Source organism: Enterococcus sp. HMSC072F02 (assembly GCF_001837725.1).
Classification (GTDB): domain Bacteria; phylum Bacillota; class Bacilli; order Lactobacillales; family Enterococcaceae; genus Enterococcus_B; species Enterococcus_B lactis.
In genome coordinates this window covers 1584-47788 of the sequence record NZ_KV833953.1, presented here as the reverse complement: position 1 = coordinate 47788, position 46205 = coordinate 1584, and the positions used below count along the sequence as shown (strand labels likewise).

44 protein-coding genes are annotated in these 46205 nt (G+C 37.8%); 26 read left to right on the top strand and 18 right to left on the bottom strand.

What is annotated here, in order from left to right; translation table 11 throughout:
- Positions 1 to 148: 148 nt before the first annotated feature.
- Positions 149 to 679, bottom strand: a complete 531-nt coding sequence (locus tag HMPREF2731_RS07015) for a phenolic acid decarboxylase (protein ID WP_002314051.1) — start codon at positions 677 to 679, stop codon at positions 149 to 151.
- A 104-nt stretch (positions 680 to 783) separates the two neighbouring features.
- Here HMPREF2731_RS07015 and HMPREF2731_RS07010 point away from each other — a divergent pair, with 104 nt between their 5' ends.
- Positions 784 to 1338 (top strand): PadR family transcriptional regulator, encoded by a 555-nt coding sequence (locus HMPREF2731_RS07010; RefSeq protein WP_002293202.1) that lies wholly within the window; start codon positions 784 to 786, stop codon positions 1336 to 1338.
- A gap of 156 nt (positions 1339 to 1494) precedes the next feature.
- Here HMPREF2731_RS07010 and HMPREF2731_RS07005 read toward each other — a convergent pair whose 3' ends face one another.
- The gene (locus HMPREF2731_RS07005) at positions 1495 to 1968 is read right to left on the bottom strand and encodes a MerR family transcriptional regulator (protein WP_002293203.1); all 474 of its coding nucleotides are present in this window, start codon (positions 1966 to 1968) and stop codon (positions 1495 to 1497) included.
- Positions 1969 to 2105: 137 nt separating this feature from the next.
- Here HMPREF2731_RS07005 and HMPREF2731_RS07000 point away from each other — a divergent pair, with 137 nt between their 5' ends.
- The 3 genes from HMPREF2731_RS07000 (at position 2106) to HMPREF2731_RS06990 (ending at position 4795) form a co-directional block, all read left to right on the top strand.
- Positions 2106 to 3578, top strand: a complete 1473-nt coding sequence (locus tag HMPREF2731_RS07000; protein WP_002293204.1) for an MDR family MFS transporter — start codon at positions 2106 to 2108, stop codon at positions 3576 to 3578.
- The gene (locus HMPREF2731_RS06995) at positions 3575 to 4285 is read left to right on the top strand and encodes a DUF4811 domain-containing protein (RefSeq protein WP_002310747.1); all 711 of its coding nucleotides are present in this window, start codon (positions 3575 to 3577) and stop codon (positions 4283 to 4285) included. The genes HMPREF2731_RS07000 and HMPREF2731_RS06995 overlap by 4 nt, the downstream gene beginning before the upstream one ends.
- A 225-nt stretch (positions 4286 to 4510) precedes the next feature.
- The gene (locus HMPREF2731_RS06990; RefSeq protein ID WP_002310749.1) at positions 4511 to 4795 is read left to right on the top strand and encodes a DUF1905 domain-containing protein; all 285 of its coding nucleotides are present in this window, start codon (positions 4511 to 4513) and stop codon (positions 4793 to 4795) included.
- A gap of 42 nt (positions 4796 to 4837) precedes the next feature.
- Here the strand turns inward: HMPREF2731_RS06990 and HMPREF2731_RS06985 are convergent, their stop codons facing one another.
- From HMPREF2731_RS06985 to HMPREF2731_RS06975, 3 genes are all read right to left on the bottom strand, one after another.
- Positions 4838 to 5257, bottom strand: coding sequence for a prenylated flavin chaperone LpdD (locus HMPREF2731_RS06985; RefSeq protein ID WP_002310750.1), 420 nt, complete (start codon positions 5255 to 5257; stop codon positions 4838 to 4840).
- 1 nt (position 5258) lies between these two features.
- Positions 5259 to 5843 carry a UbiX family flavin prenyltransferase gene (locus HMPREF2731_RS06980; RefSeq protein WP_002293209.1) on the bottom strand — a complete coding sequence of 195 codons (585 nt, stop codon included), beginning with the start codon at positions 5841 to 5843 and terminating at the stop codon, positions 5259 to 5261.
- Positions 5844 to 5946: 103 nt separating this feature from the next.
- On the bottom strand, positions 5947 to 7365 hold the full coding sequence (locus HMPREF2731_RS06975; protein WP_070872632.1) for a UbiD family decarboxylase: 1419 nt from the start codon (positions 7363 to 7365) through the stop codon (positions 5947 to 5949).
- A gap of 179 nt (positions 7366 to 7544) precedes the next feature.
- On the opposite strand from HMPREF2731_RS06975, the gene HMPREF2731_RS06970 reads away from it, so the two are divergent.
- Positions 7545 to 7856, top strand: coding sequence for a hypothetical protein (locus HMPREF2731_RS06970; RefSeq protein WP_002320403.1), 312 nt, complete (start codon positions 7545 to 7547; stop codon positions 7854 to 7856).
- Between the two features lie 263 nt (positions 7857 to 8119).
- Here the strand turns inward: HMPREF2731_RS06970 and HMPREF2731_RS06965 are convergent, their stop codons facing one another.
- Positions 8120 to 10456: an ABC transporter ATP-binding protein/permease gene (locus tag HMPREF2731_RS06965; protein ID WP_002314054.1), complete on the bottom strand. Its 2337-nt coding sequence runs from the start codon at positions 10454 to 10456 to the stop codon at positions 8120 to 8122.
- Between the two features lie 141 nt (positions 10457 to 10597).
- Here HMPREF2731_RS06965 and HMPREF2731_RS06960 point away from each other — a divergent pair, with 141 nt between their 5' ends.
- From HMPREF2731_RS06960 to HMPREF2731_RS06945, 4 genes are all read left to right on the top strand, one after another.
- Positions 10598 to 11266: a response regulator transcription factor gene (locus HMPREF2731_RS06960; RefSeq protein WP_002310759.1), complete on the top strand. Its 669-nt coding sequence runs from the start codon at positions 10598 to 10600 to the stop codon at positions 11264 to 11266.
- A 2-nt stretch (positions 11267 to 11268) separates the two neighbouring features.
- Positions 11269 to 12312, top strand: a complete 1044-nt coding sequence (locus tag HMPREF2731_RS06955; protein WP_002316668.1) for a HAMP domain-containing sensor histidine kinase — start codon at positions 11269 to 11271, stop codon at positions 12310 to 12312.
- A 362-nt stretch (positions 12313 to 12674) separates the two neighbouring features.
- Positions 12675 to 12869 (top strand): hypothetical protein, encoded by a 195-nt coding sequence (locus HMPREF2731_RS06950; protein ID WP_002310761.1) that lies wholly within the window; start codon positions 12675 to 12677, stop codon positions 12867 to 12869.
- Between the two features lie 35 nt (positions 12870 to 12904).
- On the top strand, positions 12905 to 13198 hold the full coding sequence (locus HMPREF2731_RS06945; protein WP_002310762.1) for a hypothetical protein: 294 nt from the start codon (positions 12905 to 12907) through the stop codon (positions 13196 to 13198).
- 262 nt (positions 13199 to 13460) lie between these two features.
- On the opposite strand, the gene HMPREF2731_RS06940 is transcribed toward HMPREF2731_RS06945, so the two are convergent.
- Positions 13461 to 14342 carry a LysR family transcriptional regulator gene (locus HMPREF2731_RS06940; RefSeq protein WP_070872629.1) on the bottom strand — a complete coding sequence of 294 codons (882 nt, stop codon included), beginning with the start codon at positions 14340 to 14342 and terminating at the stop codon, positions 13461 to 13463.
- Between the two features lie 161 nt (positions 14343 to 14503).
- Between HMPREF2731_RS06940 and HMPREF2731_RS06935 the strand changes: the two genes are divergently transcribed.
- From HMPREF2731_RS06935 to HMPREF2731_RS06890, 10 genes are all read left to right on the top strand, one after another.
- Positions 14504 to 15232, top strand: coding sequence for a DUF554 domain-containing protein (locus tag HMPREF2731_RS06935; RefSeq protein WP_002293223.1), 729 nt, complete (start codon positions 14504 to 14506; stop codon positions 15230 to 15232).
- A gap of 155 nt (positions 15233 to 15387) precedes the next feature.
- Positions 15388 to 15705 (top strand): PadR family transcriptional regulator, encoded by a 318-nt coding sequence (locus HMPREF2731_RS06930; protein ID WP_002310766.1) that lies wholly within the window; start codon positions 15388 to 15390, stop codon positions 15703 to 15705.
- A complete protein-coding gene (locus HMPREF2731_RS06925) occupies positions 15698 to 16306 on the top strand; it encodes a DUF1700 domain-containing protein (protein ID WP_002310767.1) in 609 nt (202 codons plus the stop codon). The genes HMPREF2731_RS06930 and HMPREF2731_RS06925 overlap by 8 nt, the downstream gene beginning before the upstream one ends.
- Before the next feature lie 14 nt (positions 16307 to 16320).
- Positions 16321 to 17151, top strand: coding sequence for a DUF4097 family beta strand repeat-containing protein (locus tag HMPREF2731_RS06920; RefSeq protein WP_002310768.1), 831 nt, complete (start codon positions 16321 to 16323; stop codon positions 17149 to 17151).
- A gap of 137 nt (positions 17152 to 17288) precedes the next feature.
- Positions 17289 to 17777, top strand: coding sequence for a DUF5348 domain-containing protein (locus HMPREF2731_RS06915; protein ID WP_002293229.1), 489 nt, complete (start codon positions 17289 to 17291; stop codon positions 17775 to 17777).
- Between the two features lie 49 nt (positions 17778 to 17826).
- Complete coding sequence (locus HMPREF2731_RS06910; protein ID WP_002314059.1) at positions 17827 to 18699, top strand: SPFH domain-containing protein; 873 nt, start codon at positions 17827 to 17829, stop codon at positions 18697 to 18699.
- A gap of 169 nt (positions 18700 to 18868) precedes the next feature.
- On the top strand, positions 18869 to 19231 hold the full coding sequence (locus HMPREF2731_RS06905; RefSeq protein ID WP_002310770.1) for a YxeA family protein: 363 nt from the start codon (positions 18869 to 18871) through the stop codon (positions 19229 to 19231).
- 12 nt (positions 19232 to 19243) lie between these two features.
- A complete protein-coding gene (locus HMPREF2731_RS06900; RefSeq protein WP_002314060.1) occupies positions 19244 to 19996 on the top strand; it encodes an ABC transporter ATP-binding protein in 753 nt (250 codons plus the stop codon).
- 13 nt (positions 19997 to 20009) lie between these two features.
- The gene (locus tag HMPREF2731_RS06895) at positions 20010 to 21812 is read left to right on the top strand and encodes an FtsX-like permease family protein (RefSeq protein WP_002316672.1); all 1803 of its coding nucleotides are present in this window, start codon (positions 20010 to 20012) and stop codon (positions 21810 to 21812) included.
- 148 nt (positions 21813 to 21960) lie between these two features.
- Entirely contained in the window at positions 21961 to 23010 is a 1050-nt protein-coding gene (locus tag HMPREF2731_RS06890; RefSeq protein WP_070872669.1) for an aldose epimerase family protein, read from the top strand.
- Between the two features lie 47 nt (positions 23011 to 23057).
- On the opposite strand, the gene HMPREF2731_RS06885 is transcribed toward HMPREF2731_RS06890, so the two are convergent.
- The 6 genes from HMPREF2731_RS06885 to HMPREF2731_RS06860 all read right to left on the bottom strand — a co-directional run bounded on the left by HMPREF2731_RS06885 (position 23058) and on the right by HMPREF2731_RS06860 (position 30093).
- The gene (locus HMPREF2731_RS06885; protein WP_070872627.1) at positions 23058 to 25214 is read right to left on the bottom strand and encodes a glucosaminidase domain-containing protein; all 2157 of its coding nucleotides are present in this window, start codon (positions 25212 to 25214) and stop codon (positions 23058 to 23060) included.
- Positions 25215 to 25573: 359 nt separating this feature from the next.
- Complete coding sequence (locus HMPREF2731_RS06880) at positions 25574 to 26947, bottom strand: PTS transporter subunit EIIC (RefSeq protein ID WP_002316674.1); 1374 nt, start codon at positions 26945 to 26947, stop codon at positions 25574 to 25576.
- Positions 26947 to 27342 (bottom strand): D-ribose pyranase, encoded by a 396-nt coding sequence (rbsD, locus tag HMPREF2731_RS06875; protein WP_002293242.1) that lies wholly within the window; start codon positions 27340 to 27342, stop codon positions 26947 to 26949. Before rbsD ends, HMPREF2731_RS06880 begins: the two co-directional genes overlap by 1 nt.
- Positions 27343 to 27363: 21 nt before the next feature.
- Positions 27364 to 28287 (bottom strand): ribokinase, encoded by a 924-nt coding sequence (rbsK, locus tag HMPREF2731_RS06870; protein ID WP_070872625.1) that lies wholly within the window; start codon positions 28285 to 28287, stop codon positions 27364 to 27366.
- A gap of 108 nt (positions 28288 to 28395) precedes the next feature.
- Positions 28396 to 29409, bottom strand: a complete 1014-nt coding sequence (gene rbsR / locus HMPREF2731_RS06865) for a ribose utilization transcriptional repressor RbsR (RefSeq protein WP_002310778.1) — start codon at positions 29407 to 29409, stop codon at positions 28396 to 28398.
- 81 nt (positions 29410 to 29490) lie between these two features.
- Positions 29491 to 30093, bottom strand: coding sequence for an isochorismatase family protein (locus HMPREF2731_RS06860; protein WP_002320407.1), 603 nt, complete (start codon positions 30091 to 30093; stop codon positions 29491 to 29493).
- A 180-nt stretch (positions 30094 to 30273) separates the two neighbouring features.
- Here HMPREF2731_RS06860 and HMPREF2731_RS06855 point away from each other — a divergent pair, with 180 nt between their 5' ends.
- From HMPREF2731_RS06855 to treC, 3 genes are all read left to right on the top strand, one after another.
- Positions 30274 to 30975 carry an ABC transporter ATP-binding protein gene (locus HMPREF2731_RS06855; RefSeq protein ID WP_002310780.1) on the top strand — a complete coding sequence of 234 codons (702 nt, stop codon included), beginning with the start codon at positions 30274 to 30276 and terminating at the stop codon, positions 30973 to 30975.
- A 9-nt stretch (positions 30976 to 30984) separates the two neighbouring features.
- Positions 30985 to 33696, top strand: a complete 2712-nt coding sequence (locus HMPREF2731_RS06850; RefSeq protein WP_070872624.1) for an FtsX-like permease family protein — start codon at positions 30985 to 30987, stop codon at positions 33694 to 33696.
- Positions 33697 to 34147: 451 nt separating this feature from the next.
- Complete coding sequence (gene treC / locus HMPREF2731_RS06845) at positions 34148 to 35776, top strand: alpha,alpha-phosphotrehalase (RefSeq protein WP_070872622.1); 1629 nt, start codon at positions 34148 to 34150, stop codon at positions 35774 to 35776.
- A 60-nt stretch (positions 35777 to 35836) separates the two neighbouring features.
- Here the strand turns inward: treC and HMPREF2731_RS06840 are convergent, their stop codons facing one another.
- Positions 35837 to 37018 carry an AI-2E family transporter gene (locus tag HMPREF2731_RS06840; protein ID WP_002293256.1) on the bottom strand — a complete coding sequence of 394 codons (1182 nt, stop codon included), beginning with the start codon at positions 37016 to 37018 and terminating at the stop codon, positions 35837 to 35839.
- A gap of 248 nt (positions 37019 to 37266) precedes the next feature.
- Here HMPREF2731_RS06840 and HMPREF2731_RS06835 point away from each other — a divergent pair, with 248 nt between their 5' ends.
- Positions 37267 to 38796 (top strand): zinc ABC transporter substrate-binding protein AdcA, encoded by a 1530-nt coding sequence (locus tag HMPREF2731_RS06835; protein WP_002310785.1) that lies wholly within the window; start codon positions 37267 to 37269, stop codon positions 38794 to 38796.
- 67 nt (positions 38797 to 38863) lie between these two features.
- On the opposite strand, the gene HMPREF2731_RS06830 is transcribed toward HMPREF2731_RS06835, so the two are convergent.
- The 3 genes from HMPREF2731_RS06830 to HMPREF2731_RS06820 all read right to left on the bottom strand — a co-directional run bounded on the left by HMPREF2731_RS06830 (position 38864) and on the right by HMPREF2731_RS06820 (position 41628).
- The gene (locus HMPREF2731_RS06830) at positions 38864 to 39592 is read right to left on the bottom strand and encodes a LytR/AlgR family response regulator transcription factor (RefSeq protein ID WP_002314066.1); all 729 of its coding nucleotides are present in this window, start codon (positions 39590 to 39592) and stop codon (positions 38864 to 38866) included.
- A gap of 12 nt (positions 39593 to 39604) precedes the next feature.
- Entirely contained in the window at positions 39605 to 40885 is a 1281-nt protein-coding gene (locus HMPREF2731_RS06825; RefSeq protein ID WP_002316678.1) for an ATP-binding protein, read from the bottom strand.
- A 140-nt stretch (positions 40886 to 41025) separates the two neighbouring features.
- Positions 41026 to 41628 (bottom strand): accessory gene regulator B family protein, encoded by a 603-nt coding sequence (locus HMPREF2731_RS06820; RefSeq protein ID WP_002293263.1) that lies wholly within the window; start codon positions 41626 to 41628, stop codon positions 41026 to 41028.
- A gap of 243 nt (positions 41629 to 41871) precedes the next feature.
- On the opposite strand from HMPREF2731_RS06820, the gene HMPREF2731_RS06815 reads away from it, so the two are divergent.
- On the top strand, positions 41872 to 42078 hold the full coding sequence (locus HMPREF2731_RS06815) for a hypothetical protein (protein ID WP_002293266.1): 207 nt from the start codon (positions 41872 to 41874) through the stop codon (positions 42076 to 42078).
- A gap of 184 nt (positions 42079 to 42262) precedes the next feature.
- A complete protein-coding gene (locus tag HMPREF2731_RS06810) occupies positions 42263 to 42982 on the top strand; it encodes a deoxynucleoside kinase (RefSeq protein ID WP_002312814.1) in 720 nt (239 codons plus the stop codon).
- Positions 42983 to 43061: 79 nt separating this feature from the next.
- Here HMPREF2731_RS06810 and HMPREF2731_RS06805 read toward each other — a convergent pair whose 3' ends face one another.
- Complete coding sequence (locus HMPREF2731_RS06805) at positions 43062 to 43745, bottom strand: YoaK family protein (RefSeq protein ID WP_002310796.1); 684 nt, start codon at positions 43743 to 43745, stop codon at positions 43062 to 43064.
- Positions 43746 to 43965: 220 nt separating this feature from the next.
- On the opposite strand from HMPREF2731_RS06805, the gene HMPREF2731_RS06800 reads away from it, so the two are divergent.
- Complete coding sequence (locus HMPREF2731_RS06800; RefSeq protein ID WP_002314068.1) at positions 43966 to 46152, top strand: ATP-dependent helicase; 2187 nt, start codon at positions 43966 to 43968, stop codon at positions 46150 to 46152.
- The last annotated feature ends 53 nt before the right edge of the window (positions 46153 to 46205 follow it).

Sequence of the window (46205 nt, the reverse complement as noted above, 5' to 3'; positions counted from 1 at the left end):
TTTTCACAACCTCTCCACTAAACAGTGTTCAATCAGCTGCTTCTCGGTAATAAGCCCACTAGCCTAGAAAATATGAAAAGCTATTTTCTGACTAGCGTTCTTATTACTCAAAGCGTAACGCCGATTTCACAACCTCTCTTTCACAACCTTATTTTACTCGTTTATAATTTTCATCGAAATATTTTCCGCTACGGATATCATCAGGCATTCCATCATATGGTGCTTCACTAATAACATCTTCATTGTCTATACCTGCATCACCCATATAAGTGATCGTAGCAAATTCAGGAACAAGTAATTTTGGATAAGTTTCATATTTTTCACGAGCTGCTTCCATTTCTGCGATATGTTCATTTTGGAAAGTAACAGTGATTTCTGGATGTTCTTCAACCCATTTAGGGAAAAAGATCATTCCGTGAAGTTTCTTTTCATTTGGCATAAAGTCTAATGCAACGTCTGTCCCTGTTGGTTCTGTCCAAGTAATTTTGAATACGCCATCTGTCAATTTAACGATATCAGCTTCTTGGTCTTTTACCCAACGACCTTTGACCATTCCGCCGTGGATACGGTAATCGACAGTATGGTCATTTTTTGCATACCATTCATATTCCCAACCGTTGTCATACGTATAAATAAAGTGAGTTCCAATAAAATCTTCCAATTCTTTAAATTCTTTCATGTTTAAGCATCTCCCTCTAAATTAAAACATGTAATAAACTACATGTTTTTGATTACTTGTTTATGATAGAATGGATTTAAAGATTTGTCAAGGAGGAAAAACTGATGGCAAGAAAAAATACACTTCGCTATATTTTATTAGGATTATTAAGTAAGAAGCAGATGACAGGATATGAATTGAATCAATCATTCAAAAATGAAATAGGAGAATTTTGGCAAGCAAAACATAGTCAGATTTATCCTGAGCTGGCAAAAATGGAAGAGCAAGGAATCATTCAGCATCAAGTAGAGATCACAGGCGAAAAATTGGAAAAAAAAGTTTATGAATTAACAGAAGAAGGGAAGGAACAATTAGCAGAGTGGATTCATACACCGACCAATGAACTGCCGGTTAATCGAGACGAATTCGTTTTAAAATTGTATTTCGTCAAAGACGTAAATGATCCGGCATTAGTAGAAATTATCCAGCAGCAACGTGATCTTCATGAAGAAAAACGCCTTCATCTATTAGAGCGGAAAAAAACAATCTTTCCTACAGAAAAAGAAAAACATGAAAATTACGGACATTACTTGATTTTAGCGCATGCGATCAATCGGGAAACAGAATATGCAAGTTGGCTGACAGATGTATTGGAAGAAGAAAACAACCGAAAAAAATAAACTAAAAAATATCCGAACAGTGATGGATGCTTCCTTTCTATATGAAAGAAATGCAGATCACCGTTCGGATATTCTTATGTTCAAGCAGGCTTTTTCTAAGTGTTATATGTATCATCTACTTTTTAAAAAGTCTGATGTTTAGGAGATTAGCGGAGCTTAGAGTTCTTTTAACAGCTGCTCGTAGTCAGCTTTTTCATCGACAGGAAGGAGTTTGTAAGACAATTCGTCTGTCTCGTTGTCATGAATGATGTACATCTTCGCATTCTCTTCTTTGAAGTTACCGATTTGTAAAATCGTATAGCGTTCGTCGATCAATTCGATATCTTTGATTGCTTTTGAAAAAACTTTGCGGACATGATGCATTTTCTTTTGTCGGATTTCTGCCTTTTCTGCAGCTTTAGATAAGGTAAATCCGTCATCTAAGTATTTTTTGATCAGTTCTACTTTTATAACTGTAGGCAAACGATATTTTCTAGGACAATTCGCATCAGCTTCGATCGAACGAATGAATCCCTTTTGTTCCCAATACCGTAATTGACGTGGAGACACACCGACGATATCACTTAATTCACTGATGCCAACAACCAATTGATCGTTTTCCAACAAACGTTTAAGGGAAGCCCCAACCATTTTTGTCACTCCTTTTGTCCTCTTACTTTCTTTAATTATATCTGTATTAACTAATGTGTCAAGTAGATTGACAAATGGTGGATTTAGGACTAAAGTATTCTAGTAGTTTCAGAAAAAATTCAGAAAGAAGGAGAAATATGAGTAACAACCAACCCGTAGATATTTACGGAAAACCATATAATCGGACACTTTTAGTTGTTGTCTTATTAATTGGTACATTTTGTACCGTTTTGAATCAGACCTTATTGACGACAGCTTTTCCTACATTGATGAAAGCTTTCGATATTTCAGCGTCTGATGTGCAATGGTTAACGACTGGTTTCTTGCTAGTCAACGGGATCATGATCCCAATAACAGCATGGCTGATCAATAAATTCAGTTCAAGAAATTTATATCTTTCTGCCATGACGATCTTTTTGATCGGAACGATTACTTGTTTTACAGCACCTAATTTTAGTACATTACTAATCGGTCGCTTGATCCAAGCTTGCGGTGTGGGAGTATCGATGCCATTATTGCAAAATATCATGTTGTCTATTTTCCCACCAGAAAAAAGAGGATCAGCAATGGGGATGTCAGGAATCGTTATTGGGCTTGCTCCTGCTTTAGGCCCTACATTATCTGGTTACATCATTGATAACTACCATTGGCGTGACTTGTTTGGTATGGTACTGCCAATCGTTGTTCTTGTCTTGGTTTTAGCATTCTTCCTAATGAAAAGTGTTATTCCATTGTCAAATCCTAGCATTGATATTTTATCAGCTATTTTGTCAACGATTGGATTCGGTAGTTTGCTTTATGGATTTTCTAGTGTAGGTGATGATGGCTGGGGAAGCTTGAAAGTAATTGGTTTCTTAGTCGTTGGTGTGATTTTCATCGCCTTGTTCTCATGGCGTCAATTACATTTGGAACATCCATTCTTGGAGCTTCGTGTATTCAAATCATCTACATTTACGATTGCAGCTGTTTTAGCCGGTGTAACGAATATGGCGATGGTAGGGGCAGAAATGGTCGTGCCGTTGTATATCCAAAACATTCGCGGAGAATCAGCATTCCATTCTGGCTTGATGTTGTTGCCAGGTGCTTTGATCATGGGGGCTATGATGCCTGTTACAGGTGCGATTTTCGATAAATACGGCGCGAAACGTTTAGCCATTACAGGGATGTTCATTTTGACAGCCGCAACTGCACCATTTGCTTTCTTGACAAAAACGACTCCAGTTTTATATATCGTGATCCTTTATGCGATCCGTATGTTTGGGATCTCCATGGTCATGATGCCGGTAACGACTTCTGGTATGAATGCATTGCCAAATAACTTGATCAGTCACGGGACAGCGGTAAATAATACATTCCGTCAAATTGCAAGCTCGATCGGTACAGCTATTTTGATCAGTGTGTTGACGAATGTGACAAAAGCAAATATCCCAAGCAAATCTGTATTGGACAATACACCATTAGCTTATAAAGATCAGGCAATTAATGCCACACTGTCAGGTTACCATGCCGCGTTTATCGTAGCGATCATCTTTGGGATCCTTGGCTTTATTATTGCCTTTTTATTGAAGAAAAAAGAACCTGTTCTAACGAAAGCGGGGGATAATGCATGATTATTGGAGTTTTGATTGTCAGCTTGCTTGCTTTTGCTTTAACGAACGTGTTCGCTAAAAAAACATGGCAAACCTTTTTATCTTTGATTTTCGGACTACTCTTCGTCGCTTCACTAAGTTTGATCGTCGCTAATTTGTCCAATCACTTTGGAATGGAAAAAGTAACGGAAACGAAAACAGAAAAAATTGTTTCCAGTGCTGATTCCCAAGGAGCAGATATGCTTTTGTATAAAGCTTTAGGGAATGGAAAAGAAAAAGTGTATCTTTACCGAACGAATGAAAAACAAGAGAAACCAAAAGCAACTGGTACGGATAACGAAACAAATAAAGTAGAAAAGACAGACGGCGATGCTGAAAAAGTGACGAAAACTACTTATTGGGAATACAAAAACGATATGTATAAATTCTGGTTCAATATTGCTGATAACAATCACGAATATGACAGCCGAGTGAATACATTCAAAATCCCAGAGACATGGGTAGAATTAAGTACGGACCAAGCAGCCAAGTTAGCTGAATTAGTGAAGAAACAGCAAAGTACGATGGAAAGTGAAGCAAAAGCTTATGTGCAAGACGGTATGGTAAAAGCAATGACTGAAAATCCGCAAATGAGCAAAGCAGAACAAGAACAACGTACGAAAGCCTTAACTGCTGAATTCCAACAACAAGCATTCGCGAAATTAGTGAAAGAAGCAAAAGGCGAATAATATTTTGAACACCGTTTAAGGAAGAGGTCGTGAGCCTGCCGTTTCACTCTGAGTCACAAGGAGCAATTTCAAAAAACAGCTTCTCATGTTTATTGAATATTGTGACTTGTGACCGAGGAGTTGGTAGGAGAACACCGTTTATTCGAAAAAAGGAACTGCGACAAGACTTTTGTCACAGTTCCTTCTTTTTTTGCTATACTAGATATAAAAAATAGGAGAAATAAAATGAGGAAAACTTATTCTTTTGAATCAAAAATCTATGCTTCCGAAGTCGGCAAGGGTGGCGCATATATTGTTTTTCCATATGATATAAGAGAAGAATTCGGTGCTGGAAGAGTGAAAGTCCAAGCAACTTTTGACAATGTGCCGTACGAAGGCAGTATCGTGAATATGGGCGTGAAAAATTTAGATGGTTCGGTCTGCTATATCCTTGGACTACGAAAAGATATTCGTAAAAACATCGGAAAAGATATTGGTGATATCGTAGTAGTTACAGTGAAGCAAAAATAAAAACAAGAGGTTATGACAAAAGATGTGTCACAACCTCTTCTTTCATAATGGTTTTTCACCATCTGTATAATAAACTGGTTCTTTGATATGGAAATCTGTTTTTTCCAACCAATCTAAAATCTTGTAACCTAACTCTTCTGACATCGGAAAAGAAGCGTTGATTTGTGCATTGGAGATATGGTCAACATGGATACCGGAAGTGATTGTACAGCTTCCTGGAACGGCATTTTTGATGATCACAGCTATTTTTTCGGCTAAGACATCGTCTTTGTGGAAACGACCATCGTGGCTAGGGAAACGTACAGTTTGGATCTCTGTATCACGAGAAAATGTAGTGACTGTTCCGATATGTGGTGTATCTCCGCCTGTTAAAGTAATCAATAAGTCTTTACCGATTACTTTAACAGCAGCTTGGATCGTGAAACCTAGTTTTGTTACTTCAACTATCGTTTCTTTTTCCATATTAATCACCTTGCCAACGTTTTGAATGTTCATTTACAATCCCAAATTGATCCAAAAGTTTCATTGTATGGTGATCAACAAGATCTTGGATCGTTTGAGGCTGATTATAAAAAGCAGGGATCGGTGGTATGATTTGCACACCTAGTCGTGCTAATTTAGTCAAGTTTTCCAAGTGAATGGCATTTAATGGCGTTTCACGAGGGACAATGACTAACTTTCGTTGCTCCTTCATTGTTACATCAGCAGCACGTGCAATCAGGTTGTCGCCTAAACCAACAGAGATACCTGCGACTGTTTTCATACTTGCCGGTACGATGATCATTCCATCGGTCAAAAATGATCCGCTGGCGACAGCAGCCCCTAGATCTTTGTTTGAATAATGGTAATCAAACAGGCTTTCGAATTCATTTAGGGATAAATCGGATTCCAGCTTTAAGTTCTGTTTTGCCCATGGACTGATGATTCCGTGTGTTTCTACCATCGGATATTCTTTTAGTTTCTTCACTAGGTTGATGGCATAAATGGTGCCCGAAGCGCCACTTACACCAATCACGATTTTTTTCTTCCGTTGTGCCAATTGTTCCATTTTCCGCACTCCTTTTTATGATGTCAAAACAGTTGCAGATCATTCATTATTTCAAATATTTTTCCCAATCTTCTACTTCTTGGAATTTTGCACGTACAAAATGTTATTTCATATCGAAAGGAACTGTACCGTCAAAGATAGTTTTTGCACTCATCCCACGGAAACGAATAGAGCCAGGATTATATTCTGGTAATTCTGATGGGTCCAATGGATGGTTTCTCATTCCTGGGATCACAATGACGTCTTTATCTCCTTGGAACCGAGTGTTGAAAGTCCAAACTACATCGTTCATGTCGAAAATATCAACATCTTCATCGACTAAAATGACTGTCTTCAATTCTTTGAAGGCTGATAAAGCAAGAATAGCTGCTTGGCGTTGGATACCTTCATCCGCTTCGTTTTCTTTACGGATCTGCATGATGGTCATCAATTTACCGCCACCTGCAGGAGGATTGTAGACATTTACTACTTTTCCTGGAATAGCTTTATCAACCAAGGCAAGAATACTTGCTTCTGTAGGAATACCGGCCATAGATACGTGTTCTTCACTTGGACCAATCGTTGTTTGCATGATTGGATTGTCTTTTCGATGAGTAACTGCTTTGACTTTCACTACTTGTACAGCTGGATTAGCATCCCCAGTATAGCCAGGAAATTCTGGCATTGCTTTTCCTGAGTTCGTGTTGATATCTTCTTGCATTGTTTCATTTGGCATGATTTCTGCTTCAATGATAAATTCAGCACGAGCAATACCCACTTCATCGACTGCTACACCATCAACGATTTGAATAGGTTCGTTACGCAAAGCTCCTGCACACCATAGTTCGTTGTAGCCAAGTGGAGTGGTAGGTGGTTCGAAAGTCGTACCAATGGCAATTGCTGGATCTAAACCAATATTGATAGTGATAGGCATTGGTTTATTCAATGCTTCAAATTGTTTTTGGAAGTGACCAATGTGGCGTCCACCAGGCATGATGTACATACCGATCGTATCTTTGTCTTCTAGGACCATACGATGGATCGTTACATCGCTCATTGTTTTTTCTGGATCTGATCCTAAGACTACACCCATCGTGATGTATGGACCTGCATCTTCAGGAGTATTTGTAGGTGCAGGCAAAATGTTGCGAATATCGAAGTCTGCATCGGTAGCTAGATGAACGACTTCTTGTGCTGGAGCGTCTGCTTTGTCTACTTTCACAGGTTTGATTGGATTTTCTACAGCGTCTTTCAAGAAACGACCAAGTGTTCGATAATCATGGTGCAAAATTTCACCTACACGTTTACGACTAGCCATTGTCCCGATGTTCACACGTGTGCCGGGGAAACCTTTGATATTATTGAAAGTCATAGCTGGTCCTTCTTGAGTTGGACGTTTTACTGTACCGCCAGCACCGATATAACGGTAAACACCAGATAATTCTGCTTCAGGATCGATTTCAATATCTGTTTCGTGATATTGACCTGGAAGTGTTTTTAGTTCTTCGATGACTTTTCTTAAATCATACGGTTGATCTGTCATGAAAAATTCCTCCTTAGTTGTCTTTACCTATCTATAGTAAAAGGTGCAAAGGAGGAAAACAATTCAACTTGATTGATAAAATATTCCTTAATGGAATGAATACGTTTTTTGCTAATAGAATAAACTATGATATACTTACAGCGATAAGAAAGCGCATACTAAATGCTGATGGAAGGAAAGTGAAAAAAATGGAGGAGTCGTTTCCTAAAGCAGTAAAAGTAGAAAATATAGCGAATATTTTGAAAGTTACATTTGAAAACGGGGAAGTAAAATACGTGAAATCTCATTGGACAGAAGAGATAACCGATGCCTTGCAATTTGGAAAAAAAGGAAGAGGAAAAAGAAAAAATCTTCTCGCTTTGTCTACTAATATGTGGATTGGGACTGAAGTAACGATTGAAGCAGATGGAACAGTATTCATAAATGGAAAAGACAAATATACACCGCAAGAACTGTGGCTCAAAGGGGAAAACCATATTCCAGAATTATAAATAGGCAAGAGGTTGTGACAGAAGTGGTCAGCTTCAAGAAATAAGAAGGAATATACGAAAATTGCTTCTCAAATTTTTGTGACATTTCGGCTTATTTCCGAAGAAGTTACTTCAAGAACACCGTGAATCAGAGGTTGTGACCGAGGAGTTGGCAAGAGAACGCCGTTTATCGAGAGGTTATGAAAAGCTGTTTATTCGCAAAAAAGAGTGGTGACAAAATTGTTGTCACCACCCTTTGTAGTAATCGGAAAAAACGAATAGCTTTATTCTGCACGCAAAGCGATAGCAGCGTCTTTTTTCGCTGCCATTCGTGCAGGAAGATGACCGCCAAGCATCGTCAATACAGTAGAGACAATCACTAGAATGATCGCATGGACAGGATTTAGTTGCGCAACATTTTTTAGATCCGTCATGCTGTACAAGATGCTATTGATAGGGAATGTAGCTAGCCAGGCAATAAACACACCTAGTATCCCAGAAGAAATACCTAAAATACACGTTTCTGCGTCAAATACGCGAGTGATATCTTTTTTCCGTGCACCTAAAGCTTTTAGTACACCGATTTCTTTTGTCCGTTCAATCACAGATGTATAAGTAATGATACTGATCATGATCATACTTGTTACTAAAGAGATCCCTGCAAAAGCAATGAGGACATAAGTGATAGCATCCATCAATCCGCCAGTCAGTTCAGTCATCGTTCCAGCTAAATCAGTATAAATGATTTTATCTTCATCTGATTTGCCTTTATTGTAATCATCTAAATAATCCAAGATTTTTTCTTTGTCTTCAAAATTGTTCGGATAAATCATGATACTTGAAGGCAAGCTGTCTCCACCTAAATAACTAAGCAATGTTTGTTTGGTACTTTCGTCAACTTTTTCAGTAGTTAAGACATTTACATCACTGTCTTTTTGGGCTTTGACGATTTCTGATTCTTTGTTTTCATTGACGATTTGAGTCGTTAATTGATCACTATAAGCGATTCCTGGTGATAAGAGATTCATTGTAGAAGAAGACTTCACCCGTAGGATTCCTGAAATCTTTAATTCATCTGAAGCATTCTGATACATCGCATCATAATCTGTATTAGGGATAAAATTCCCAGTTGGAAGTTTTGTATAGTAAGTATTGTTGTTTACTAATTTGAATGTTGTACCGACGATCTCATCGAAATAAAGTTTTTCGTCTTCCTTCACATCAAATCCAAGATTTTTCAATGCATTGATATTAGTATTATTGTTGCCGTCTACGATCAGCACGACATCTGTTGCTGAGGCTGGATAACTTCCGGCAAGTAAAGAATAATTATCTTTTAAAAAGTTTTCTTTACTAGTGTCAAGCTGTGTAGGGAAACTTGACACTCCCACCCCTGTCATTGCTGACATCGTGCTAGACAAGGAAAGAGATTCCGCATCAGGGTTTTGATTCGAGAAGCTGACAGGCTGTACTTTGCCATTTACATCACGTAAAAGATTGATTCCTGTTGTACGAGTAAACCCAATATTATTACTTAAATTAGGATCGATGTCTGTTACATAATCGACGTATGTTTGATCGATTTTATTCGTATGCTGTGCCTTGTCTTCTTCGCTGACTTTTGCTGTGATCGTTTTGCTGTCTGGATAATCTGCTTTGCTTGCACCCAATCCAGCATCGTCACGGGTCTGATTAGTCGTTACCTTAGAAATAGTGATCGGAAATTTCGCCATTGTTTCAGCTTGTGTGTTATCGATTTGCTTTTGGAAACCAGAAGAAAGGGAAAGGACGATCGCGATTCCGATGATCCCGATACTGGAAGCAAAGGAAGTCAAGAAAGTACGTCCTTTTTTTGTTCGGATATTGTTGAAAGAAAGCTTCAACGCTGTCCAAAAACTCATCTTCGTTCTGCGCAGGTTAAATTGATCATCTTTTGGTCGTTCGATGTGAGGATGGGAATCTGTTAAGATTTTACCATCAGAAAATTCAATGATTCGGTCTGCATATTGATTGGCCAGCTCAGGATTATGTGTGACCATGATCACTAATTTTTCTTTCGATAACTCTTGGATCAGTTCCATGATCTGAATACTTGTTTCTGTATCTAAAGCTCCAGTTGGCTCATCACACAAAAGGATATCTGGATCATTGGCTAGCGCTCGAGCGATTGCTACCCGCTGCATTTGTCCACCAGATAGCTGATTTGGCTTTTTGTGCATATGATCTGTCAAGCCGACTCGATGCAAAGCATCTTCTGCCCGTTTTCGTTTTTCGTCTTTAGAAACACCACTTAATGTCATCCCAAGTTCAACATTTTCAATAATGCCTAAATGACCAATCAAGTTGTAACTTTGAAAAATGAACCCGATAGAGTTGTTTCGGTAGGCATCCCAGTCGTTGTCCTTGAAGTCTTTAGTAGACTTTCCGTTAATCACCATATCACCGGAATCATAATTATCTAGTCCACCAATCACATTCAGCATAGTCGTTTTACCAGAACCACTAGGACCTAAAATCGCTACGAATTCTTTTTGTCTGAAAGCAACAGACACACCATCCAATGCTTTAGTGGTGGTTTCGCCGACTTTATAATATTTTTTTATATCTTTTAATTGAAGCATAATCACCCTTCTCCCGTATTGAAATATTCGGTATACTAATAAGTATACCAGAACAATAAACGTAGTATACGAAATAAATGTTAACTGAAGATGAACTGCAAGAAAAAATCTAGAAATTTTTCAAAAAACAGAGGGAGAACAATGAATCGTATTTTAATAGTAGAAGATGATCCGCAATTACAGTTGCTTTACCGTTCTGTGTTGGAACGAGCGGGCTTTTCAGTTATCACTGCACTGAATGGAGAGGATGCGCTGAAAAAACTAGAAGCGACACGTATAGAATTGATCATTACAGATATCATGATGCCGAAAATGGATGGCTATGACTTGCTAGACTCATTACGTAGCACCAGATTTGACACACCTGTTCTAATGATTACGGCAAAGGCCGATTTTGAGGATAAGAAACGTGGGTTCAAATTAGGAGCAGATGATTATATGACAAAACCCATCGATGTCAATGAGATGATCCTACGTGTGGAAGCATTGCTTCGACGTTCAAAAATCAATTACAGCAGTAGCTTGATGATTGGACAAACAAAATTAGAGCTGGATACTTATACAGTGTTACAAGATCAGCATTCGTTGATTCTGCCTCAAAAAGAATTTCTGCTTCTGTATAAATTACTGTCTTATCCCAATAAGATCTTCACTCGCCAACAGTTGATGGATGACATTTGGGGATTAGATACGAATACAGAAGAACGAACGATCGATGTACATATCAAACGTTTAAGGACCCGTTTTGAACAGACGGAAGACTTTCAAATCATGACAGTACGGGGATTAGGCTATAAGGCGGTTATTTAAAGATGAAAAAAAAGCTATTTTCACAATTATGGATCTATTTTGCTAGTATCGTCTTCATTTCGATCTTAGTGACACTGCTGTGTTTTCTCGGTTTTATTTTCTTATTGTCTCGGCATTCTATCTCACCTGCTGAATCGGCTGGAAAACCAACGCTATACCCGTTATTCGTCTTTGCAGGGTTCAGTATGATCGTGGGTACAGGAATATCGATTTTTGTTGGGCGGCGTATTCTGCATCCAATCAGTGCACTAGGGACAAATATGAGTCTGGTAGCAACGGGAGATTTTTCGATTCGAATGGATGAGCATCAGAAAGTAGCAGAAGTACAGCAACTGTATAAAGATTTCAATGTTATGGTCCAAGAACTCAATAGTATCGAAACATTGAGGAATGATTTTGTGTCCAGTGTATCCCATGAATTCAAAACACCATTAGCAACGATCCAAGGATATGTACAATTGTTACAATCCCCAAATCTCTCTGACGAAGAACGCCAAATATTTTTATATCGGATTATCGAAAGTATCACGCAGCTTTCACAATTAACAGAGAACATCTTAAAATTGAACAAACTGGAAAACCAGCGTATCCAACTGGAAAAGAAAGAGTACCGATTAGATGAACAAATCCGAGAAGTAATCGTTTTTTTGCAGCCTAAATGGGAGAAAGAACAGCTAGAATTGGATATCGAACTTGCTGCAGTAAATTACACAGGCAATGAAGAGTTTTTGTACCAAGTGTGGTTGAATATCATGGATAACGCCATAAAGTACAATCAAGTCAATGGACAGATTCATATCAAACTATTTGAGACAGCCACAGAGATTGTACTGGAAGTGACCGATTCAGGTGTAGGAATGAATGAAGAGACCAGAGATCGAATGTTTGAAAAATTTTATCAAGGAGATACAAGCCGTCAAATTTCTGGGAATGGGCTAGGACTTTCACTGGTCAAAAAAATTCTAGAACTGCATGATGGACGTATTGATTATAGCAGTATCGAAGGAGTAGGAACGACAGCAATGATACGGTTAAGTAAACAATAGGAAAAAGAATAAAACCCCCTAAAATTCTATTGAAAGTTTTTAGGGGGGTGTTTTTTAAAAAAAGTTATTTTATTTGTGTTTAACCCTTTATATTATGAATATTTTTTATATGATTAGTTATTTAACGTTTATGAATCTAAAACGTTTTTTTATTATTTACTTTTATTATTTATCAAATTAAATGCTATGATTTTCTTGTGAAAAGGAAAAAGGATGGCTGTTGAAGAAGAAAAAGGAAAAGTTAATGTGCTTATTTGCAATACGAATAATGAAGACGGGCAGGAACAATTTTGTGAAGAAGCTTTTTTATAAAGAATGGAAAAAATAGGAAATAAAAATAAAAAAACAATTAGGAGTCTTCCATGAAAAAATATTTTGTAGCTGGTTTGTCGTTTATTGTCTTTAGCTCGGTGGGTTTGCAAAATATGACTGTTTTTGCTGAAAGTCAAGTTATTAAAGAAGAAGGCACAGTTAAATCTGAAGATATCTCTCAAGAAGACATTGAAAAAATTGATAACGTCACAGCTAAAGATGTGGTTGAACATGCAAAAAATTAGGTTATAACCCAGAATTAATATGGACACGTCAGGAATTGCAAGAAGCCTATCAATCAATTCAGACAAGAGCTGGTGTAAATAGACTAATTACTATGAGTAATGATTTAAAATATTTGTATATGAGCAGTTTTACAGCAAAATTGGCTCTTTCTGGAGGGGCTGCAGCAGTTGCTGCATTGTTTCCTGGGATTGGAGTTTCAATAATTGCCACAGCGGTTACCATTATTATTGCAGAAAGAATTAATCTTGACAGAGGGATTATTGTTAGACTTTCTAGAAATAAAACAACAAATTTACTTGTTCCTACAGCAGTATGGCAACAGGGATGAGGGCTCAATCCATTTTATCAAGTGTGATTTTTGTGTTTGGTATATTTTGGGCAGGAGTAGGTGATGGAGATTTTTCTTTAGACAATTTTTTTGTATTTAGTGGCTTGTTCTTACTGTTCTTTAGGCATAAAATCGCTGCTTTCTTATTGAAATACGAGAAATGATAGATGTGTCATTGAAACAAAGACATGATGCAAAAAAGAGAGCGAAAGTCATGAGTTGCTCTCTTTTTGGATGGATAGATAGACAGAAAATGAAGGGCTTAGTGTTCTTCTTGTCTCAAATACTCCCAAAATGTATCTGAAGCCAAAGAATGTTCACCGATTTTACGCGTAAATGCGAGATAACTTTCTTTTGTTGGAGAGATGGGGAGGATCACAGTATTTTCTTTTAACAGATTTCTGACTGTTTTTTCCATAACAATAGCAATCCCCATGTTATTTGCAATCATATTGATGATCAAGTCGATCCTAGATCCTTTATAAGAGATTCTCGGTTCAAATCCAGCTTCGCGACACAAGTTCAGCACAGGTTGATACAAGTTCGTAGTAGGGCCAAGAACCAAAAAATTTTCCTTTTTCAGTTCACTTAGATCCAATTTCTTTTTAGCAGCTAAAGGATGGGTTTTAGGCAGAACTGCTACAAAATCGTCTGTTTCAGTAGGTAGCCACTCAATCGAACTTGGTGGGGCCTGGAAGCTTCTGGCAAAGTGGATCGTATCACTATGTTCATTTGTATCGTCGTAAGTCAGTTCGATACTTTCCACTTCTTTCAACTGGACCGTAAATTCAGGATGGCGTTTCAAAAATTCGGTAATTTTGGAAAAGCCTTGGTAATTGATCATGGTTGGTATCGTTAAGATATTTAATGAAAGATTGTTTTCTTGCGTATAGGTTTCAAGCACTTCTTGCATGGCATGGTATTGTTCTACGACATTTTTTACATAAGGGAGCAACAAGCTTCCAGCTTCGGTCAACTCGATTTTTCTATGGGCACGTTCGAATAATTTGACGTCTAGTTCTGTTTCTAACGAAAGAATCTGTTTAGAAATGTTTCCTTGGGTGGTGAATTGTCGTTCAGCAGTTTTGGTGAAATTCATTGTTTCGGCTAAATCAAGAAAAACTTCAAATTTATGGATATCCATCATATTCCTCCTACTTATTCCAATAAAGAATACTTTAACACAAAAAATGAATTGGTGTAACCTACTCTGTCTGGTACAATCTTTCTTGCAATGAAAGCAATGATTGCAGAAAATTTTCTGTAATAATTTTCGCTTTATAGAGAAAGAGAGGAGTTTTTTTGATGCCAACTGGAGTTTTGATCAATGTAGGTTCCGTTTTGCTTGGCGGACTAATTGGCGGATTAGTAGGAAATAAATTAAGCGAACACTTTAAAGCGCAGCTGACGATGGTTTTTGGTGTGTGTTCGATGGGGATGGGGATCTATTCCATTGCGCCAATGAAAAATATGCCAGCTGTTATTTTCGCTTTGGTGATAGGAACAGCGATTGGACTGATTGTTCATTTAGGTAATGGGATAAACAAGGGTGCTGCGTTGATGCAAGTACCTATTTCTAAAATCTTCCCTAGCGAAAAGCTTGGTATGACCCACGATGAATTTATCAGCACATTAGTGACGGTCATTGTTTTATTTTGTGCAAGTGGTACGGGGATTTATGGAAGCTTAGATTCTGGGATGACTGGAGACAGTACGATTTTGATTTCTAAATCTGTCCTTGATTTTTTCACAGCAGCAATTTTTGCATGTAATTTAGGATATGTCGTTTCTGTAGTAGCGATTCCCCAATTCATTATTTTTTATATCTTGTTCTTATTAGCAAAATTTATTTATCCATTGACTACACCAGATATGATCTTAGACTTTAAAGCTTGCGGTGGATTCTTGATGGTTGCTACCGGTTTTAGAATGATCAACGTGAAAATGTTCCCAGTAGCTGACATGATACCAGCGATGATCGTTATTATGCCACTAAGTTGGATGTGGACGAATTGGATTATGCCACTGTTATAATAATAATCAAAGAGAAGCCATTTTTTACTGACTAAAAGGGATCAAACCTTTTAGTCAGTTTTTTTGTATTTGACAAACTGATTTTGAAACTATATTATATGTTGTATAATATAGATTGGAATAAAATATTACACTTGAGAATAGAAGGTGACGTAATGCACATCCAGATTCCAACTGTTCTTCTTGATGGTACTGTGTTAGCAGCATTAAGCAAAGAAGATATGTATGGTTATGCCTTAACAAAAATCGTACAAGAAAGTCTCTCAGTCAGTGAATCTACACTGTATCCGGTTTTGAGAAGATTGAAAAAAGAAGGGTATCTTGAGACCTATGATGAACCTTTTGAAGGCAGGAACCGTCGATATTACTCGTTGACACCAATAGGAAGTCGTCATTTAGAAGAAATTATTGATGAATGGATTGTTTTTCGAGATTCTTTAGACCGGTTATTGGAGGAGAACACAAATGAATGATTATTTGAATGAAGTTGTGGATCATCTTCAAGAAATTCCTGAAGACGATCGTTTTGATTTGATCCAATATTATGAGGAATATTTTTTAGATTCCGGAAAAACATTAGATCAGGTCATTGATGAATATGGTACACCAAAGCAGTTTGCTTTAAAATTAAAAATCAGTTACTTTTCAGAAGAAGAACAAGCAGAAGATGAGTTAGTGAGAAGTCCAAAAAGACAAATACGTCTGATTTGGTTAATCATTATCGGTTTATTTGCTTCTCCTGTCCTCATTCCACTAGCATTGGGGTTTATATTGGTTATTGGGGGACTATTGATTGCTTTGCTGGCGCTCATTTTTAGTATCTATGTCCTATGTATCAGTATCTTAGGTATTGGCTTATTCATGATCATCTCAGGAATCAGTGTGTTTGGTCAATCGATTCTGAGTGGGTTGTTCTTTATCGGTGTCGGTCTGTTCGCCACGGGAAGCGCAGTATTTATTTCGCCACTGTTGCTGAAAGGAACAAAATGGCTTTTTTATGTCATGATGAACTTTGTTAAATGGATGGGGCGGCGTTTTATTACAAAAAGAGATCTGCATTCAGCGGGCGTTTGAAGGAGGACAGATAAATGAGATTAAAACATTTTTTGATTACCGGTATTATCCTGATGGTTACTGGCGGACTCCTAGCAGGTGCAACTTATACATTAGGCGCTCAAAAGAGTCTGACTTGGGATAATGGTCCTCGATTGATCAATATGGTGACGGAGACGAAAAAAATCAAAGAGGCAAACAAAATCGTCATCCATGCAGAACATCAAACAGTGTCAGTCATACGCGGATTGGATTTTGAGATAAAAACGACCTACGATAAGACAGAAAAGCCAGAAATAAAGGAGAAAAATGGTGTATTGACCGTGAATGCAGTCAAAAAATCAGAAGGTGCGATTATTGGTTTGGAAGACACCAGTGCACAAATCACTATTGTTGTCCCTACAGATCAGGAATTATCTGAATTGACGATTGAAGGGAATAATAGTGCGATTGACATCAATGAAGTATCAATCAAAAAAGTGAATACTACGACACACGATGGTTGGGTATCATTCAATGAACTTACGGGAGGAACAATAACGGCGAAAGATGAATTAGGTTCTCTTCGTTTAGATGAAGTCAAGGTGGATAACTTGACCGTCATAGGAGAAAGCAGCAATTTACATCTAGAAGACAGTTTGGTCAGTAAAGAAGGAAAAGTTACTCTAAACAGTAGTAATTTATCTTTGCATGAGATGGAAAACAGTGGCTATACTCTCCAAACATCTGGTGAATCTCATATTGAAAAAGACTACCAGCCAATAACAAATACGTTGTTAGAGCGAGGACAGAAACGGCTGAAGATTACTGCCAAAGACACTTCTATCAATATCATGACAGATCAAGAGGACAATGAAACAGATTGATTCTACAATCAACTGGATAGTTTAAGAAAAAACAGCAAAGATCGGAAGGATCTTTGCTGTTTTTCATCGCTTAACACACATAACTATAGTAAAATAAGTAAGAACATATCTATAAAGAAAACAGGGTGAAAAAGTATATGAAGGCAGAAGAAGGTCAAAGAGAAAAGTTAAAAACAGAAATGGAAAGATTACATACTTATATCACTCAACTAAGTCAAACCTTCTATGATCCAGATAAAGAAAAAGTGATGGTCAACTATCCGAACAATTCAGAAGGTCGTCAATTAGAGCAAGTATACCATGAAGTTTTCAAACATTTATTGACGGTGAAGAAAGAACTGGACTATTATTCTTTACCGATTATCGATACAGGAATATTGAAGTATGATGGGGAGAAGGAACGATTTATCTTTAAATCTGTTCGGGAAGATTTGCCTCTTTCAGCAGGGATGGATCTAGAAATCTTGGTAGAAGACTATTTTACAGAAGAAAAACACTGGGTTCGAACAAGATTGGATTATTTGCCGCAAGCAGCCGGAGGAACACAGGCAAGCGGTTGGTACATCACTGAAGACAAAGATTTGGAACTAGAAGGTGCAATGGCGCGAATTCGAAAAAAGGATTAAAAAGCAACGCTATATATTTATTGAAGGATAAAGGAGCGCAGAAAGTAGAATGAGAGAAAAAAGAGCAATTTATATCAATGGTTATGCAGGAATCGTCGGTTTGGTCGTATTAGCTTTAGTTGGTTTATTTTTCTTCTATTTAGGCATGTGGCAAGCGAAAGTTTGGGCACTATTTTTAAGTATTTTTCTTTGGTTGATCGCGTTACTGTTGCTAAGTTCGGCAACTGTAGTCAGTCCTAATCAAGCAAAAGTGATTTTGTTTTTTGGACAATATTTAGGTACGATCCGGGAAAATGGCTTTTTCCTTACGATCCCTTTGGCACAAAAAATGACTGTTTCGTTGAAAGTTCGGAATTTCAACAGTTCTGTTTTAAAAGTCAATGATTTAGACGGAAACCCCATCGAAATCTCAGCGGTAGTCGTGTTTAAAGTCATTGATACAGCAAAGGCATTATTCGATGTAGCGTATTATCAAGATTTTGTAGAAATCCAAAGTGAGACGGCCATCCGGCATATCGCTAGCCAATATCCGTATGATACCTTCAATGATGATGATTTAACGCTTCGAGGAAACACTACGGCAGTGTCTGACGAGTTGAAAAAGGAGTTGCAAGAGCGTTTAGCAGTAGCAGGTGTCGAAGTAATCGAAACACGTTTGAACCATTTAGCCTATGCAACAGAAATCGCCAGCGCCATGCTGCAACGTCAACAAGCAAGAGCTATTTTGTCTGCTCGACAAACCATTGTTGAAGGAGCTGTCACGATCACTCAAATGGCTTTGGAGCAAATCGAAGAAGGACAAGAAATCAATTTCACCGATGACCGGAAAGTCCAATTAATCAATAATTTACTTGTCTCAATCATTACAGACAAAGGAACGCAACCCGTTATCAATACAGGCGACATGAAAGAACGTAAGTGACATACTTTTTGTAAAATAGGAAGAAGGAGTTTAGGACGATTGTCTTAAACTCTTTTTTAGTTGTTTAAAGAAAATGACAAAATTGAAAGAAGAATGATAGATGATTCGAAGGCAGAATTGTTCGTTTTTTTCTATAATCAATATATAAAGTAAGAGAGAAGGAAAAAAAGTGAAAAAACTTCTGATCGGACTACTTGTTTTCATCGTTGTGGCACTTGCAGGGGTGAAAATCGCAGATTACGTAGTGATGGGCGGAGAAGAATACTATGTACAGATTACGACAGATGGTGCAAAAACAGTATCCAAAGCAGACTCTGGACAAGAAACAGTCAACTATAGATATATCCTGCCTGGTTATACAAAAGAGGGTAAGGAAAAAGAACTAGATTTCAATGGGCAATTAACTCGACCGCTTCGTAAAGGAGCATATTTAAAAATCACCTGGAATAAAAAGAAAGGTGTCACTTCATATGAAGAAGTCGAAAAAAAAGATGTGCCGAAAACAGCACTAGAAAAACTAATTAAAGGGTAGGGAAAGAAAGAAATGAACAAAATAGTCGAAGTACAGAATGTAACAAAAGTATACGGGAAAAACAATGAGAAAAAGACGCAAGCATTAAGCGGCATCAGCTTCGATGTAGAAAAAGGTGAATTTATTGGCATCATGGGGGCTTCCGGTTCAGGTAAATCAACACTTTTGAATATTTTATCCACATTAGACAAACCAACAAATGGACATATCCGAATCAATCAAAAAGATGTGACGACATTAAAAGGAAATCAACTAGCAGATTTTCGTGCGAATGAAATCGGCTTTATTTTCCAAGATTTCAATTTATTAGAAAGTTTGACAGCACAAGAAAATATCGCTGTTCCTCTTTCTTTACAAGGTGTCAGACCAAAAGAAATCAAGCAACGTGTCCAAAAAATTGCAGAACGTTTATCGATTGCTCATATTTTGGAAAGCTATCCTTCTGAGATTTCCGGTGGACAAAAACAACGGGTCGCTGCCGCACGTGCGTTGATCACCCAACCAACGATTTTATTAGGCGATGAGCCTACAGGTGCGCTGGATTCTAAAAGTGCCCGTGATCTTTTAGATACGATGGACGAATTGAATACAAAAGATCATGTATCGATTCTTCTAGTGACACATGATCCGTTTTCTGCAAGTTATTGCCAACGTATTTTATTCATCAAGGATGGCGGTATCCATCAAGAAGTGAAACGTGGAGATCAAAGCCGGGATTCCTTCTATCGGGAAATACTATCTATTCTTGGAAACTTGGAACAGTAGGGGGAGATTGACTATGCTTTGGAAATTATCACTTACTGGGATCAAGAGCCGTTTAAGAGATTACTTGGTATTATTCTCAGGATTAGTTATGGCATCTGCTATTTTTTACATGTTTGAATCAATGGCGAGCAACGAAGCCTTTTTGAAAAGTAATACGATCGTTGCAGCTACAGTTATCATTTTCCGACTAGGTTCTGTTTTACTAGGGATCATTACCTTCGTTTATATTTTGTATGCGAATTCCTTTTTGATGACGATGCGGCAAAAAGATTATGCCATGTTTATGATGCTAGGAGCAAAAGGCAGAAAAATCGCACAGATGATTTTTTCTGAAACATTCGTAGTAGGGATCGCGGCTACTTTAGTGGGTTCAGCTGTCGGTGTAGGATTGACAAGTATTGTCCACCAATTATTAGTGGATCAGTTAGATATCAATATTTCGCATTTTACACCTTTTAGCATTCATGGGTTGTTGATCACCGTTTTGTTTTTTGCTATTTTGTTTTTATTAGCAGCTATTGTTAATGCTTTTTCGATTGTCAAAAAACCGATTTTAGCATTGATTCGTGCGGATCAGACACCAACAAGAATCAAGCAGCATAAATTCTTGTTCTTCCTTGAAGTAGTACTTGGGATTGCTTTTCTAGGCTGCGGTTATTATATGATGAAGCACGTGAAGACCTATCAAGTTTTTGGTATGGGAGTAGCTCTAGTCACGATCGTGTTAGGAACTTATTTCATTTTCCACTCTGTGATCATTTTCTTCTTATCATTACTAAAGAAATCAGAACAGATTTCATTGAAAAAATTGAACAATTTCACATTGTCACAGTTAAGTTTTCGTATTCGTGAATATACACAAATGCTCTCCATGGTTGCTATGCTGTTTGCTTTAGCACTTGGTGCTTTGACAGTAGGTCTAGGATTTAGAAATGAAATTTCGGAAATGACGGAAAATGCTGCTGGTTATGACCTAGTGATGAATAATCCTCGGGCAGAAGATCAGCAAAAAATCAAAGAACTATCACCAACACTTTCTGCTTCTTATACTCAAAAAGAAGATGCGGGAACGATTTACTATAATGCAAGTGAATTTGTGGCTCAACCATTGATTATGATAAAATATGAAGATGGAACACCGCCAAAAATCACGAAAGAAAAAGTTCCTGCTGAAAAAATGAATGAACTGACTGTACAAGATGAGCTTCGTGGCTATGAATTGCCTGAGCAACAAGAAAAAGAAATCAAGGTAGTCAGTCAATCGGAATTTGATCAACTGAGCTTGCCACAATCCACTTTACAGCTAGTTCAGGTCAAAGACTTCCAAGCAAACTTGGAACCAATCAAAGCACTTGCTACACAAAATAAAACGAACAATCCATCTTTGCAAAAAGTAGAGTACAGTAACCAGAAGTATGAAATGTATGAAGGATATAATAGTCTATTCTCTGGTTTTGAATTTATGGGATTCTTCTTAGGTTTAGCTTTCTTGACTATGCTTGCTAGCTGTTTGATGTTCAAGATCTTGTCAGGAAGCAAGAGTGACATCGCTCGTTATGAAATGCTTGAAAAGATAGGAACACGACGCGGATTGCTTAAACAATCGATCCGTAGAGAAGTAGGTGTGTTATTCTTAGCACCAGGAATCTTAGGTGTAGTCCATGTCTTATTCGGATTACAAATGTTTGGTCTATTCATGCAAAATCCATACAAAGATATTTGGGTGCCATTTACGATCTTCTTCGTATTGTATTTCATCTACTATGTACTGACGACATGGTTGTATACTGGAATCGTATTGAAAAAGAGGTTGTGACAATATTTTTGTCGCAACCTTTTTTTTCTCGGTCTTTTATTAGAATATAGTAAATTTTTTCTCGTTACTCACGGAATAAGCTGTTAAGAAAACGGTTTCCATGTATACTGGAATCAGTACAAATGAAAGAAAAGAGGGTGCAAGGAACATGGAAATCAATGAACAAAATTTTGGCGGAAACTATCACTTGATTACGATCACGAATCAAAATGGGACATCTTTGTCTGTCAGTGATCTAGGTGCACGAGTCGTCCATTTTCAAACAATGATCGATAATGAAAAACGAGAGTTGGTTCTAGGCTTTGATGAAGCAAAAGAATATCTGGAAAAAGACCCTTATATTGGAGCTTCAATCGGACGTATGGCTGGACGGATCACGGATGGCACATTCAAATTAGATGATGAAACATTCAAAGTAAAAACAGATCCAGATACTGGACATTGTTTACATGGCGGTGCACCTAGCTTTGAAGCCAAGCAGTGGCATTATACAGTTATTAATGGTGAAAACGAATCCTCGGTCATTTTCTATCAGACTAGTCCAGACATGGAAAATGGATTTCCTGGCACGTTAGACGTAGAAGTACGGTATACACTGACGAATGATGATACATGGCGAGTGACAGTCCAAGGGATCAGTGACCGGAAAACGGTATTCAATCCGACAAATCATGTTTATTTCAATTTAACTGGTGATCCAGCACAGCCAATCGACGAACATACGCTTTGGTTGAACAACCGATTATTCGCTACGCTCAATAAAGATACGACGCCTACAGGAGAAGTGGTTTCAGTAAGCGGTACAGCATTTGACTTTCAACATCCTAAAAAATTAGGTGAGGTATTCGCCAGTGATTTTCGCCAATCAATGATGGTAGGCGGTATCGATCATCCATTTTTATTGAAAAAACAACCCGATCTGCTAAAGGCAGCGGAATTGACGAGCCCTGATGAAAAAGTATCAATCCAAGTAAAAACGGATGCTTCGGGAATCGTGATTTTTACCGCAAATTTTGGAGAAGATGGGCCAAAAATGCGTGGGAAGAAATTAGTAAATCATGGCGGTATCACATTTGAGACTCAAGAATTGCCAGGTGCGGAGCGGCTTGAAAGCTTTGGAGATGTCACTCTGGAACCTAACCAAGTACGCGAATTTGTAACGGAATACAAAATAAATAAATATAAAGAAATAGAGTAAATTAAAAAAGGGAATGTGACACTGTCACACGCCCTTTTTTATTTATTCTATTTCTTTAAAGGCAGATCAAGCCAGAATGATTTGTCTAAACTTAACAAAGTTAGTACCGGAACAGTTGCAGCTTTAACTGTACGAGTAGTTGTTTCTGGTATCTGTCTTGCCGTGAAAGTGTTCCACAAATCCCAGATTGAAGCGACACGGAAGATGGAAGCAGCATTGTTGACGCGTTTTATCGTTGAAAATTCTAATCCTGTGATTGGCACGCCATCTGTTGTCCATTTGATTGGCACATCGAATCGCTTAGACATATGGAGGATTTCAGTGCTTGCTTCTTCAGTTGTTGCTGCTTCTTTTTTCGGTTCGTCATATTTTGTCAGGTCGTACGCTTCGATGATCGCGTTCAATTTTTGTGAATATTGGCGATCTGTAGCATAACGTCCTTCCAAATATTTGGTTGCTTCTTTGTAGTCTTTTGTTTCCGACTTCCAAGTTGGTTTGTAGAAGTCAGGATTGCCAGTCAGTCCATTTTTGATCAAGTCGGCATAGTCTTCCAAACTTTCCTTGTAAGAAGGATACTTACGGAATTGGGCGCGGATTTGGTAGCTTTGTCCCGAACTATCTTGTTCAAGTGTATTGAAGGTCACGCTGCTTCCTTTATACGATCCTTTGATACCAAAAAGGTTATGATTTGGTTCGCTTGATAATAAGCTGTTTCCAGATCCACTTTCAAGGATAGCTTGAGCCATCATGACTGATGCGTAGATTCCTTCTTTTTGGCCGATTTCCTGTGCATCATCTGCAATCTTTTTCAGGAACTGATCAGTTGTTTGGTTTTGACTGAAATGGAACGAGCCATCTAATCCATCTAAAATAGATGAGCCGCCTGTCAGCGAACCTGAAGCAGCAGGTAAACCTGCTAAGTTTACTCGGACAGCAAAATCAGGCGTGAAATCTGAAATAGAAGTTACTCGAACTTTATCTCCTGGTTGGGGCGCATGGATAAATTGTCCGTTCCCAATATAGATACCTACATGGTGAGTAACACCGGAAGAAGGTCCCCAGAAGACGAGATCGCCAGGTTGGGCCTGACTTACTGGAATCTGCGTACCTGCATATTGCTGTTCGCCTGTCCAGCCACCGATATAATGACCGGTTGCTTTAATATATACGTAATAAGTCAAACCAGAACAGTCAAAAGTATTTGGACCTTTTGCTCCCCATACGTATGGTTTTCCAAGATGCTTGAATGCTTCTCGAACGATTGCTTGTTGGACATTCGTTGCATTTGTAGGCAATACAGCATCAATTGGTGATTTTACAACAAAATCAGAAGAAGCAGAAGATGGATTCTCTATACTGCTTTGATTTGCTGTATTTGGACGAGACGAAGCATTGTTTGTTCCGCCATTCGATGAACCATTGTTTGGATGGTTTGGTTCTCTCTGAGTATTTCCATTGTTATTCGATCCAGATGGGTTTGTTTGATTCGAAGAATTCCCGCTGTTCGAATTATTGTTATTATTGTTTGAATTATTTGAACCATTATTATTGTTGTTATTGTTGCTATTGTTGTTATTACCCTCATCTGGTTTATTTGGCGTTTCCGGATCTGGTGTACTAGGGACTTCTTCACTAGGATCAGTTGGTTCCTCTGTTGAAGTATCCGGTACAGGTTCAAATTCTGCAGTAATAGATAAATTGTTCGTACCTACTGTAAAAGTCTTTGCCTCATAGTTCACTTCTTTAGCACCATTCACAGCGACTGAAGCAATTTGTTCACCTTCAGCTGGCGTAATAGTGTAAGTCACCTTCATTCCTGCTGATAAACCTTCTACCGTTCCGCTTTCTGTGATATTCAAAGGTTGCTGTTCAGCGGTATCCTCTGACGAAGCAGTTAGTTGGATCTTCCCAATCAAAGAAGGAGCAATCGTAAGGGTATATGTCTCGGCTGGCTTTTCATTTTCTGATGGATCAGCCGGATCAGTTGGTTCGGTCGATTCTGTTGATGAGTCAGTTGTTCCGGTTGTGCCTTCTGCAGAAGAATCCGTTGTTTCGCTAGTAGCTGAGCTGGAAGTAGATGTACCTGTTGTGACTGTTTGATCGGTTGTTTGATTATCTACAGCAAATACGGCATTAGTCGACAAAACAGTAGGAGCAATCAGCCAAGTAGCAGCTAGCAAACGCATCGTTTTTTTGTTTTTCATAATAAACTAGTCCTTTTCCTTTCATTGATTTTCTGTTTTATTCAGCATTCATAAGTTATTCGTTTGAACAGATAATCGTGTCGAAAAGCTTTTTCTTTCCATGAATCTGCTTGAGTATTCTAAATAAAACAAGTTGTAAAAAAGCAACGAGCAGTCATTCGTTGTGGTTTGATGTTCATTTTATTGCATAAACCATCTTTGTTTGGGGATAAACAAGTGGGGATAAAAATGGTCATGCATATGTAAATTATACCAAAGATTGGAGAGTATCACAAAAAATTTATAAAAATAACGATCCTAAAAAAGAAAAAAACTGAAATATGTGATAAGCATCTCATACTTCAGTCTTTTTTCGTTCATTATTCGTAAGACATCAGGTCTTCATCAAACCCGCTAACAAGGGTGGTGATCATTGCTACGACTAGACTAACAGCCAATCCTGCTAAGTACCAGAAAAAAGTACCGGAAATAAAGGCTGGCAATGTGGTCAGACTACCAAATACAAAAGCGATCGCTTTCACTTGAGCAAATCCCATAACAGCTCCACCAGCAGCTGCACCGATGCAAGCAGCAACAAATGGTTTTTTCAATGGAATCGCGATTCCGTAAACAGTAGGCTCAGTCACTCCCGCAAGTAAAATCGAAGCGAAAGCAGAACCGGAGATCGAACGTGTTTTTGAACGTTTACTTCGTAGGAATACCCCTAAAGCTGCACCAGCCATTCCAAAATTAGCTGCTCCTGTCAACGGAACGATACGGTCGAACCCATAAGCTGAGATATTGCTGATCATGACAGGATTTACAGCCCATTGGATACCAAATATCACCAAAATGTTCCAGCCTCCAGCGATGATTGCTCCACTGATCGGACCGTTAATATCCATCATCCAAGTAATTGCTGCAGCTAAGCCTTCACCAAGATAAACACCGGCAGGCCCGAAGACCATTAATGTCAAAGGAACCGTGATGACTAATGAAAGTAAAGGTACAAATACTAATTGCATGTTTTCGCGAATATATTTTTTAAGGAATCTTTCGACAAAAGAATAAAAGAAAATACCTAAAATCGCCGGCATGACAGTAGACGTGTACTGCATCAGTACTACAGGGATCCCCAGAAAATCAGTAGCTGCTTTTCCACTATCTGAAAGTAAAGAGGTCAAATTTGGCTCAATCAGCGCTGCAGCAATGACAGCCGCGATATATCCATTCACTTTAAACGTTTTGGCGGCAGAAAAAGCGAGAAAGATGGGCAGAAAATAAAAGACAGCATTCGACGCGGCAGACAAAATATGATAAGTCCCGCTCGTTTCACTAAGCCAGCCAATCGTAGTCGCTAAAACAACCAGACCTTTTAATATACCAGAACCGGCAAATAGGGGAATGATTGGCGTAAAGATTTCCGATATCAAACCAAATAGTTTTTCGATCGGATTTAACTTTTCTTTCGGAGCTGAATGATCGATTTGACGTGTCAATTCCTTATAAGCAGGGGCCAATCCCTGATCCATAATTACTTCTGCATATCTATCGAGTAAAATGAAATATTTGATAGAAGGGATTTGCTGCTTTAATTTTTCTACATTTGCTGCTGGCTGTTTTTGTAATTTGATACGAAGCCGAGTCGCACATGGGAGGACAGAATCAATATTGTCTTTTCCCCCTAACTGATCAATCAGCAGATGAATCTGTTCGGACAGTACCATCTGTTCAGGATTCATTGTCGTTTCCATTAGAAGACCACTCCACTCACTAAGATAATATTGGCATAAGGTGTCATCTCGCCTGTACGAATAAATGCATGGCAGTTATTCAAGTCTTTTTTCATTTCTTCATGTGGGATAAAGCTAATCGGTGTATCTGGTAACAGTAATTTGATTTTTTCCAATATTTCCGGATTCATTGTCTTTATTTCTTCCGCCAATTCAATGGATTGTACTTCAAGTTCTTCTAAAACGTTTTCTAAAACAGATAAAAAACTTGGAAGTCCATTTGAAACAGCTAAATCTATTTTTTCAGTACCAAAGGGAACAGGCATGCCTGCGTCCCCGATACTTAATTTGTCAAAGTGTCCCATTTGCGCGATTACTCGTGAAATATCTGAATTGATTACTTTTCCTTTTTTCATGTTTGTTTCTTCCTCTCGTTGTTAATTTATGACTGCTGATTGTTCTAAAGCTTCACGGTAAGGGATAGAAGGTTGCGCACCATAAGACTGTACGGCAATAGAAGAGGCTAGATTTCCATAAAGGATCGCTTCTTTCAAATTACCAAGATCTGGCTGAAGTGTGCTACTCAATGCCCCAATAAATGTATCACCTGCGGCTGTCGTATCGATAGCATCTACTTTAAAAGCAGGGACGATACCTTGTTCTTTTTCTGTGTGGTAGAAAGCACCGGTACTACCCAATGTAATGATTACTGTTCCGATGCCTAATTCATGCATTTTTTCAGCTGCTGCGACCAAACTGTCATGGTCTGTAACTCTGATTCCTGTAATAATTTCTGTTTCTGTCTCATTTGGTATAATGATATCTGTCTTTTCGAGTAGTTCAGTAGGAATGGTTTCTCTAGCTGGTGCAGGATTCAGGATCGTTGTTTTTCCTGCGTCTTTTGCAATAGAAAAAGCTCGGATCGTCGCATCTAAACTACTTTCGAATTGAGCAATAATAAAGTCACTGTTTGTAATCAATTCTTTGTTCTTTCGAACTTCTTGTTCATGGAAAGCATTATTTGCGCCTGCATGAATCAAGATACTGTTTTCTCCTGCTGCGTCCACCATAATCATTGCTTGTCCGGTTGCGGCGCCCTCAATTTCAGCAATTCCAGATGTATCGATATTTTCTTTCGTCAGTAGATCCAACAATTGCTGTCCTTCACTGTCAGTTCCAACACCTCCAATAAAAGATGTTCGTGCGCCTGAACGTTTGGCTGCCACTGCTTGGTTGGCGCCTTTGCCTCCGCCAGCGTGAAAAATCTCATGTGCATGCATCGTTTCTCCTGGTTTTGGCATTTTGGTTAAACGAAGGGTAGTGTCCATATTAATACTTCCAATTACTGTAACCGTGTTCATTTCACAAACCTCCAACTATCTCATTCATTTTGATGGGAAGAATTATTTTTTAAAACGTTTTAGTAAAACGTTTTAATAGTTCGATAAAAATATAGCACACCTTGAAAGCTATTTCAAGGGTGCAGTCGAAAATCTTTTTTCTAGTCGTACAGGTAGCCGTTTTTCTTCCCACTCTTTTTCTGGGAATTGGATTCGATCTAACAATAATTGGGCAGATGTTTGCCCCAATTCGAAGATTGGTTGTGCGATCGTCGTCAGTTTTGGCTTGATATATTCGCACATGTCTATATTATCATAGCCAATAATACTATAGTCTTCTGGGATGCTTTTTCCAGCTTCCTCTAATCCGCGATATAATCCAAAAGCTAATTCATCATTTAAAGCAAACACACCAGTTGCAGCAGAATCAAGAAGTTTGGCTGTGATTTGGTAGCCGCCTTGTTTTGAGAACTGTGTAGGCAAGAGGATCAGACGGTCGTGAGGGATTTGGTAAACATCAAGAGCAGATTTAAACCCATCAATTCGAGCGTGGACATTTTCTGGCAGATTTTCAGGATAGATAAGGGCGATCGTTTGATGTCCTAGACTAAGCAGGTGCATACCTGCCAGATAACCACCGCGAAAATCGTCTGTTCGTACGGCATCACTAAATCCTTCAGATTTTTTTTGATCCAAAACAATGAAGGGCCGGCCTTGTTTTTTCAAATTTTCGTTGATTGCATCTGTAGAGACAGCAGAAGTCGCGATAATGAATCCATCCACACCTCGACGTGTGAGTTCGGCTAGGTACTCGATTTCTTTTTGATGATCAGAATCAGCATTACATAATATCGTGACGAAGTTCTGATTGTACAAGATATCTTCAATTCCTCGCATCAATGTACTGAAGAATGGATTCGTGATATCAGGAACGAGTACGCCAATCGTTTTCGTTTCCTTGGTAATCATTTGTCTAGCAAAATAATCAGGTTGATAACCTAATTCTTCTTTAGCAGCTAAAACTTTCTGAACGGTTTTCGGACTGAATTTCTCCGTATTTCCATTTAATATCAAGGAGACAGTTGTGATTGAAACGCCGGAAAGTTTAGCGACTTCTTTGATTGTGATCTTTTTTTTCACCATGTTCATACTCCTATCTAAATCCTGTGGTTATTTTCCCATGAAATCAAAAAGAAGTAAATGAAAATCATATACGCTAGTACCCTATTTACTTTGTTGGATCGCTTCGATTATTTGTTTCGTTGAACGTACTCGTGCAGTTTTCGGAAATATCTTGTTTATGAACAATTGATGCGATTCTTTGTCGCGATCACTACAAGCATCTTCAGCAAGTACGACATGATACCCGTGTTGGAAGGCATCCAATGCAGTAGCGTATACACCGTTTGTTGTCGCTACACCGCTTAAAATGATGGTTTCAATTCCACGACGACGAAGTTGAAGATCAAGAGAAGTACCAAAAAAAGCACTTGGATTGTATTTTGTGATAGTCAACATATTGTCTGTATCTTTCAAAGAATCCTTCAAAAGTAAATCAGTGAATTCTGGAGGTACAGAAGCAGCAGTCATTCCACCCATATCAGTTTGTTGACTCAAATAAGGGAAAGTGGAGATGTCTACATTCACTAAAACTTTCAAGGCAACGGTATGTTTCAATGCTTTTGCTAACAAATCATTGTTTGTCAGAATAGATGCTGCAGTGTGTGGAGAGAGTGTACCGTTATTTACGATCCCTTTTTGCATGTCGATCGCGACAAAAGCAGTTTTTGATAAATCAAAAATCATATTTTCCTTTAAATCATTCATGATGTTCCTTCTTTCAAATAACAATGTTTTTTATGTAAGTAAATCATAAATCGTTTATTTGTCAACTAAATAAAGAATTCCTTTCTTTAGTCTAGAGAAATTCAATGGTAAAATAAGTGTGAGAAAACGTATTCGATGCATAGATAAAGCGAGAAATATCGTGAAAATGGAGGAATCAGCGTGAAGTATGTCGAAGTAAAAAATGAATACAAACGATACAAGATGGGAGAAACGACCATTACAGCAAATGACGATATTTCTTTTTCAATTGAAAAAGGCGAATTAGTGATTATACTTGGCCCAAGTGGAGCGGGAAAGTCAACGATTCTTAATATTTTAGGTGGGATGGACACACCTGATGAAGGACAGATCATTATTGATAACACAGATATTGCGCAATTTTCAGACAAGCAGCTTACTGCTTACCGACGAACAGATGTAGGGTTCGTCTTCCAATTCTACAATCTCGTTCCTAATCTAACAGCAAAAGAAAATGTGGAATTGGCAACGGAAGTTTCCCCTGATGCGCTTGATCCTGTAGAAGTATTGACGCAAGTGGGCCTAGCTCATCGATTGAATAACTTTCCGTCCCAATTATCAGGAGGCGAACAGCAGAGGGTTTCCATTGCTCGAGCATTAGCCAAAAACCCTAAACTGCTTTTATGTGATGAGCCGACAGGTGCACTGGATTTTGAAACAGGAAAGCAAGTATTGAAATTATTGCAAAATGCTAGCAGACAACATGGCAATACTGTTTTGATCATTACACATAATTCTGCTTTAGCGCCCATCGCTGATAGAGTCATCCACATCAATGATGCAAAAGTAAGGTCAGTGGAATTGAATGAGCATCCTTCATCCATTGATGAGATTGTATGGTAGGAGGATTTTATGAAAACAAAAACATATCTTAAAGCAGGTTTTCGCGAAATCCGGCAATCTAAAGGGCGGTTCATTGCAATCATCCTTATTGTCATGCTAGGAACACTTTTATTTGTAGGTGTCAAAACTGCTGGACCTGTCATGCAAAAAACGATGGACCACTATGTTGGTACAGCAGGACTTTCTGATTTGCAAATCGTTTCTACTGGTGGTTTGACACAAAAAGATATCGCTCAAGCAGAAAAGATCCCAGATGCAAAAGTAGAAACAGGAAAACAGATCTATTATTCCAATACTGGAAAAAATGAAGTGATCCAAATCTTTTCTTATAACAAAAATAGCAGGCAGAACAAGCTACAATTAATTGATGGAAAACGCCCGGAAAAACCCAACCAACTTTTATTAGATGAAAAAGCGGAGAATGCAGGGTATAAAATCGGAGATGTCTATCAGATTGATTCAGATGAATTGAAAGAAAAAGAGTATACCATCACTGGCTTTGTCCGTTCTCCATTGTTCATCAACAATTTGGAGAGAGGATACGCGAATGTCGGAAATGGTAGCGTTGATTATTTTGTCTATTTGCCTGAATCCAATTTCAAGTCGGATATTTATTCTGTCTTATATCTTGATTTTACGAACGTAAAGAATTTGAATACGTACAGCAAAGCTTACAAAGATAAAATGGAGCAAAATCAAGAAAAGGCAGAAAAGTATTTACAAGATCGACCCGAAGAACGCTTAGAAGAGCTGAAAAAATCGGCAAACGAAGAATTAGAACCAGCACAGCAAAAAATAACAGAAGGCAAAGCACAAATAGCGCAGGGAAGAACACAGTTAGAAGATGCTAAAAAACAGGTAGCGCAGCAGTCAGCAGCTATCCAGCAGCTTCCTGAAGCGCAACGGACAATCGCTGTACAAACTTTGTCTCAACAAGAAGCTCAACTCGCTGATCAAGAAAGGCAGTTAGTTGAGAAAGAACGAGAACTAGCTTCTGCAGAGGAAGAATGGAACGAAAATGTAGAAAAAATTGAAAATTTAACTAAACCATCATACCTATACAATGAACGTTCAGAAAATGTCAGGTTTCAAGAATTTGGTGATCTGGCTGAACGTATCGCAGCAATCGCCAATGTTTTTCCTGTCTTCTTTTTCTTTATTGCCGCATTGATCACTTTTACGACAATGACGCGTATGGTAGAAGAAAACCGTAGGGAAATAGGAACATTGAAGGCGTTAGGTTATACGAAAGTTGAAATCGCAAAAAAATATGCAATCTATGCAAGTCTAGCTTCAGGAATAGGCATTGTTTTAGGAACGATATTAGGAACGAATCTTTTACCAAGGATCATTTTTGAACTATCTAACGAGCGATATGACATTGGGAGTGCCCTTGTTTTTTATGACTGGCCACCGATTTTACAAGCAGCTGCCGCATTCTTCATTGCCGCATTTGGCGCTGCAATGATTGTTTTGTTCAAAGATCTAAGAGAACGGCCTGCTGCACTGATTCAGCCGAAAGCACCGAAGCCAGGGAAACGTATTTTTCTTGAATACATCACTCCGCTGTGGTCACGCCTTAGCTTTAATCAAAAAATCAGTTATCGAAATCTCTTCCGATACAAGTCAAGAATGCTTATGGCGATTATCGGAATTGCTGGCTGTGCCGGTCTGATGGTTGCGGGCGTGGGATTGAAAGATTCTCTAAGTTCTGTCTCAGCCAAACAATTTGGACCGATCATTGACTATCAAGCAATCGTTACATTAGATTCATCCACGGAAGAGAGTCGTCAAAAAGCAGTGGATATGTTGCAGCAGCAAGAAAAAGTAAATGAGATCCTAGCTATTCATACTCAAACCGTAGAATTGAGAAAAAAAGGGCATGCTTCGCAAAGTCTGACAGTGATCGTACCGAGTAAAACAGCTGATTTTGATCGTTTTATCCATTTAACAAATCTTGAAGAGAACCCACGTTCCTTACCTAAAGCAGGAATCGCTATTACACAAAAAGCAGCAGAACTATTTGACTTATCTACAGGAGATCATATATCGCTTTATGATGAAAATCAAAAAGAATGGAAAGTCGAAGTAAAAGAAATCGTGAAAAACTATCTAGGCAGCTTTATTTATCTGTCCCCTGAATATTACGCTTCAGTGACTGATCAATCGATGACGGATAATGCATTTTTGGTGCGTACAGATAAGATGACAACGAAAGAAGAAGAAATGCTTTCCGAGAAACTGCTTGCTACAGACGCTGTGACAAATACGTCTTTCATGTCCAAACAAATCGAAACGCAAGAAGAATCAATGGCAAACTTAGACTCGGTTGTATTAATCTTTGTCGTATTGTCAGGATTGCTGGCTTTTATCGTCTTGTATAATCTAACTAATATCAATATTTCCGAACGTGTACGCGAATTATCTACGATAAAAGTCCTTGGATTTTTTGATAAAGAAGTCACGATGTATATTGTTCGAGAAAATATCATTTTTACTCTCTTAGGGATCATTGGAGGATTTGGTGTAGGATATGTATTGACTGACTTTATCTTACAACAAGCATCTATGGAAAATGTCATCTTTCCATTAGTGATTACATGGTGGGCTTATGTTTTATCAGCAGGATTAACCATCGTATTCACGGTTATTGTGATGATTGTTACCCATTTCAAATTAAAGCATATCGATATGATTGATGCGTTGAAATCGAATGAATAAAAATCGAGGTTGTGAAATCAGCGTCCTGACCTGAGTATTAGAGAAACAAACGGAAAAATAGTTCCTCATATTTTGCCGTTTTTTGAGCTAATACCGAAGGTCAGCTGATTGAACACCGTTTAAGAAAGAGGTTGTGACAGAAGTGGTCAGCTTCAAGAAATAAGAAGAAATTTAAGAAAACAGCTCCTCATATTTTTCATTTTAAAGGACTTATTGTCGTAGATGCAAGCTTTTGAACATCATTTATAGAAGAAACCAGAACATTTTGCTATTTTAGACAAGAGACTAGACAAATACATGTCTGATCTCTTGTTTTTTATTGGACAACACCCTCTTAGGAAGTATAAAGATAAATTTTACAAACGCTTTCGGTTCAGTTATAATAATAAATGATAACTTGTATATATAAGTTGTGATAGGTAAGAAATCAGTTGAATGGAGGCAAATATCCATGACATTTAAAGACAAAGTCATTTATCAAATCTATCCCAAATCTTACAAAGACAGTAATGGTGATGGAATTGGAGATTTAAAAGGAATCAAAGAAAAACTGCCATATTTGAATGATTTAGGGATCGATATGATCTGGCTAAATCCTATTTATCCAAGTCCTCAAAAAGACAACGGTTATGATATCTCTGATTACACAGCCATCGATCCTATCTTTGGTACGATGGAAGAATTCGAGCAACTAATAGCTAAAGCAAAAGAATACCAAATAGAAGTCATGCTCGATATGGTATTGAATCATGTTTCGACAGAACATGAATGGTTCAAAAAAGCACTAGCAGGGGATCAGTATTATCAGGACTTCTTCATTTTAAGAAAAGAACCAACGGACTGGGTATCAAAATTTGGTGGGAGTGCTTGGTCGCCCTTTGGAGATACAGGAAAATATTATCTGCACTTATATGATCAGACACAAGCTGATTTGAACTGGCGGAACCAAGCAGTAAGAGAGGAATTATTCAAAGTAGTTCGTTTTTGGATGGAAAAAGGGGTAAAAGGATTCCGTTTCGATGTTATCAATGTTATCGGTAAAGACGAGCAATTGAAAAACAATAAAGAAAATGATGGTAAACCTGAATATACGGATAAACCAATCACCCATACGTATCTAAAAGAATTGAACCAAGCAACGTTTGGGACGGATTCCACTATCATCACAGTCGGTGAAATGAGCTCTACGACGATCGAAAATTGTATCTTGTATACAGAACCTAGTAGAGAAGAATTATCAATGGTCTTTAATTTTCATCACTTGAAAGTCGACTATGAAAATGGCAATAAATGGTCAACTCCTCCATTTGATTTTTCAGAATTAAAGCGACTGTTCCATACTTGGGGAGAAAAGATGAGTGATGGTAATGGCTGGAATGCTTTATTTTTTAATAACCATGATCAGCCACGTGCGCTCAATCGGTTTGTAGCTATCGATCAGTATCGAAAACAAGGAGCAGAGATGCTAGCAACCATGATCCATTTAAATCGTGGAACACCATACATTTATATGGGAGAGGAAATCGGCATGGTCGATCCAGACTATTCCTCAATTTCCGACTATATTGACGTAGAAAGTTTGAATGCTTACAAGTTGCTCCTTGCACAAGGATTCACAGAAAAAGAGGCGTTCCGTCGAATCAAAGCAAAATCTCGTGATAACTCTCGAACACCCATGCAATGGTCCGATGCAGAACAAGCAGGCTTTACTACAGGAAAACCTTGGTTAAAAGTTGCAGGTAAGCTAGAAGAGATCAATGTAGAGAAAGAACGATCTTCTGAGGATTCTATTTTGTCCTATTATAAGAAATTGATTCGGTTGAGAAAAACATATCCAATCGTTGCACAAGGCGATTATCATGCTTATGGAGCAGATCATCCGCAAGTTTATGGCTATCTTCGCCAATTTGAAGGGCAGCAGCTGCTTGTATTAACAAATTTCTATGATAAAGATACAAGGATCACCATTCCAGAAGGATTCACAGAAGCCGATATTCTTATCGATAATTATTCCGATACTGTTCTTCATCAAAATCTGGAGCTAAAACCATATCAGGCAATTGCTTTACTAAAAAACTAAAACCAAAAAGTATAAAACGCCGATCCTACGAGTATTCTCGTGAGATCGACGTTTTTTATTTTATTTAAAATAATCTTCTTCAGAAAATGAAGAGTGTTCATATTCTCCTTTGTCGCCATAAAATTTATTGTAGCGTTGTTTGAATTTACGGAAAATAAAAGTAACGAGTAATTTGACTAACGTATAGATAGGAATACCGAAAATAACGCCCACAATTCCCATTAGATCACCCATGACAAGCAAAACGATTAAGATCGTAATCGGATGGATCTGCAACCGATCACCCATTACTCGAGGAATTACCAAGTCACCATGGAGAAGCTGTACGGCAAACCAGACAATGACAAATTTGACAGCCATAAAAGTAGAGTCTTGGAATGCAATGATCAAACCCGGGAAAAAAGCGATAAACGGTCCAATATATGGAATAATACATAATAACCCAGCAGAAATAGCTAAAACACTGGCAAATTCTAATCCGATCAGTAAGAAACAAACCCAGTAGACTGCTCCAAGGATAAATGAAGCAATGATCTGCCCCTTTAAAAATGAACCCAATTGTTGATTAGCAATCTTTGTCAAATTTTTAAAATCTGTACGAAAGGCTGGTGGGACAATCGCTAAAACTGACTGATAAAATTTTTGAGGATTTCTCAAAAGAAAAAAAGTGACAATGGGCCCAGTAAATAAAGTAATGAAAATAGCTGTAACAGTTGAAAAAATATTGCTGATCCGTTGTGCGCCACTTTCCCAATAATTTCCAATAAAGCCAGCTATGTCAGACGTCACGTCATCAATAGAAGTAAAAAATTGATTAAATGAATCGGCAAAAGGTGTTTTCTCCAAAAATTGACGGAGACTCTCTTGGAAATCTTGAAATAAATCTGGCAAACTGCTAATCAATGTTTTTGTCTGTTCTTCAAGAAAAGGAACAAGCCATACGCTTCCAAGCCCCAATAAAAATAAAATAATCACATAAACAATAATGACTGACAGGTTCCTCGAAAGGTGCTTGCTTAAACGTTTGATGACTGGTTCCAAAAGATAATATAAGATCAGCGCAAACAATAATGGGGGCAAGATAGTAGCGATAATAATCCCAACAGGCTTGAATATAAATGAAATCTGATGGAAAAAATAAATGATCAGTGCCAGCAGGATCACCATACCTAAAACATAGTAAGAGGTTTTGCCTCCCAAAAAGCGGATCAAACGATTCGTTGTATCTGTTTCTTTTTTCACTCATTTTCCTCCTTTGTCTATAACTTTATTATAGACAAAAGAGGGGATAAAAGGAAAATGATAGAGTTGATTGAAAAAATATCGTGAATCATCCATACGAAAGTTCTCCTCAATTAAAATAAGAAAACGCTTGACAGCTCTTTTAGCCCTATGATAAATTAAATTCTGTTGCTAAAACGTAACTATTACGATTTGTTAGAGGCGAATCGGAACATTCAAATGAAAGAAGATGAGAAGGAGTGTTATAAATGAAACGACTGATAGGTATATTGGCTACACTGGTTTTAACAGGTATGTTAGCTGGTTGCGGGGCAAGTGGAGAAGCAGGGGACAGTAAGGAAAAATTGAGCGTGATGACGACCTTTTATCCTATGTATGATTTTACAAAAGCAATCGTCGGGGATGAAGGAGAAGTAGAATTATTGATTCCAGCAGGGACTGATTCCCACGATTATGAACCTTCTGCTAAAGACATGGCAAAGATCCAAGATACAGATATCTTTGTTTATAATGATGAAAATATGGAAACATGGGTCCCCACAATCCAAAAAACATTACAAGAAGGCAACGTCCATACGATAAAGGCGACAGAAGGTATGCTTTTACTTCCGGGAAGTGAAGAAGGACATGATCATGACCATGAACACGGGGAAGAAGGTCATACACATGAACATGAGCTAGACCCGCATGTATGGCTAGCACCAAGTTTAGCAATCAAGCAGGTAGCAAGCATACGTGATCAGTTGATTGAAGCTTACCCAGAAAAACAGGAAGTATGGACAAAAAATGCAGCAGCCTATACCGAGAAACTTCAAGCACTCCATCAGCTTTATCAAGAAACATTTAAGCAAGCAAAACAAAGATCTTTTGTCACGCAACATGCTGCATTCAACTATCTGGCATTAGAATATGGATTGAATCAAGTATCTATTGCTGGTCTTTCTTCTAGTGAAGAACCCTCTGCGGCGAGAATCGCTGAACTGAAACACTTTGTTAAAGAACACGGGATCAACTATATTTATTTTGAAGAAAACGCCAAAGATAGTATTGCCAGAACGTTAGCAAACGAAGCAGGTGTATCTTTAGAAGTGTTGAATCCTTTGGAGGGGCTGACGAATGAACAAATAGAAAATGGAGAAAACTATCTTTCTATCATGGAAGCCAACCTCGAAGCGTTGAAAAAAACGACAGAGACAGAAAACCTGTTAGAAGATACTTTGACTCCCAAAAAAGAAAAGAGCGTCTATAACGGTTATTTCGAAGACGAGGATGTACAAGATCGCTCTCTTTCAGATTGGGCAGGAACTTGGCAGTCAGTAGATACGTATGTAGAAGATGGGACATTCGATCCTGTTTTTGAATATAAAGAAAAATTGAATCAGGATAAGACAGCACAAGAATATAAAGAATACTATACGAAGGGCTATCAAACAGATATTGCTTCAATCAAGATTGGTGAGAAAGAGATGGCATTTACGTTTAAGGATGGAGCAACGAAACGTTCAAATTATCGTTATGTAGGGAAAGAAATCTTAACCTACGAGGCAGGAAACCGTGGTGTAAGGTATCTATTCGAAGCAGAAGATAAGGAAAGTGGCGCGTTTAGATATATTCAATTCAGTGATCACACGATTGCACCGGCTGACTCCGAACATTTTCATTTATATGCAGGAAATGAAAGTCAAGAGGCATTGCTAAAAGAAATGGAAAATTGGCCAACATTTTATCCAGACACAATGGATGGCCGTGAAATTGCACAGGCAATGCTTTTGCACTGAGAAGCAAAAAGAACCGAAGGGTTTGGATCGGCTGATTATTTAGTCGGTCCAAACTATTCGGTTCTTTTTATGAAATTAACTTTTTTAATCCACGGATAGAGACAGGGATAGTCTCACCGTTTGCCAACGTGACTTCTCTGGTTTTTTTATTAATCGACCGCACGTTTTGTGTATTGATAACATAAGATTTATGACAACGAATAAAATTCCGATGCATTTTCTCGATTTCTTTGATCTTCTCGTAGAATTGCAATTGAGCATGAGTCAAATGAACTTCCAATTTATGTGGTGCGCCTAACGAAGTAGAAAAATATTGGATTTCTTTGATCGGTAAAAATTTGATCTCATCATTGAACTCTATTTTGAAGATATCTTTTTGGATCTGGGACATTTGAAAATCTTCAAAAATTTTGCTCAGGATCTGCTCGACATTTTCTTTTAAATCATAAAGGTCTTCTTTCACAATATAGTCAGTCGGCTCAATGTTGCTTTTTAAGATTTCCATCGACATTTCCGTATGAGAAGTCACATAGATGATTTTTCCTAAAGGATCTAATTCACGGATCAATTTACCAATCGCTACGCCATCCATTTCACTGTCTTCTAATTCAATATCTAAAAAATAAATACCAAAAGAAGAAGTTCTGATCTTGGCCGCATTGAGAAGTTCTTCCGGATCAGAGGTAGAAATATGAACATAACTGTCTAAGTTTTCAATCATGATCCTGTTTTTGATCACCGTTGATAAAACTTCCAATTGTTTTGGATCGTCTTCACAAATATAAATGGGAATCATATCATTACTCCTTTATTTTATTTGAATATAAATCGTTTGAGAAAAACGTTGGTTTTCAATTGATGTTTCAAGGAAAAGATAAGGGTTTGTCTTTGTCAATTCATCCAATATAAATAAGCCAAGTCCTTCGTTTTTTGGATTTGTTTTTGTTGAGAAACCTTTTTGTTTCAACTGGTTTAACGGTAATGTATTTGTTGTTGTATTGATTACACGAATCATCACGGAATGATTTTTCTTGATGATCGTCAATTCGATCTTTTTCTTCTTTGCAGCACTAGCTCCTTCAATCGCATTGTCCAAGATAATACCAAGCATACGTACAAGGTTTACCGTATGTTTCGTATCCCACTCGATTGGCTTAGGAAAATGAAGCTGGACGATCAATCCTTTTTCCTGTGCCATCATAAGTTTTAATGACAGCAAACTGCGTATTTCAGGAACTTTCATATTATCCAACATACTTAGATTGGCCGGGAAAAGGTTCATCATCTGGCGTGTAGGCAATATCGTTTGATCGTAGTACGACCGTAATCCTTCCAAGTCGCCTTCTGCAATATAGCTGTGAAGAGAAAAGAGCAGATTTTGGTAATCATGTTTGAATTCTCTCAAGTCTTGATAGTTTTTTTCCAGATCTTTGATATAATCCTGCTGCATCCTGACTTGTTGCTCTAACAACTGATCAGCTAATTTCTTATTAGAGATTTTCCAATAATAAACCAAGATGATCAAGCCGACACACAGATAGAGAATGAAAAAACTAGTATTCAAAGCTAAGACATCAGGTGTTTCACCAGAAAAACGGGTATAAAAAATAATGATATAGTATGTAAATAATATCAACGTCCCAATCGTACCGATCATACGGCGGTCCACTGTGTGAAACCAAGTCTCTAACGATTTTTTAAAACAAAAAGCTAATAAAGCAGATAAAAGAGCGGATAAGGCAATGTGAAAATACTGCAAGGAATCTCCTGGTTCAACAACCGCAGATTTCAAAACAAAAAAATCGCCGATGCTTGTTAAATGATCTCCTAAAAGCGACGTCAATAATCCACAAGGAAGCGCGTAAACTAATTGTTGACGCGAAGTCGAAAAGAAGAAAAAAGTAAGCATCAGCATTCCTATAGCAATTAGAGCAGTAAAAATCCCTAAAACTGAGTAGACCCATCCAATCAAGACGCAAGAAATCAGAGTGACTCCTGCAAACAGATAGTTGTATCGGATATGATGGTCAATCAATAAGATACAAATTGTGTAAATCAAATATTGCAACGCTATGGACCATAAAAACATAAAGTACAGCTCCCATTGATTTTTACCAAATTATAGCACAATTAGCGTATTATTTTTTTAATTTTTCAGGGATTTTGAATTCAGAACTCATACCAAAGCAGCAGCCAGATACAAAAAAGTCAGATAAGTTAGTTAATTGTTTAATGATTGTTTTTTTCATGAAAGATTCCTCCAAAATTCATCAAGTAGTTTGTAATAGGAAGCAACGTAGCTATTTCTAAAACAATCCCAAGTAGCAAATAGGTAGAAAAGTAAGAAGCTGAGAAAAATAAAGTGATGAGAGAAAAAATTAGAAACATGCTGATTGCCTTCTTTAATAATGGTGGACGTTTCTCGGGTTCAATGGGATTGATTGCTGTACCTCTTGATCCATAGCGAAGCAGTAACAAAAAGCAGCTGATTAACAAAAAGACCATCATTGGGAAGGAGATAGTCAATTGCAGATGTTTCATCACCAAGGGAACGCCCCATAAATAAAGTAGTGTCCACAGCAGACAAACGAATTCAGAGTCGGAATGTAATCCATAAGCATATCTGCGGATGCAGATATAGGAAAGAAAGGTGATTCCTGTTTCCGCCCATGAGCCCGTCACCAGAGAAAAGACTAGAACGACCGCTAGTTTTCCAAGGTTGTTCAATAAAACTTCTAAGGCAAATTTTACTTGGACATACACCATATCTTCTTCCGATTTATCTCCGCTGAATAAGGTTTCTAATAATTTGTTCACAACTTTATCTTTCATCTCATACGTACCCCACCACAAATTCTATGCTAAAAAAAATAAAAAACGTGTTTTGTTTCATAAAAAGTGGTTTTGGCATCAAAACCGTCATGATTTCCTTAAAAGAATCTTCATTTTTTAAATCCTTTCCAAAAAAGGTGACAGTTTTGATACGAAAAGTACTTTTTATGACAAGTTTGTGTTTTTTTGATTATTTTATGTTAAAAATTTACTGACCTTAGAAAAGGTGATGGAGGGATTCTTATGGAAAATGAACAATTGTTTGAAGTCGGCGAAACATATGCATTTAAATCTGATTTATTTGAATCACCAATAAAAGGAAAAATAGAAAAAATCTATGAAAATAGCGTGATGATACGTGTCATGAATTGCGCAGCAGAAGACAATGATACCGCTCATAATCTGCACTGGCAGTTAGTTGTACGCAAATCAAGTACAATAGAAGAATAAAAACAGATAAAATGTTGAGAGCATAAAAGAGTAGAAGTTCATCCATTCTACTCTTTTATTTTCATGAATAGGCGTGACTTCTAGCTACTATTGGCGAAGCAGTCTTTAAGGAGCAGATAAAGTCAAGGCTTTTATTTCTATAAATGAAGTAGTAAAATGAAGAACAGATTTTATTACAGGAAGGATGCCGATAATTGTGATCATTGTTGCAGGAACGATCGGTGCAGGGAAAAGCACACTGACTGAAATGCTTGCCCAAGATTTAGAAACAAAACCTTTTTATGAGAACGTGGAGGATAATGAAGTATTGCCACTGTTTTATTCTAATCCGGAAAAGTATACTTTTTTATTGCAGATATTTTTTCTAAACAAACGTTTTTTGGCGATTAAAGATGCTTTCAGCCATGATGATAATGTACTAGACCGCTCTATCTACGAAGATAGTATGTTGTTTCATCTGAATGCCGATTTAGGGCGTGTTTCTGAAGTAGAAGTAAAGCAGTATGAGGGCCTTTTAGAGACGATGCTGAAGGAATTAGAAGAAATTTCGCCACAAAAGAAACCGGATCTACTGGTTTATATTCGTGTGTCTTTTGAAACTATGTTAGCAAGAATCAAAAAAAGAGGTCGGGAATATGAACAGCTAGAGCAAGATCCTGAACTCTATTCCTACTATAAAGAACTCAATCGACGTTATGAAGAATGGTATGAACAGTTTGATATATGTCCCAAAATAGTAATCGATGGGGATAAATACGATTTCGTAGCCGATCCAACATGTGGAGAACAAATCGTACAAGAAATCAAGATGCGGGCAAAGAAAATGACAGAAGAGGCAGATGCCCAATCGATCCGCTACACTACAAATAACCCGAAAGCAAAGGGTATCTTTACAACTGAATAATAAAAAACTAAGCAAATTGCTCACTCACAAATATTTCTTTGTGAACAGCATCCTGCTTAGTTTTTTTGATTCAGGGGAATCAAAAGGTGAAACGGTTCGTATGATAAAACTGCCATAACTGAAATGTCTGAGTGAGGGCCATGATCAAGAATAAAATAGAAACAATCAAAATCGAATGGGCGCCAAACAAATGATGACAGAATACAAGGACAATAGCCCCTGCGATAAAGGCAAGAACGACAGTTAAATAGTGGAAAAATCGATCAAAATCTGCTTTTTCTTTAGAAATACAATAATCATATAAATTTGTTGCTACCCCTTTTAAATTTCCTGTTGTGAATAAATTGGTGTAGGCACGCCCGTTGATTTTATCAAAAGCCACCCACTGGATCGAAGCCGTAAAAGCAATTAAAATCGTTACTAATGCGGGATGTTCATGGACAGGTGTCAAACTAACAAAGAAAAAAATCACCGCTTCATAATATAGAACAAATAAACGCCAGAAATGTTTTTCTTTTTTTCTAAAATAATCAATCAAATACTTTGTTAGAAGAATCCCTAAGAAAAAGAAAAGGGTAGACAATACTTTTTTGCCAACGCTTAGCCACTCTCCGTCAAAAGCTTGGATGATCGATAGGATGATATTGCCAGTTTGGGCAGAGGCAAAAGCACCATACTGGATATAAGTATAACTGTCCATTGCTCCTCCGATAAATGTCAGCAAAAGACCTATTGTACGCCCCTCGTGAAAGGAAGTCTGCATTTTTTTCATCACCTTTTATGAATATAATTTTGTCTTCCTTATCTTAGCATAAACGATTGAAAAAAAGGAAACATTTTCAGAAAACCAAAATCATCTCGCTCCCCATTTTCATTTTTAGAAAGGTCTGTTAGTATAAAGAAAAAAATAGACAACGAGATTTTAAATAATCAAATTGGAAGAAACAACTTCAAAGAAGAAAGATGGGAAGGAAATCAATCAGTTGGATGAAAAAGAAATTCTCCGATTACAAAAAGAACTGAATCGTTGGGAGAACAAATATAAAAAGCTTCAACAAGTCTTTCGGCTACAAGAAGAAATCATTGCTACCTATGAAGCGGCTTATGGAGAAGCCCCTGGACTTATTGAGGAAGAGATGCAGGAAAAAGAAAGCAAAGGAAACAACTCTTTCTTTAAAATGATGGAGAAACGTTCTTATAATCGCTTCAATCAAGAACAAAAAGCAGCTATCACATACGACATGGAGAAACATCTTCGAATCATAGCGGGAGCTGGGAGCGGCAAGACGCAAACAATCTGTGCAAAAGCGGTGTACCTGATGACACAAAAACAAGTAGACGAAGAACGCATACTGATGATCACTTTTACACGGAATGCTGCAAATGAACTAAAAAAACGAGTAGATAATTTCAGCCAAAGGAAAACTGCTGTCCATATCGGAACATTCCACAGTATCTTTTTTAGGATATACAATGAGATTTGTCGAAAATTCCCTGAAGTGGCAATGCAAGGGATACAAGGAGACTTTTCAAAAGATACTGCGCAAAAAGTAAATGCTGTTTTGCAACAGCTGATACGTAAATATAATCTTTATCTATTTGATCAATATGGAGAAAAAACGATTGCTTCTCGCTTAGACTATTGGCAGAATATGAACCTATCAATAGAAGAAATGATTCAGTTAGTTAAAGAAAAATATGATTCCATTGATAAGAATACAAGACAACCGATATCAGAACGACTGTATGGATTGCTCACAGAACTCCAAGAACAAAAAAGAAGGCAGCAATTGTTAGAGTTCAATGACGTACTCCAAAATTTGAAGAGCGCTTTGGAGAATGAAGAGATTCAGCACTATATTGGACAGAAATATGATTATCTATTTATTGATGAATTTCAAGATACTAATCCACTTCAATGGGAAATCGTGAAGCGGATGACAAAGGAAAACGGGATCAAGTTAATCGTTGTTGGAGATGATGACCAAAGTATCTATGGATTCAGAGGATCAGAGCCAGCGTATATCAAGAACTTTGAAAAAGAATATCCTACTAAAACTCTTTTCTTATTAACTAATTACCGCTCTCGGGCAGCTATTGTCCAAGGAGCGAATAGATTGATCAGCTATAACAAAAATGATCGGATACCAAAGGCGATGATTCCAGCACAAAAAGAAGCGGGTGTTATGGAGGCTTATTTGTTCTCAGATACAAAAGCAGAAAGCCAGTGGCTGATAAGTCAAATTCAGTCATTTATTCAAAAAAATGGGAAATATAAGGAATCGATCATATTATACCGATCGGCTTCGCAAACACAGCAACTTGTCCAATCTCTGCTAAAAACGAATATTCCTTTTGTACTGGAAGCAGATAGTCCATATGAAGGTATCTTTGGTATCAAGTCTTTCCAACAGTTCTATCAAAAAATCGTTCATTGGCAAACAGCTCAGAATCCGCAAAAGAAAAATCAAACCTATCAGCAATTGCTGCGGCAGCTGATGGTAGACTGCTATCTGAAAAAAAGTGAATGCGATCAATACTTTTCTCCTAAATATCAAAATACAGCCATTACGGATTATATTTTGTCGGTAAGACCCAATTTAAAATCCAAATCTGCAGAAATCCGCCAGTTTGAGGAAGCGTTGCGTAAAACAGACCAGCATCAAGAAGTCTATTCGCTTGTACAAAGCTATCTTCATCTGCCACGTATAGCTAAGGAAATCGATCAGAGTGATCAAGAATGGATACGAGAAGAAGTAAAGCAACATGCTACTTTTAGAAGTATCCAAGCCTTATCGCAAGAAACCCAAGCAACAGCTAAAGAATTAAAAACCCGCTTGATTGCTTACAGACAAGGAAAACTTGATGCGCTATGTATCCAGAGCATTCATAAAAGTAAAGGTCTTAGTTACAGAAATGTCTTTTTAATTGGCTGTAACGAAGGAAGTTTGCCTTATAACGGAGCAACAGAAAAGAAAGTCATCGACTCTAATGAAATAAAAGCAGAACCAGTGACGACGATAGAAGAAGAACGAAGACTATTTTATGTTGCGATGACTAGAGCAAGAAATCGTCTGTATCTATGTGTACCTCAAATGAAAAATACAAGAAAATTGAAAGTATCGAGATTTGTCAAAGAAACCGGTAGTCGTATGAAAAAAGGAAAGTGATGGAAAAGAGGTTGTGACAGGAGTGGTCAGCTTCAAGAAATAAGAAGGAATTT

What these genes read in the sequence shown, in the direction of transcription:
- HMPREF2731_RS06975 (WP_070872632.1), bottom strand. Translation starts at nt 7,365, where the DNA reads ATGACAGATCAACCGTATGATTTAAGAAAAGTCATCGAAGAACTAAAA.
- HMPREF2731_RS06810 (WP_002312814.1), top strand. Translation starts at nt 42,263, where the DNA reads ATGCCGATAATTGTGATCATTGTTGCAGGAACGATCGGTGCAGGGAAA.
- HMPREF2731_RS06935 (WP_002293223.1), top strand. Translation starts at nt 14,504, where the DNA reads ATGCCAACTGGAGTTTTGATCAATGTAGGTTCCGTTTTGCTTGGCGGA.
- rbsR (WP_002310778.1), bottom strand. Translation starts at nt 29,409, where the DNA reads ATGGTGAAAAAAAAGATCACAATCAAAGAAGTCGCTAAACTTTCCGGC.
- rbsD (WP_002293242.1), bottom strand. Translation starts at nt 27,342, where the DNA reads ATGAAAAAAGGAAAAGTAATCAATTCAGATATTTCACGAGTAATCGCG.
- HMPREF2731_RS06955 (WP_002316668.1), top strand. Translation starts at nt 11,269, where the DNA reads ATGAAAAAAAAGCTATTTTCACAATTATGGATCTATTTTGCTAGTATC.
- HMPREF2731_RS06860 (WP_002320407.1), bottom strand. Translation starts at nt 30,093, where the DNA reads ATGAATGATTTAAAGGAAAATATGATTTTTGATTTATCAAAAACTGCT.
- HMPREF2731_RS06895 (WP_002316672.1), top strand. Translation starts at nt 20,010, where the DNA reads ATGCTTTGGAAATTATCACTTACTGGGATCAAGAGCCGTTTAAGAGAT.
- HMPREF2731_RS06950 (WP_002310761.1), top strand. Translation starts at nt 12,675, where the DNA reads ATGAAAAAATATTTTGTAGCTGGTTTGTCGTTTATTGTCTTTAGCTCG.
- rbsK (WP_070872625.1), bottom strand. Translation starts at nt 28,287, where the DNA reads ATGAACACGGTTACAGTAATTGGAAGTATTAATATGGACACTACCCTT.
- HMPREF2731_RS06960 (WP_002310759.1), top strand. Translation starts at nt 10,598, where the DNA reads ATGAATCGTATTTTAATAGTAGAAGATGATCCGCAATTACAGTTGCTT.
- HMPREF2731_RS06890 (WP_070872669.1), top strand. Translation starts at nt 21,961, where the DNA reads ATGGAAATCAATGAACAAAATTTTGGCGGAAACTATCACTTGATTACG.
- HMPREF2731_RS06940 (WP_070872629.1), bottom strand. Translation starts at nt 14,342, where the DNA reads ATGGATATCCATAAATTTGAAGTTTTTCTTGATTTAGCCGAAACAATG.
- HMPREF2731_RS06930 (WP_002310766.1), top strand. Translation starts at nt 15,388, where the DNA reads ATGCACATCCAGATTCCAACTGTTCTTCTTGATGGTACTGTGTTAGCA.
- HMPREF2731_RS07015 (WP_002314051.1), bottom strand. Translation starts at nt 679, where the DNA reads ATGAAAGAATTTAAAGAATTGGAAGATTTTATTGGAACTCACTTTATT.
- HMPREF2731_RS06815 (WP_002293266.1), top strand. Translation starts at nt 41,872, where the DNA reads ATGGAAAATGAACAATTGTTTGAAGTCGGCGAAACATATGCATTTAAA.
- HMPREF2731_RS06925 (WP_002310767.1), top strand. Translation starts at nt 15,698, where the DNA reads ATGAATGATTATTTGAATGAAGTTGTGGATCATCTTCAAGAAATTCCT.
- HMPREF2731_RS06900 (WP_002314060.1), top strand. Translation starts at nt 19,244, where the DNA reads ATGAACAAAATAGTCGAAGTACAGAATGTAACAAAAGTATACGGGAAA.
- HMPREF2731_RS06835 (WP_002310785.1), top strand. Translation starts at nt 37,267, where the DNA reads ATGAAACGACTGATAGGTATATTGGCTACACTGGTTTTAACAGGTATG.
- HMPREF2731_RS06910 (WP_002314059.1), top strand. Translation starts at nt 17,827, where the DNA reads ATGAGAGAAAAAAGAGCAATTTATATCAATGGTTATGCAGGAATCGTC.
- HMPREF2731_RS06825 (WP_002316678.1), bottom strand. Translation starts at nt 40,885, where the DNA reads ATGTTTTTATGGTCCATAGCGTTGCAATATTTGATTTACACAATTTGT.
- HMPREF2731_RS06915 (WP_002293229.1), top strand. Translation starts at nt 17,289, where the DNA reads ATGAAGGCAGAAGAAGGTCAAAGAGAAAAGTTAAAAACAGAAATGGAA.
- treC (WP_070872622.1), top strand. Translation starts at nt 34,148, where the DNA reads ATGACATTTAAAGACAAAGTCATTTATCAAATCTATCCCAAATCTTAC.
- HMPREF2731_RS06965 (WP_002314054.1), bottom strand. Translation starts at nt 10,456, where the DNA reads ATGCTTCAATTAAAAGATATAAAAAAATATTATAAAGTCGGCGAAACC.
- HMPREF2731_RS07010 (WP_002293202.1), top strand. Translation starts at nt 784, where the DNA reads ATGGCAAGAAAAAATACACTTCGCTATATTTTATTAGGATTATTAAGT.
- HMPREF2731_RS06805 (WP_002310796.1), bottom strand. Translation starts at nt 43,745, where the DNA reads ATGCAGACTTCCTTTCACGAGGGGCGTACAATAGGTCTTTTGCTGACA.
- HMPREF2731_RS07005 (WP_002293203.1), bottom strand. Translation starts at nt 1,968, where the DNA reads ATGGTTGGGGCTTCCCTTAAACGTTTGTTGGAAAACGATCAATTGGTT.
- HMPREF2731_RS06995 (WP_002310747.1), top strand. Translation starts at nt 3,575, where the DNA reads ATGATTATTGGAGTTTTGATTGTCAGCTTGCTTGCTTTTGCTTTAACG.
- HMPREF2731_RS06885 (WP_070872627.1), bottom strand. Translation starts at nt 25,214, where the DNA reads ATGAAAAACAAAAAAACGATGCGTTTGCTAGCTGCTACTTGGCTGATT.
- HMPREF2731_RS06920 (WP_002310768.1), top strand. Translation starts at nt 16,321, where the DNA reads ATGAGATTAAAACATTTTTTGATTACCGGTATTATCCTGATGGTTACT.
- HMPREF2731_RS06985 (WP_002310750.1), bottom strand. Translation starts at nt 5,257, where the DNA reads ATGGAAAAAGAAACGATAGTTGAAGTAACAAAACTAGGTTTCACGATC.
- HMPREF2731_RS06880 (WP_002316674.1), bottom strand. Translation starts at nt 26,947, where the DNA reads ATGGAAACGACAATGAATCCTGAACAGATGGTACTGTCCGAACAGATT.
- HMPREF2731_RS06820 (WP_002293263.1), bottom strand. Translation starts at nt 41,628, where the DNA reads ATGAAAGATAAAGTTGTGAACAAATTATTAGAAACCTTATTCAGCGGA.
- HMPREF2731_RS06830 (WP_002314066.1), bottom strand. Translation starts at nt 39,592, where the DNA reads ATGATTCCCATTTATATTTGTGAAGACGATCCAAAACAATTGGAAGTT.
- HMPREF2731_RS07000 (WP_002293204.1), top strand. Translation starts at nt 2,106, where the DNA reads ATGAGTAACAACCAACCCGTAGATATTTACGGAAAACCATATAATCGG.
- HMPREF2731_RS06990 (WP_002310749.1), top strand. Translation starts at nt 4,511, where the DNA reads ATGAGGAAAACTTATTCTTTTGAATCAAAAATCTATGCTTCCGAAGTC.
- HMPREF2731_RS06980 (WP_002293209.1), bottom strand. Translation starts at nt 5,843, where the DNA reads ATGGAACAATTGGCACAACGGAAGAAAAAAATCGTGATTGGTGTAAGT.
- HMPREF2731_RS06850 (WP_070872624.1), top strand. Translation starts at nt 30,985, where the DNA reads ATGAAAACAAAAACATATCTTAAAGCAGGTTTTCGCGAAATCCGGCAA.